This window comes from Methylocapsa palsarum, from assembly GCF_900114285.1.
GTDB lineage: Bacteria > Pseudomonadota > Alphaproteobacteria > Rhizobiales > Beijerinckiaceae > Methylocapsa > Methylocapsa palsarum.
Window position 1 is genome coordinate 56,740 of the sequence record NZ_FOSN01000015.1, and the last position, 41,308, is coordinate 98,047.

General features: G+C 60.5%; 37 protein-coding genes and 5 pseudogenes. 16 read left to right on the forward strand and 26 right to left on the reverse strand.

Going from position 1 to position 41,308, the window contains the following annotated elements:
• Nucleotides 1–48 precede the first annotated feature (48 nt).
• Entirely contained in the window at nt 49–1,311 is a 1,263-nt protein-coding gene (locus BM177_RS15080; protein ID WP_342028924.1) for an MFS transporter, read from the forward strand.
• Between the two features lie 4 nt (nt 1,312–1,315).
• On the opposite strand, the gene BM177_RS15085 is transcribed toward BM177_RS15080, so the two are convergent.
• On the reverse strand, nt 1,316–2,299 hold the full coding sequence (locus BM177_RS15085) for a hypothetical protein (RefSeq protein WP_139223651.1): 984 nt from the start codon (nt 2,297–2,299) through the stop codon (nt 1,316–1,318).
• A gap of 136 nt (nt 2,300–2,435) precedes the next feature.
• On the opposite strand from BM177_RS15085, the gene BM177_RS15090 reads away from it, so the two are divergent.
• Both BM177_RS15090 and mtnA read left to right on the forward strand, forming a co-directional pair.
• A complete protein-coding gene (locus BM177_RS15090; RefSeq protein ID WP_091685158.1) occupies nt 2,436–2,702 on the forward strand; it encodes a hypothetical protein in 267 nt (88 codons plus the stop codon).
• A gap of 158 nt (nt 2,703–2,860) precedes the next feature.
• Nucleotides 2,861–3,976, forward strand: a complete 1,116-nt coding sequence (gene mtnA, locus BM177_RS15095) for an S-methyl-5-thioribose-1-phosphate isomerase (protein ID WP_091685160.1) — start codon at nt 2,861–2,863, stop codon at nt 3,974–3,976.
• Between the two features lie 10 nt (nt 3,977–3,986).
• Here mtnA and BM177_RS15100 read toward each other — a convergent pair whose 3' ends face one another.
• The 5 genes from BM177_RS15100 to BM177_RS21170 all read right to left on the reverse strand — a co-directional run bounded on the left by BM177_RS15100 (nt 3,987) and on the right by BM177_RS21170 (nt 9,258).
• On the reverse strand, nt 3,987–4,538 hold the full coding sequence (locus tag BM177_RS15100) for a hypothetical protein (protein WP_091685228.1): 552 nt from the start codon (nt 4,536–4,538) through the stop codon (nt 3,987–3,989).
• A gap of 90 nt (nt 4,539–4,628) precedes the next feature.
• The gene (locus BM177_RS15105; protein ID WP_091685162.1) at nt 4,629–5,207 is read right to left on the reverse strand and encodes a hypothetical protein; all 579 of its coding nucleotides are present in this window, start codon (nt 5,205–5,207) and stop codon (nt 4,629–4,631) included.
• 627 nt (nt 5,208–5,834) lie between these two features.
• The gene (locus BM177_RS20115; protein ID WP_175492632.1) at nt 5,835–6,008 is read right to left on the reverse strand and encodes a hypothetical protein; all 174 of its coding nucleotides are present in this window, start codon (nt 6,006–6,008) and stop codon (nt 5,835–5,837) included.
• A gap of 201 nt (nt 6,009–6,209) precedes the next feature.
• Nucleotides 6,210–8,576: a TonB-dependent receptor gene (locus tag BM177_RS15110; RefSeq protein WP_091685164.1), complete on the reverse strand. Its 2,367-nt coding sequence runs from the start codon at nt 8,574–8,576 to the stop codon at nt 6,210–6,212.
• Nucleotides 8,577–8,751: 175 nt separating this feature from the next.
• Nucleotides 8,752–9,258: a copper resistance CopC family protein gene (locus tag BM177_RS21170; RefSeq protein ID WP_091685166.1), complete on the reverse strand. Its 507-nt coding sequence runs from the start codon at nt 9,256–9,258 to the stop codon at nt 8,752–8,754.
• 262 nt (nt 9,259–9,520) lie between these two features.
• On the opposite strand from BM177_RS21170, the gene BM177_RS15120 reads away from it, so the two are divergent.
• Both BM177_RS15120 and BM177_RS15125 read left to right on the forward strand, forming a co-directional pair.
• Complete coding sequence (locus tag BM177_RS15120) at nt 9,521–10,336, forward strand: methane monooxygenase/ammonia monooxygenase subunit C (protein WP_091685169.1); 816 nt, start codon at nt 9,521–9,523, stop codon at nt 10,334–10,336.
• A gap of 684 nt (nt 10,337–11,020) precedes the next feature.
• The gene (locus BM177_RS15125; protein WP_091685172.1) at nt 11,021–12,220 is read left to right on the forward strand and encodes a PepSY-associated TM helix domain-containing protein; all 1,200 of its coding nucleotides are present in this window, start codon (nt 11,021–11,023) and stop codon (nt 12,218–12,220) included.
• A 51-nt stretch (nt 12,221–12,271) separates the two neighbouring features.
• Here BM177_RS15125 and BM177_RS15130 read toward each other — a convergent pair whose 3' ends face one another.
• The 3 genes from BM177_RS15130 to BM177_RS15140 all read right to left on the reverse strand — a co-directional run bounded on the left by BM177_RS15130 (nt 12,272) and on the right by BM177_RS15140 (nt 14,714).
• Complete coding sequence (locus BM177_RS15130) at nt 12,272–12,799, reverse strand: hypothetical protein (protein ID WP_091685174.1); 528 nt, start codon at nt 12,797–12,799, stop codon at nt 12,272–12,274.
• A gap of 42 nt (nt 12,800–12,841) precedes the next feature.
• Nucleotides 12,842–13,159, reverse strand: a complete 318-nt coding sequence (locus BM177_RS20735; RefSeq protein WP_244532369.1) for a copper resistance CopC family protein — start codon at nt 13,157–13,159, stop codon at nt 12,842–12,844.
• A 388-nt stretch (nt 13,160–13,547) separates the two neighbouring features.
• Nucleotides 13,548–14,714: a HupE/UreJ family protein gene (locus BM177_RS15140; RefSeq protein WP_091685179.1), complete on the reverse strand. Its 1,167-nt coding sequence runs from the start codon at nt 14,712–14,714 to the stop codon at nt 13,548–13,550.
• Between the two features lie 299 nt (nt 14,715–15,013).
• On the opposite strand from BM177_RS15140, the gene BM177_RS15145 reads away from it, so the two are divergent.
• On the forward strand, nt 15,014–15,358 hold the full coding sequence (locus BM177_RS15145) for a hypothetical protein (protein ID WP_091685181.1): 345 nt from the start codon (nt 15,014–15,016) through the stop codon (nt 15,356–15,358).
• 5 nt (nt 15,359–15,363) lie between these two features.
• Complete coding sequence (locus BM177_RS15150; RefSeq protein ID WP_091685183.1) at nt 15,364–15,771, forward strand: hypothetical protein; 408 nt, start codon at nt 15,364–15,366, stop codon at nt 15,769–15,771.
• Between the two features lie 58 nt (nt 15,772–15,829).
• Here BM177_RS15150 and BM177_RS15155 read toward each other — a convergent pair whose 3' ends face one another.
• The 12 genes and pseudogenes from BM177_RS15155 to BM177_RS15200 form a co-directional block, all read right to left on the reverse strand.
• A complete protein-coding gene (locus BM177_RS15155; RefSeq protein WP_091685185.1) occupies nt 15,830–17,050 on the reverse strand; it encodes an ABC transporter permease in 1,221 nt (406 codons plus the stop codon).
• On the reverse strand, nt 17,047–17,775 hold the full coding sequence (locus BM177_RS15160; protein WP_244532370.1) for an ABC transporter ATP-binding protein: 729 nt from the start codon (nt 17,773–17,775) through the stop codon (nt 17,047–17,049). Before BM177_RS15160 ends, BM177_RS15155 begins: the two co-directional genes overlap by 4 nt.
• The gene (locus BM177_RS15165) at nt 17,772–19,028 is read right to left on the reverse strand and encodes an efflux RND transporter periplasmic adaptor subunit (RefSeq protein WP_091685187.1); all 1,257 of its coding nucleotides are present in this window, start codon (nt 19,026–19,028) and stop codon (nt 17,772–17,774) included. The genes BM177_RS15160 and BM177_RS15165 overlap by 4 nt, the downstream gene beginning before the upstream one ends.
• 73 nt (nt 19,029–19,101) lie before the next feature.
• A complete protein-coding gene (locus tag BM177_RS20120) occupies nt 19,102–19,239 on the reverse strand; it encodes a hypothetical protein (protein ID WP_175492634.1) in 138 nt (45 codons plus the stop codon).
• Between the two features lie 289 nt (nt 19,240–19,528).
• Nucleotides 19,529–20,836 carry a PepSY-associated TM helix domain-containing protein gene (locus BM177_RS15170; RefSeq protein ID WP_244532371.1) on the reverse strand — a complete coding sequence of 436 codons (1,308 nt, stop codon included), beginning with the start codon at nt 20,834–20,836 and terminating at the stop codon, nt 19,529–19,531.
• 245 nt (nt 20,837–21,081) lie between these two features.
• Complete coding sequence (locus tag BM177_RS15175) at nt 21,082–23,115, reverse strand: TonB-dependent siderophore receptor (RefSeq protein WP_342028926.1); 2,034 nt, start codon at nt 23,113–23,115, stop codon at nt 21,082–21,084.
• A 254-nt stretch (nt 23,116–23,369) separates the two neighbouring features.
• Nucleotides 23,370–23,738 (reverse strand): annotated as a pseudogene (locus BM177_RS20740) (hypothetical protein); the annotation flags it as partial.
• Nucleotides 23,739–23,780: 42 nt separating this feature from the next.
• Nucleotides 23,781–24,755: a FecR family protein gene (locus BM177_RS15180; RefSeq protein WP_244532372.1), complete on the reverse strand. Its 975-nt coding sequence runs from the start codon at nt 24,753–24,755 to the stop codon at nt 23,781–23,783.
• Between the two features lie 92 nt (nt 24,756–24,847).
• Nucleotides 24,848–25,363 (reverse strand): RNA polymerase sigma factor, encoded by a 516-nt coding sequence (locus BM177_RS15185; protein WP_091685191.1) that lies wholly within the window; start codon nt 25,361–25,363, stop codon nt 24,848–24,850.
• A gap of 132 nt (nt 25,364–25,495) precedes the next feature.
• Nucleotides 25,496–25,696, reverse strand: a complete 201-nt coding sequence (locus tag BM177_RS15190; protein ID WP_091685193.1) for a hypothetical protein — start codon at nt 25,694–25,696, stop codon at nt 25,496–25,498.
• 4 nt (nt 25,697–25,700) lie between these two features.
• Entirely contained in the window at nt 25,701–28,085 is a 2,385-nt protein-coding gene (locus tag BM177_RS15195) for a TonB-dependent siderophore receptor (RefSeq protein WP_139223654.1), read from the reverse strand.
• A gap of 234 nt (nt 28,086–28,319) precedes the next feature.
• The gene (locus BM177_RS15200) at nt 28,320–28,682 is read right to left on the reverse strand and encodes a hypothetical protein (RefSeq protein WP_139223655.1); all 363 of its coding nucleotides are present in this window, start codon (nt 28,680–28,682) and stop codon (nt 28,320–28,322) included.
• A gap of 559 nt (nt 28,683–29,241) precedes the next feature.
• Between BM177_RS15200 and BM177_RS15210 the strand changes: the two genes are divergently transcribed.
• Both BM177_RS15210 and cas3 read left to right on the forward strand, forming a co-directional pair.
• Complete coding sequence (locus tag BM177_RS15210) at nt 29,242–29,955, forward strand: CRISPR-associated endonuclease Cas3'' (protein ID WP_175492635.1); 714 nt, start codon at nt 29,242–29,244, stop codon at nt 29,953–29,955.
• Nucleotides 29,952–31,328: a CRISPR-associated helicase Cas3' gene (cas3, locus tag BM177_RS15215; RefSeq protein ID WP_091685202.1), complete on the forward strand. Its 1,377-nt coding sequence runs from the start codon at nt 29,952–29,954 to the stop codon at nt 31,326–31,328. The genes BM177_RS15210 and cas3 overlap by 4 nt, the downstream gene beginning before the upstream one ends.
• 135 nt (nt 31,329–31,463) lie before the next feature.
• Here cas3 and BM177_RS21175 read toward each other — a convergent pair.
• The 4 genes and pseudogenes from BM177_RS21175 to BM177_RS15230 form a co-directional block, all read right to left on the reverse strand.
• A pseudogene (locus BM177_RS21175) lies at nt 31,464–31,853 on the reverse strand (DDE-type integrase/transposase/recombinase); the annotation flags it as partial.
• Nucleotides 31,829–32,098 (reverse strand): annotated as a pseudogene (locus BM177_RS21180) (IS3 family transposase); the annotation flags it as partial. The pseudogenes BM177_RS21180 and BM177_RS21175, both read right to left, overlap by 25 nt.
• A gap of 278 nt (nt 32,099–32,376) precedes the next feature.
• Nucleotides 32,377–32,826 (reverse strand): Hpt domain-containing protein, encoded by a 450-nt coding sequence (locus tag BM177_RS15225; protein WP_091685205.1) that lies wholly within the window; start codon nt 32,824–32,826, stop codon nt 32,377–32,379.
• A 6-nt stretch (nt 32,827–32,832) separates the two neighbouring features.
• Nucleotides 32,833–33,231, reverse strand: coding sequence for a response regulator (locus tag BM177_RS15230; protein ID WP_342028925.1), 399 nt, complete (start codon nt 33,229–33,231; stop codon nt 32,833–32,835).
• A 348-nt stretch (nt 33,232–33,579) separates the two neighbouring features.
• On the opposite strand from BM177_RS15230, the gene BM177_RS15235 reads away from it, so the two are divergent.
• On the forward strand, nt 33,580–36,882 hold the full coding sequence (locus BM177_RS15235; RefSeq protein ID WP_139223656.1) for an Ig-like domain-containing protein: 3,303 nt from the start codon (nt 33,580–33,582) through the stop codon (nt 36,880–36,882).
• A 623-nt stretch (nt 36,883–37,505) separates the two neighbouring features.
• Here the strand turns inward: BM177_RS15235 and BM177_RS15240 are convergent.
• Nucleotides 37,506–37,994, reverse strand: coding sequence for a GNAT family N-acetyltransferase (locus BM177_RS15240; protein ID WP_091685208.1), 489 nt, complete (start codon nt 37,992–37,994; stop codon nt 37,506–37,508).
• Between BM177_RS15240 and BM177_RS15245 the strand changes: the two are divergent.
• From BM177_RS15245 to BM177_RS15270, 6 genes and pseudogenes are all read left to right on the forward strand, one after another.
• Nucleotides 37,994–38,707, forward strand: a pseudogene (locus tag BM177_RS15245) (replication initiator protein A); the annotation flags it as partial. The gene BM177_RS15240 and the pseudogene BM177_RS15245 sit on opposite strands and share 1 nt — an antisense overlap.
• Nucleotides 38,704–39,309 (forward strand): annotated as a pseudogene (gene parA / locus BM177_RS15250) (ParA family partition ATPase); the annotation flags it as partial. The pseudogenes BM177_RS15245 and parA, both read left to right, overlap by 4 nt.
• A 29-nt stretch (nt 39,310–39,338) precedes the next feature.
• Nucleotides 39,339–39,533, forward strand: a complete 195-nt coding sequence (locus BM177_RS20745) for a hypothetical protein (RefSeq protein ID WP_091685236.1) — start codon at nt 39,339–39,341, stop codon at nt 39,531–39,533.
• Nucleotides 39,530–40,051, forward strand: coding sequence for a DUF2840 domain-containing protein (locus BM177_RS15260; RefSeq protein ID WP_091685211.1), 522 nt, complete (start codon nt 39,530–39,532; stop codon nt 40,049–40,051). Before BM177_RS20745 ends, BM177_RS15260 begins: the two co-directional genes overlap by 4 nt.
• The gene (locus BM177_RS15265; protein WP_091685213.1) at nt 40,048–40,590 is read left to right on the forward strand and encodes a S26 family signal peptidase; all 543 of its coding nucleotides are present in this window, start codon (nt 40,048–40,050) and stop codon (nt 40,588–40,590) included. Before BM177_RS15260 ends, BM177_RS15265 begins: the two co-directional genes overlap by 4 nt.
• Before the next feature lie 190 nt (nt 40,591–40,780).
• Nucleotides 40,781–41,308 (forward strand): lytic transglycosylase domain-containing protein (locus tag BM177_RS15270; RefSeq protein WP_139223657.1); only part of this gene is annotated, 528 nt, incomplete at its 3' end.

The window sequence follows — 41,308 nt, forward strand, 5'->3', positions numbered from 1 at the left end:
CCGCCAAGGTTTGCCATTGAAACTGGCGGCGTGCCGGGACATTCTTTTGTGATTCAATCACAGATCTTTCCCAAAACCCCGGATCACATGGACCAGATCAATTATCCGCGCGCGGGCCAGAACGCGGACGACAAGACCCGCGTCGCCGTCCTGCTGGCGCTGAGCCTGTCGCACGGGATCAACGACCTGGTCCAATCCATGGTCGCGGCGATCTATCCGCTGCTGCGGACGTCCTTTTCACTGGATTTCGGCCAGATCGGGCTGATCACGCTGGCGTTCCAACTGACGGCGTCGCTGCTCCAGCCCTTCGTCGGTCTTTATACCGACCGCAGGGCCATGCCCTATGCGCTCCCGGCGGGAATGGCCTTTACCCTGGCTGGCCTGCTTTTGCTGTCCGTCGCTCCGAATTTCGCCTCGCTCGTGATCGCCGCCTCGCTCATCGGGGTCGGATCGTCGGTGTTTCACCCGGAAGCCTCGCGCCTCGCCCGTCTCGCCTCCGGCGGGCAGCATGGTCTGGCGCAGTCCGTTTTTCAGGTCGGAGGCAACGCCGGCGCGGCGATGGGCCCGCTCGCGGCCGCCCTGATCGTTTCGCCTTTCGGACAAAAAAGCCTCGGCTGGCTCGCCCTGCTGCCGATGTGCGGCATCATGATCCTTATTCTCATCGGACGCTGGCACACGGGGCGGATCGCGGCCGCGAAAATAAACCGGCGGCCGGCGCGCATGGCCCTGGCGCTGCCGCGCGCAAAAGTGACGGCCTCCATCGTCGTTCTGCTTGCGCTCATTTTCTCGAAATATTTTTATCTCGCGACAATGAGCAACTATTACACTTTCTATCTCATCGATAAATTCCATTTGCCTGTTCCGACGGCGCAGATTTTTCTTTTTCTGTTTTTTGCTTCGGCGACGCTCGGCACGATCGCGGGCGGCCCGATCGGCGACCGGATCGGACGCCGGAACGTCATCCTCGGATCGATCCTCGGCGTCTTGCCCGTCACGCTCGCCCTGCCCTACGCCAACCTGTTTTTCACCGGCGTCCTCAGCGTCGCGGCGGGGGCGATCCTGTCGTCGGCGTTCCCCGCGATCATCGTTTACGCGCAGGAGCTGCTGCCCGGAAAGGTCGGCGCCATCGCCGGGCTGTTTTACGGATTCGCCTTCGGCATGGGCGGACTCGGCGCGGCGGTCCTCGGCCGCCTCTCGGATCTGACCAGCGTCGGGTTTGTCTTTCAGCTCAGCGCATTCCTGCCGGCGATCGGGCTGCTGGCGTTTTTTCTGCCGAAGATCGATCCGGGACGGTTAGCAATGCTGGAATAAACCCTCACGGAAACATCGAGTCATGCGCGGAATCGATGAGGCCGCGGCTGGTGATGACGATCCAGCCGGCGCCGCGCCTCTCGATGGCCTTCACCGTTCCCGCGCCGGGGATGGTTTCGCCGGGAGCGACCTCGATAGAGCCGCGCGCGTTCTCAACCAGCGCCAGCCCGTCATAGGCGTCACGCACGACCCAGCTTGTGATGAGAGCAGGCTCCCTTTTTGCGGCCGGCGATGCGGCTTGCGGCTTGGATTGCAGCTTGGTCTGCGATCTGGCCTGCAGCGCCCTGGCTTCAGTCTGGTCCTCGAGAGATGGGGCCGGCGCCGCCTTGGCCGGGGCCGGGGGGATCGACGCCGTGACGAGCAGCGCGGCGGTCTGGCGTTCGAGACGATCGAGCCGTTCCGTCACCTCGCCGAGCTTCACAGCCGGTTCGTGCTGCAGATGGTCGACCTTGCCCGCGAGATCGGCGATGGCCGCGCTCGTTTCGGTCTTCGCCGCGTCGAGCTTGGTCTTCAACCCGTCGAGGCTTTTTTCCACCGTGCGCTGGGCGTTCGCCGCCATGTTTTGCGAGAGCGCGACGCGCAGCGATTCGACATCGGTTCGGAGCAGACGAAGATCGTCGGCCATTTTCCGCGACGAGCGCACGAGTTCGGCCCGCTCGAGGCTGTCTTGCGAGGCCGCGGCCCTCAACGACGGCTTCGCGGCGAAGGCGCCGCCGGGGCCGAAGAGATGCGACCCTGCGGCCCAGCCAAAGCCGAGCAGACATGTTGCGATGATAACAGTCGAGCCATAGGCGAGAAACGATTTCAGCCTCGCGCGCTCTCCGCCGCCCGCGGCCCCCAGTAAGGGCGCGAGCGCGAGGTCGGCCGCCCGGTTCGCGGCCCTGCGCGATCGGGCGTCCGGCGCGCCGCCAGGCGCGGACAAGGACCTGGAGGGGCCGGCGTTTTTCGCGTAGGCGTCCGGATCGGCATTGCCTTCGAAGCGAGCCATATCCATTCTCCGGGATAAGGTTAATGATTTCGCCCGACGGTCGGCCGTCCGTCCTAATTCCGCGTTAACGCCGGGCCCCCCGGTGGACAAAAGGCGCTAAAACATCTTCAATTTCTTGGGAGCAGCGGAGACGAACATGCTCAAGCCTCTACCGATCTCGCTCGCTCTAGCGGTCTGGACCGTAATCCCGGCGGCGCTGGCTCAGGGAGGCTCTCCGGATCCCTTTGGCCCAGGACCCGAGCCGAAGGCGGATCGCCTCATCAACGAACGCAATCTGACGGCGACGGGGAAAACAGTTCCGCATCCCGGCCTCCCTCAAGGCTCGGGCACGACGGGACTCGACCGACGGATCGAAAAGAAAGACGACAAGGTCGAGCGCAGCATCTGCAGCAATTGCAATTAGAGCATATTCCGATTGGATTGAATCAATCCAATCGACAAGAATATGCTCAAATCTTTGACTCTTGGGCGATTTCTGTTCGATCGCATGACTTCATGCGATCGGAAAGCGCTCTAGTTTTCCTCCCTTTAACGAATTCAGCGGACGGACGAAGCGGACCAATGCGCGTCGAAGGCAAGTCGCACCGGACGATCTGGCTTGGGCCGGACAGGACAAGCGTCGAGATTATCGACCAGACCCGCCTGCCGCATCGATTCGAGACAATCACGATCCGGGATGTGCGCGGGGCGGCCCGCGCCATCAAGGACATGCAGGTGCGCGGCGCGCCGCTGATCGGCGTGACCGCGGCCTATGGCGTCGCGCTCGCCATGGCCGCCGACCCGTCGAACGCCCATCTCGATGACGCTTGCGCCCTCCTGCGGGCGACGCGCCCCACCGCGGTCAATTTGCAATGGGCGTTGAACGCCATGCGCGAAGCGCTTGAGCCTTTGGCGGCGCCCTCTCGCGCGGACGCGGCCTTCGCCCTGGCTGAGGCGATCGCCGAGGCCGATGTCGCCCTTTGCGCGGCGATCGGCGAATTCGGGCGCCCGCTCATCGAGGCCGCCGCCGCCCGCAAGGGATCGGGGCCGGTTCAAATTCTCACCCATTGCAACGCCGGCTGGCTGGCGACCGTGGACTGGGGAACGGCGACCGCGCCGATCTACAAAGCCTTCGAGGCGGGCGTTCCTCTCCACGTCTGGGTGGATGAAACCCGTCCCCGCAATCAGGGCGCTTCGCTCACCGCCTGGGAACTTGGAAAGCAAGGCGTGCCGCACACGATCATCGTCGACAACGCGGGCGGCCACCTGATGCAGCGCGGCGAGGTCGATCTTGTGATCGTCGGGACCGACCGGACGACCGCTTCCGGGGACGTCTGCAACAAGATCGGCACCTACCTGAAAGCGCTTGCGGCGAAGGACAACGGGGTGCCGTTTTACGTCGCCGCGCCGTCGCCCTCGATCGATTTCGCGATCGCCGACGGACTCGCCGAAATTCCGATCGAAATTCGCTCACAGAACGAAGTCACTCACATCGCCGGGCTAGCCGAAGCAGGGCATGTCGAGAACGTCCGCGTTGCTCCCGAGGGCAGCAACGCGCTGAATCCGGCGTTCGACGTGACCCCCGCCCATCTCGTGACGGGACTCATCACCGAACGCGGCGTCATCGCCGCCAGCCGGGACTCTCTCGCGAAGGCGTTTCCCGAACATGCCGCAAAGGCGTCAGCCCGGAAGGGATGAAAGCCGCGGTCTATGCTTCGTGGCGTCTCGAGCGCCACCAGATGAACCCGGCGAACCCCGCCAGGGAGACGGCGCCAAAGACAAGAAGGAGCGCCGAGTTCTCCAGCCATGCGATGCCTGGAACGCCAAGAGCCATTAAGACACCGAGCACGCAGATCTGCCAGGACAGAAGATGGATCCCGGAAATGAACGTCGCGAGCGCCAGGAGCAGCAACATCATCAATCCGATCGTGTCCGCATCCGTCATTTTCTGGACGCTGGGCAGGAGGACCAGATTCATCGCGACGAGAAAAACGCCCCAATGGACGACTTGCGTCCAGACCAATTGACCCACGGCGTCTTTTTTGTGCGCGCGCGTCCAGCCCGCATTGACGCAGACGGCGCACATGAACATCGCCATGAACTCCCAGTATCCGGTAAGGGGCTGGCGAGCGACGCTGGTGTACCCTACCCCGATAAGAGTGAACAGAAACGCGGCGAGATATGGAATTTGCCGCAGCCAGAAATGTTTGGCGTGCTCTGGAGGATCAAACTCATAATTGGCGTTGACAGGTTCGATCATCGCGATGTTGGTCCTTCCGAATAGTAAAATGAACAGGCGAAGCGCCAGCGATCCCTCTGCCCAGCGATCCCTCTGCAATGAGGGCGATCTCTAGCTGTTCTCAACTCTCGCCGACGAAACTTTCGGTTCCCCCCGCGGAGACCGGAAAATGATCACGATACCGATAATGCCGGCGAACGCCAGCAGCAGGAACAGCACAGATTGGGTGAGCCAGGCGATCACCGGCACCGCAATCGCCATGATGATTCCAAGGACACAGATCTGCCAGGCGATATGAACGCCCGCGACGAAGGTTCCGAGGGCGAGGAGCATGAGCAGCGTCAAGCCGGTGGCGGGCGCGGTCAGCATCGCCTGAACGCTCGGGAGGAGCACGATGTTCATGGCGACGAGAAACGCCACCCAGTGAAACGCCTGCGTCCACAGCATTCGCATCCGCGCTTCCTGGTTTTGAACATGCAGCCACCCTGTCGTCACGCACACGATGGCCATGAAAACAGCGAGGAATTCCCAATAGGTGGTCAGGGGCTGACGCGACACGCTCGTATAGGCGACGCCCAGGATGGTCAAAAAGAGCGCCCCGATATACGGTAGTTCCTTGAGGGCCAGGCGGGCGAGGCGGTTGTTCTGGAGCCCCCCCTCTTCCTTTTGACCGAGATTATCTTGGTTCATCTGAAATCCGTTTCTGAACTAAGGCGCGGAACGAGAGCGGATGACGCCTTCAAGGTCATCCCTATAGCCGACTCCTCCAGAGCCGGACGACGGAAGCTGAACTTAAGGGCCAAGGAGGGAATGGCGCTGAACTCCGATCGTCTTTAATTTCCAGCAGGTCTTTAATTTCCAGCAGGTCATTAATTATAGGAAATGGCGTTAAATTCTTTAAGTAAGCTACGGCGGCGGACAAGCGCGAACTGGAAGGCGCCATGAACGCCGTTGTCAACTAGAGCATAGTCCGATCGGATTGAATCAGTCCAATCGACAAGTATATGCTCAAGCCTTTAAATCTGGAGCGATTTCTGATCGATCGCATGACTTCATGCGATCGGAAAGCGCTCTGGTGCGGTGCGGAAATTCTCGCGGCGGCATCAAAGCCGACGAAGATTTTCGCTGAATCGGACGAGCGTATTGTATCCGCCGCCGGGAGTGCGCGAAAGGAAAATTTCACTGCGCTGACATGGCGACGGCGGACAGGCTTCAGACCGGGAGGAACGCGAACAGTCGGACACCCTTGACGCATCGGCAGACGCGCTGAAGGCGATTCGCTGATGCGAACGCAAAGGGGAGGATCAATCTGACCCGTCAGGCAGGCCGCGATTTCCAGTAGACATAGATTGCCGCCACGACGGCGAACACCACAAAAAAAGCAATGGCCTGGGTGTCGAACGCAATGAGTTTCCGTGACCGACCCGCGGCAAAGTAGACGAGCGCGGTCAAGGCCGCGAGCAGAAGCAGGATGCTCATTTTGGTGAACATGGGCGAAGTCCCGAGTTTTGCGCCGTCATCCCCAGGACGGCCCGATGGCCTATCCCCAGGACGGCCAGATGGCCTATCCGCCGGATCGGCGGCCAACCCGCCGTGGGCGCGAAGCAATATCAGGATTTTGCAGCGCGGCAAAGAACGCCCGCTCGCGGCGGCGACGCTTCAGCGCAGCTCGTCACGGCGACGCCCGCATGTTCAGAACCTGCCGGCGATGGTCAACCTGAACGCCAGGGGCTCGACGGGATGGAAGACCCGGTCCATTACGCCATTCTGGCAAACGGCGGCCGGAACCGTGGATCCCGCGGCGTTGCAGGCGGCGTAGAGATTGTCCGACTTCAGCAACGAGCCATAGGCGTAGGTGATTTGATCCGACCGGCTGTTGGTGATGTTGAAGGCGTCGAGTTGAATCCGCCAGCCGTTGTCAAAATTATATCCGACCCGGGCGTTGAGCAGGCCAGTCGCAGGCGAACGGAACGCGTTGTCCTCTGTCAGCGGCCGCGCGCCAAGATAACGATATTGAAGGCCGCCGAACCAGCCCGTCTTTTCGCCGAGCTGAAGACCGATGGTTCCAACGACGTTCGGCGCCCCCGGAATGAAATTACCCGGCGCATTGCCGATCTGAGCCTCGGGATAGCCGGCGAGGGAATTGTAGGTGTCCGCCTGCGCCCAGTCGTAGCCGAGAAAACGGGAGCGCGTGACGGCGATATCGCCTTCGAAATCCAGCCAGGAGAAGGGACGATAATCATTCGTCCATTCGAGTCCGATGCGGCGCGTCGGCCGGCTAGGCTCGGTGTCTCCCGCGTCGCCCGAGAAGATATTCTCGGAGGCCGCGTCCAGCATGAACAAAGCAAGGGACGTGTTGAGACCGTCTATCACTCTGCTCCTGAGGCCGATTTCCGCCCCCTGCGTCGGGGTGAGGAAGGTCGCGGGGTTCAGCCGGTTGATCGGATCAGCCGGCTCTACCTTGATCGTGACGCCGCGAAGATCGTTGCTGTGAAAGCCCTGACCTCCGTTGATGTAGAATTCGGTCTTGTTGAACGGACCAAAAATGAGGCTTGCCTTCGGTCCGGGAACAAAAGCGACCGGACTGCCCGAATTGACGGGGAGGCTCAGCGCGTCGTTCCAGCCCGAATAGAGATCGCCCCTGACGCCGACGACCATTTTGAACCAGTCGGTCCAATGCAGGGTCTGCTGGGCGTAAACGCCGATGCTGCCTTCCTTGACCGCGTCCTGCCGGATGGTCGACAGGTATTGGCGCTGCGCGGTGTTGGTGAGCAGAAGGTTGATGTCGTCAAATCTCGTCTGTACGCCGAATTCCGTTTCGGCGGGAATTCCAGCAAGGAGACTATTGAAGGTGTAAGACGCGTTGGCGCCGGACACGATTCGCGACTCATGCTGATGAAACTGATCTCCATTGACGGGATCCTGTAGGAAAAACGTAAAGTCGTTCCACAGATTGAGAACACTCCGAATCGCAAAAAAATTCGCCTTGAAAGCGCCATTGGCGTCGGTTTGGGCGAAACGTCCGGACAGGGAATAGCGCTGAGTGTCGCCCCCGTCGGTCGGGTTCAGCGATCCGTAAAGGCCGATCTCGTCCGATTGCGCCGCTCGTTCGGGGATCTGATCCGTCGAATTCCAATGATTGCCATAGGCCATGGCGGTGAATGAAAACCCGTTGTCGGCGCCGCCCTGGCTGTAACGCAGGACCCCGTTCAGTTTTTTCAAACTGTCGGGGTAGACCCAGGGGCCATCGTAAGAGCCGATTTCTCCGGCATAGAGCAGATTGCCGTCGCCCAGCTTGAAGGAGCCAAGGCCTAGATAGCGAAGGTAATCGAAACTGCCGAGAGTGGCCTGCGCCCATTGTCCGTCGAAAGTGTCGCGCAAATTGATATGCACAGCGCCAACAGAGGCGAAATCGCCTTCGTCGGCGAAATAGGGGCCTTTCTTGATGTTCACGCCGCTGACGAGTTCCGGGATGATGAAATTGGCGTCAGCGTAGCCTTGGCCATGTGCGTGGGTGCGCATGTTGAGCGGCATGCCGTCATAGAACAGGGCGAGGTCGGTTCCGTGATCAAGGTTGAAGCCGCGCAGAAAATATTGGTTGGCCTTGCCGTCACCGCTGTGCTGCGTGACGACCAGTCCCGGCACGATCTCGAGCGCCTCGGCGGGCCGGGCAAATATCCTTTGATTGACTTGCGCGCCGGTCACGCTGAAGGCGCTCGCCGCCTCATTCATGTCTGTGGCTCTGCCGGTCCCCGCGCTTGCCGTGTCGCCCGCGCTTTCCTCGCCGGCATTGGCGAGGCTCGCGGCCGATGGCGCCCCCGCCGTTCCCTCGACGCCCGGAAGTTCAAGCGCTCCAGCGCCGGCAGTGGATTGCGCACGCTCCGGAGTCTGGGCCAGCGCCGCGATCGGGGCCGCGATGAAGAACGCAAGAAGCGAAGATCGCGAGGGGACGAAGCTCTGGAATCGATGCTCCGAGAACAAACGGCTCCCGCAACCTGTCTGTCTGTCTTCGCTCGCCTCAATCGCGCGCGCCTGGCGCGCGAATTCACGGAAATACATGTTCCCCTCCCCATTGTGGCGTGGTCCGGCGGCACATGGATGGAAAACGGCGGAGGCTCAGGGAACTCGTCAGCAAATCATCCGGGCTATTCGCTTCTCGGCTCAATGTGGCGACAATACCACACATACGTTCATCGCCGTTGGCGCGGATCCAAAGAAGCGCGAGAGCCGATGGTTAGGGCGCAACCGTGAATCGGTAGACGCCTGAACTGGGCGCGCCGCGCGACACGACGCTCCAATCGACAGTGTAAACGCCAGGCTTCAAGGCGCGGCCAAGTCGAACGCGAAGCTCGTACGCGCGACCGGCAACAGGTTCCGGTTGCCCGGCTGGAACGGACCGCCCATTGCTATCGGCGACACCCACGCCCGATAGCGCCGGGGCGACATCGTGATTGAAACTCAACAGAAGTTCTGCAGGAGGGAGGCCGACCGTCGCTCCTACGCCAGGAACGGCGCGATTAAGGATCGCCTGCCCGCGAAACAAGGCTTTTGTGGCCGTCGGCCACAGCGCGATCAAGATCCAGACAACAAATAGTTTGACACGCCGACGCACAATCGCCTCCCGCCCTGACGTCCCTCCCCGCAAAGCATCAGCTTTCGTCGATCCAGGGCGACTCCGCAACTCCGCGCCACAATGACGCACCGCATCGTTGACAGATGTATGCGCCGCGGAACGTCTCATCAATATGCGGATCTGCCTGAAAGGCTTTGCTCCGCTTGACGGTCAGTCATGGCTTTGGCGTCGCTCGACAGCGCCAGGAGTTACAACCAATACATCGCGCCTCAACTGAGACGCGAGTTGATAATGTTCGCCGCCGACGCCTCTACCGGAGAAGCCGTCAGGCGTTTCGAGGGAACTTTTTGGGATTAGCATCCCCAAAGAGACGAGACGCGTTGTATCACACCAGAATTCAATCTGATCCAACATAGCAAAGGCTCATGAAATGACTTTGATTGCTAACGTCCAGGAAGCGCGCGCGGACGAGGACCGCGAACGTCAGGAGCGCCCACTTGTTGATCTAAGGCCGATGATGATCGCGAGCACCGCCTTAAGCGCATTTTATATCGCCCTCAGAATCTACGAGCAATATTTCGGCACACGCGAGGGCGTGCTGGCGAGAATGGATTTCTACTCGCCATTTTTCTATACATACTGGCTGACGGTCGTCTATGTGGCTGTTCCGCTTGAGCTGATCGCTTTTGTCGCCGTGGTCGCCTATCTCTGGAGAAAGCGCGATCGAAACATCGAGGCCGTTGAGCCGCGGGAAGAACTTCGTCGAATGATTAATTTGCTTGGATGGTTGTTTGTCTACAGCATCACGATTTTTTGGGGGTTCAGTTTCTTCGGCGAGCAGGGGGGCGCTTACATTCAGGCGAATGCGCCCGACAGCCCCTTCACACCGTCGAACATCGCGCAATTCTACCTGAGCTACCCAATTTTCATTATTATGGGCGCCGGCGTCTTTATGTATGCGCGAACGCGTGTTCCGATTTTCGCCTCCCGTGGCTTTTCGGTCGCCTTTGTAGCGCTCTTTTTTGGACCTGTCATGCTATTGCCAAGCGTCGCTCTTTATGAATGGGGCATTAGTAATTGGATCATGGAAGAATTATTCGTGGCTCCGCTACATTGGACCTTCGTGTTTTTCGGCTGGTTCTCGCTCGGAGTTTTCGGCCTGTCGCTCCAGCTTCTCGGGCGAATCAACGAATTGCGCAAGATCGGCGAGGAGGGTGAAACTCTTCAGGCAAAACCCGCTGCATGATAAGACCCTAAAAGAACTTCGGCGCCGCTCAAAAAGTCGCTGATCACTTTGGTCCGGCGCTACAGGGTCCATCAATGCGAGATTGCGATTCTCTCGCCGGGAGGCGACGATCCGCCGACCATAATAGCGGTGGGCTGCGTCCATATATGCGACGCAGTCCCCTGCTCCAATCACACGGTTTCGCACTTCTTCGTCGATCCCTTCCTGGACCGATTGAGTTTGCGCCGCGGACCGGCGTCGGAAATTTAATGTTTTGGGACGCGGGAGAGCGGCGCGGCTGATCGCACGGTCAACTTGGGCGCCCTTCCCATGCATCTTCGGGGGAGACCTTTCGAGACTCAAAGCTCGTTGAGGGCGCCCCGGAAATTGTCGCATTTTCCCGACTTGGCGCGTTTTACTCATTAGAGCGCTACATGTCCTAAAATCACTTCGCTACCGAACTGCGCTCTACTGAAAGCGCCCCAATCGCCGCCGTTCGGGGGAGTGGCGATCGACGCGATCTTGCATATCATAGAGCAAAAGGGAGGAAATGGACGATGATGCAATTGTATCTCGTCATTTTGGCTTTACTTAGCGCAGACGCGACAATTGTGAGATTGGCGACGCGGAAAGTCCGATCAGCGGCGCCGCGACGCCAAATTGTCAACGAACATTGCTTGGGGCCCATTCCTTAGGGCTTCGAGCATGCCCGAACACATTCTCGAAGGCCGCGCCGCCATTCGGCTCGCACCACGCCCCTCACCCCGCCTCGCGCTTGGCCGCAAACTGTGGATTCAATTTCACAGCTTGATCGGTCTTTTTCTGGGCGCGGTGTTTGTCGTGATCGGCCTCACCGGAAGCATTCTCGCTTACTGGCAGACCATCGACGAAGGACTCAATTCGGCAATCATGCGGGTAGAGAATCCGACGCAGGCCTCATATCGGCCGCTGGATGAGATCTTCGCCGCCGCGCAAGCGGCGGCCCCTGAGTCCGGGCGCGCCGAGCGGCTCAGACTGCCGCGCCATCCCGGAGCCGCCGCAGCGGTCACCTATATCGTTCCGGTCGACGATCTGTCATCCGACTATTATGAGGTTTTTGTTGATCCCTACACGGCTAAAGCGACAGGCCGACGCTTGATCGCGCATGGGGACAATCTGCTGTCGCAACCTTTCATCCGGATCGTCATGGATCTGCACTGGACATTGCTGCTCGGTTACGACCGCGGCTATGTCGTCGGCGTCGTTGCGATTTTCATATTTCTTTCGTCGTTTGCGGGGCTCTACCTGTGGTGGCCGCGCAATAGCGCCTGGCGGCAGGCCTTGACGATCAAATGGAACGCTACTCCCGAGCGCGTCGCCTTTGACGTGCATAAGACCACCGGCCTTTACCTCGGCGGCGTCCTGATCGTCCTGCTGGCGACCGGGATCGTCATGATCTTCAAGCCACAGGCGCGCGCGATTGTGGAGACGTTTTCGCCCATTCGGGAGGAGCCAAGGAATTTTAAGTCAACCCTCATTCCCGGTCGGGCGCCGATCGGACTCGACTCAGCTCTTGTAGCAGCCAATGCTGTGTTTCCCGACGGCAGAGCCCACTGGATTCTTCTTCCCGGAAATCCTGGCGGGGTCTATGTCGTCGGAAAGCAGTCGGAAAGCGAACCGAACCGGGCCAGCACGAACAGGAACGTCACCATCGATCAATACAGCGGGGCAATTCTCCACATCCAGGATCGCAACACCTTCACCGCGGGTGAGACATTTCTCGAATGGCAATACCCCCTCCATTGCGGGGAGGCTTTCGGAAACGCCGGACGTGCGGTTGTGATGGCGGCAGGTTTCACGCCGTTGATCCTCTCTTTGAGCGGGTTTTTCCGCTGGAGGCAAAAGCGCCGCGCGCGCAGGCGCTAGCTGCGGCGAGGGGCGCCCGCTGTTTGTTTTCTTCCAAATCCCGCAACCCTGTCAGGGGGCAACCATGATGGGCATCTCGATGATATCGTCCTTGGTTTTGGCGGCGCCGAACGCCACTTTAAGAATATATCTTCCCTTTTCGGGGACCGCCGCATTCATGGTGAGGACGCCGTCAGGATGGATCTTTGCGGGCAATTCCCGCAAAAGTTTGAGTTGGCCTTGAGAATCGTAGCGCGAGAGCGATAGCGCGACCGCCTGGTCCCTCGCCTCCTGCTCCATGAGATCCACCGTGAAGACGACAAGGCCGGTTCCGGGAATCCTGTCACAATATTGGCCGTGCGACTGATCTTTGTCTTTCGAAGATACGGCGTCATCGGACGTTCCGTAAAAGAAGCTGGTGAGATGCACCGAATAGAAGTCGCTCACTTTTAGACAGGAGCCCTGATTTTCAGCCTCGAGGCGTTCACGCGCAGGCTGACTCGCCTCCCAGCGCGGATAGAGGAAGACGATCACGTTTCCCCCGATCAGAACGACAATCGCCATAAGAAGCATCAAGATCAGCCGCCCGTTCACGTTCATCTCTTGTGGTCCCTTCCCGGTAGGATGAGCAGTTGTGATGTCCTATTCAGGGCGCACCTCGAACATAAAGGCGCCGCTCACCTGATGGCCGTCGGCGGAGATCGCCCGGTAGCGGACCGTGTATTCCCCCGGCGTCAACGGCCCGACGCTCGTTGAGACGTGGCTTTGGTCCGCGCTGTCGATGGCCGCGTCGCGTTTGTCGACTCTGATCCCCGACGCGTTGATGACCGCCAAAGCGACGAAATCGTCGCGGATTCCGGCGTCATACCAGACTTCGACTTTTCCCACAGTCTTCGGCGCCGCCGCGCCTTGTGGCGGAGACGTGCGCACGATGATCGCGTGGGCGAACCGGCGCCCCAAAGGCGCGGGCTTCGTCGCGGACGGTTCCCGATCGCGGAGGTCGAGAGCGGCCCCGAACTCCCCTGCTCTCCACCGCGGGGCTGCGGCGGACGGGGAGCCATCAACGTGCGCGACGGCGGGACCTAACGCTCCGCCAAGGCAAAGAACTACAGCGCTCAACCGCAAGAGACATTGTCTTCGACTCATCGCTCTCAATGTCCTCCCTATGGTCTTGGCGCGGGCAAGGATGAAACGATTCACCCCGATAAAACCCGTCACTAAGCTGGTTCACGTCGCTCCGTTCCGCCCGGGAGTGCGGCGTTGAACGAAACTCGCCCGGTTCGCACAGGCCGGAGAATGTAGATACAATACGGACTGCGAGGCCGACTCGCCTGCGCGCAGATCGGCTCTAGCCTCCGAGGAAATCGCCCACGCCCGTCATGCGTTCGATCAGCCAGATCAGCGCGATCATCGAGATCGCCAGGGAGCCAAGTGGCATTACGAGCCTCGTATAGGCGATCGAGCGCCGCGCAAGAAACAAGACGGGGAGGATAGCCGCGACAATCGCAAGCTGGCCCAGTTCGACGCCGACGTTGAAGGAAATCAGCGAGACAAACTTCCGCTCCGGCGGCAAACCAAATTCGTTGAGCACGCTTGCGAAGCCAAAACCGTGGATCAGCCCGAACCCAAACGCCACGGCCCAGAGCTTGTCAGTCATCACCGGGTAAATGTTGTTCACCGCGGCGACCACGACCGACGCCGCGATCGCGGATTCGACGAACCGCGACGGCAATTCCAGGATTCCGAAAGCGGCGACGGACAAGGTGATCGAATGCGCCAGCGTGAACGCGGTGACGATCCTGGCGATGCTCCAGAACGCGTCCGCCAGATCCTTTACGGGCAGCCATTGGTCCTTCATCCGCATGAGCACGGCGGGCAGCAGGAGCGAGAACAGGAACAGGATGTGGTCGTAGCCGATCCAGATGTGGTGCGCGCCCTGAAGGACGTAGGCGAGCACTGTGGCGCTCAAGGCCGTCGCGCCCGCGCTCAATTGAAGAACTTTCGCCTCAGGGGAAATCAGGCCGGAAAAAGCCTCTCCATTGCGAGTGACTTCGATGATTGCGCGATGTTGCGGATCGACGTCGAACATCAGGTCGTAGCCGACCTGCGCCGGTTCGCCGGGCGCATCGCAGGCGCCGGAGAACGGCAGACTCAGGAAGTATTCGCCGCCCCGAAGGTCAACCGAAATTGGCCCCGGACTGAGGCTGCATGGAGCTCCGGGCGCTCCAAATGAGAGCTTGTTGAGAAGGATCGCGTCAATTTCCGGCTCATGACGACGCAATTGCCTCCAATCGGGTTGACCATCGCCATTGGCGACCGGACCAAAGGCGAAGTCGAAAAAAGCGAAATCGAAGTCGCGGACCGCAAGTTCGACTTCGCCTTTAATCGCCCTACCAGAGATATCCGCCTTGAGATGGCCGTAGCTCGTTTTGTGCGCGAGCGCGCAAGGGGCGTAAAAGACCGTCGTAGCAAGGAATGCGGCGGCGACGATGCGCCAGCCCAACGAGCGCTTCATTTTTATGTCCCGAAGCAGTCTTGTTTATGTCCCGGAGCAGTCTTGCATCTGCGAAGCTCTCGTCACGGGCGAGCCGATTTGGCTCGCCGTCCTCCGGTGGTTCGCGTTGTGGTGTAACGGATGGCAGCCCGCAAACCCGCCAGGCTCTCACCTGGAAGTCGCAACCGCGCATCGACGTCTCAATGGAAATTCAGCGCTTGCGCATTATAATGGGCAGACTGCCCTCGGGAAAATCGTGTCGTCTTCGGCTCCGCCCGGCCGTTTAAGGAAATGCGGGTCGTTTTGTGGGAGGACGGACAATGAATCGTAGCCTGGGACTGGGACTGGTTGGTTTTTTCTTGAGCATTTTTGTTGTGCCTGCGACTGCGCAGGAGGCTCTCGTCAAGATCTTATCGCCTGCCGACGGGGCCGCGCTTCAGGCGAAACACACCTATCCGCTGCAATATGAGGTGGCGCCGTCCACCAAGGCGGACCACGTTCATTTGTATGTCGATGGCGACGAGACCAGCATGTCGCACACGCTCAAGGGGAAATTTACGCTCGGACCGCTGAAGCCCGGAGATCGAAAGATTTGCGTGCGGCCGGTGAACCACGCTCATACGCCGATCGGCGCCGAAAGCTGCATCAACGTTACGGTTCAATAAAGCTCATGGAACTCGAAAACGCCCTCTACGCGGGCGCGCAGATTCTTCATAATTTCGGAGCGGCCGCCATTGTTGGCCTGCCCCTCGCCGCCCTATGGTTCGGCCGCTCGCAACCAACGGCGCTGCCCATAATGGCCTGGCTCCTCTTCGCCGCCTGGCTCCTGCAAACCGCTAGCGGCGCCGGCTTCGGCGCAGTGAGCTATTTCATGGAAGGCGAGTTCCCCGAAATCCACCATATCGCGAGAGCGGCGCTCATCGTGAAGCTCATTTGCGCGTTCGGCGCGCTCGCCCTGCTGACGGCGTATTTTGTCAAAAGCTCATTAAAGGAGCCGGGCGTCGCGATCTGGCGCAGTCTAAGCCTCCTCGGACTCACAGCCTTGACGGCCGCCGCCCTCCTTCGCTGGTTTTCCTAAGCCAAACACTTCGCGCTCGACTCTATGCCGAGGCCGGCCGCCGTCCCCGGCGAAGCCGTCATTCGCGGCGCAACGCGTCGATCGGATCGAGATTGGCCGCCCGCCGGGCCGGGAGGAAACCGAACAGGATTCCCACCGCGGCCGAAACCAGAAGCGCCATCGCGACGGTCCGTCCGCTCAGGATCAAAGGCCATCCCGCCGCCTGAGCCACGGCATAGCTGCAGGCGACGCCAAGCGCGAACCCCACAGCGCCCGCCACGGCGCAAAGCAGGACCGCCTCGATCAGGAACTGCGCGAGAATATCGCGCTTGCGGGCGCCGAGCGCGATGCGCAACCCGATTTCGTGGGTCCGTTCCGCGACCGACACCAACATGATGTTCATGATGCCGACGCCCCCCACGGCGACCAAAATCAGCGCGGTCACCCCGAGCAGCCATCCAAGAGTGCCGTGCGTGGCGTTCATCAGTTCGACGTATTGCGTCGGATCGAAAACGTCGAACTTTTCCTGCTCTCCCGCGCGTGAATGTTTGCGCTCGCGCAGCAACGCCAAAACGGCCTCCTTCGCGACGTCGCGGTCGGCCCAGGGCGCTATCTTCATGTCGATCAGACTGAGCTGATGCGGATTCGCCGCCGCGTCATGAGCCAAACGGGAGCGCGCCGTGGTGATCGGCACAAATACGTGGTTGTCGTAATCCTGTCCGCCGACAAATCCAAGCGTCGTGCGGACGCCGATGATTCGCATGGGCACGCCGCCCATGCGCACGGTCTTGTCGATCGGAGACTCGCCGCTGAAGAGCTTCTTGGCGACGGTCGCGCCAAGCACGATGACCTTCGCCCCGGAGCGAACTTCAGCTTCGTCGAAAAAGCGCCCTTCCGCCAATCTGACGTCGAAGACGTCGGCGTAAGCGGCGTCGACGCCCCAATATTCGGGGGTCCAGCTTGCGTTCCCCGCGACGATCGTGACGTTTCCGTCGAGTTCTCTCGTGATAAACTCGATCCCGGGAACTTGCTCCCTGATCGCTTTCTCGTCCTCGTCAGCCAGGACCACGACGGGACCGCGCGGACCTTCGCTGCCAACCTTGTTGCGCGTGACAATGAGGGCGCCTGCGCCCATCGCCGTCATTTGCTCTTCAATCTTTTTGTTGCCGCCCTCTTCCGCCGCGCCGATCGCGATGATGCCGGCGACCCCGATGATGACTCCGATCGCGGTGAGGCCGCTGCGCAACTTGTTCTGGCGCAGCGCCGACGCCGCCTCTTTCAGACAATCGATGAGCCTCATGCCCCATTCACCGCGATTGGGGCTTGACAGACGTCCTTGACGAGTTCGCCGTCGCGGAACGTCAGCAGCCGTTCAGCGTAGGCCGCAACTTCGGGCTCATGCGTGATAACGACCACGGTCAGGCCTTTTTGATGCAGGCGCGAAAACAGCGCCATGATCTCGGCCGTCATGTGGGTGTCGAGCGCGCCGGTCGGTTCGTCGGCGAGGATGATGTTGGGGCTGTTGGCCAGCGCGCGCGCAATGGCCACGCGCTGCTGCTGACCGCCGGAAAGCTGGTTCGGGCGATGATGGATCCGCGCGCCAAGACCGATCTCCTCCAGCCGCGCCCTGGCGATGGCGGGTCGGTCTAGGCCGCGAAGCGGCGAATAGGTCAGCGGCAGCATGACGTTCTCGAGCGCGCTCATTCGCGGCAGCAGATTGAACTGCTGAAATACGAAACCGATCTCGCGGTTGCGCAGCCGCGCGAGATCATCGCCCGACATTCGCGCAACGGATTGACCGTCTACGACAAGGTCGCCGGAGGTCGGCCGGTCAAGCGCGCCGAGCAGGTTCAACAGCGTCGATTTTCCGGAGCCGGAAGGTCCCATGATGGCGACGAACTCGCCGCGGTTGACGGTGAAAGTCACATCCCGCAACGCGTGAACGCGCTCCGCCCCAAGGTCATAGGTTCGCGTAAGCGCCGCGCATTCGATCATCGGCTGGAGAATCGGACCGGGCAGGTTCACGTTGCGGGCCTTGCCGCGCCTTTCCCGGCGCGGATCGCGACCGCTTCGCCCTCGTGGACCGCGCCTTCAAGGATTTCGGTGACGCCCTCGCCCTTGAGGCCGGTCCGCACGCTCCGCTCCGTCAGGACTCCGTCCTCGCCAAGCACCCAGAGACTCGCGCTCTCAAGACCAAGGGCGGTCGACGGCGACCGGCCGGGAGGCCTGAACCGCAGCGCTTCGTTGGGAGCCAGCAAAGCGTTCTCACGGCGGCCGCCGACGATGCGTACGGTCGCGGTCATTTCCGGAAAAAGCCGCTGTCCCGGATTTTTGGCGCGGATCACCACTGTGTAGGTGACGACGCCGGAAATTTTTGTAGCGGCGAGCCGGATTTGCTCGACCTCCCCCGTAAAGGTCTCATCGGGGAAAGCTTCGACGGAGAATGTCACCGGCACACCGGGCCGAATGACGCCAACGTCGGCTTCATCGACCTGCGCCATGACCTGGATCTGCGCGAGGTCTTGCGCGATCTGAAAGAGGACCGGCGTCTGATATTGCGCGGTGAGGGTCTGACCAGGCTGCATCTTCCGGTCGATGACGACGCCGTTGATCGGCGAACGGATCAGCGTGCGGTCGAGGTCGATTTGCGCCGTAGTTAGTTCCGCCTGGCGCTGGGCGACGGCCGCCTTCGCCGCGTCGAGCTGAGCTTGCGCGATGGCGAGGTCGGCTGTGGCGACGCCGCTCTGCGTCTCCGCCTGATCGCGTTGCACCTGCGATGAAATGCCGCGCGGCGCCAGAGTTTCGTGCCGAACCACGTCGCGCCGGTATTGCGCCAGCTGGGTCGAGGCCTTCGCGATCGCAGCCTCCCTTTGGCCGACATCGGCGCGCGCCATCGCGAGATTAGCGGCGGCGGACTCGACTTTGGCTTCATAAGGCGCGCGGTCGATGACGGCGAGGAGATCGCCCTCCTTCACCGGATCGTTGAAGTCGACCTTCATTTCGGCGATGAGCCCCGAAAGCTGAGAGCCGACATCGACGGTGACAAGGGCCTTGACCGCGCCAGTCGCCGAGACAGCGCGTTCGATGATTCCGCGCCCGATCGGCTTCGTTTCGAAATCAACGACGCCCCCAGCGTCGCGATGGCTCCAGACACGCCAGCCGGCGGCAAGGGCGGCGAGAGCGGCGATCGCGAGCGCCAACCGGATCGCCCGGCGCAGGGTCGGGCGGTCGACGGGTCTAAGGCCGCGATCGAGGGAAGCGCGTTCTCGCGTCAACATGTGTGAAGCCGGATTCGATACATCTTCTTCGGGCAAAATGCGGGCGGCGGTTCCGCCATGCTGGCCCGCCTTTCTATTTTTTCATCACGCCATGTTTATGATGATGATGATGATGATTGTGGTGGTTGGCGGTATTGTGCGCGAAAGTCGAAGTCATCATCGAAGCCATCGTCAAGACCATGGACAAAAGCACTGCGAGAAGCTTTTTCATTTGACGTTCCCGTGGGACGCTGGGCGCACGATTCCAGCCAGGACTTTGGACTCCGGGTGCGGCGGAGATCATAGCATATCCTCAAGTCCAATGCGCTTTTGGAACCCGCGCGCCTTTCAGAGCCTGCGAGCCTTTGGGGACTGCAGGTCATAATCGGGCGCTTCGCCATTCCTCACCCCGATTCTCCATTATGCATGGTGAACCTGGCGCGGATAGGCAAGCCCGGAAGGTAGACGTTTGACGGGAGAAAATCGCGCCTGGCTCGCCTCGCCCGGTCATCAAGAGCCGCTCAGGCGGAATTGGGTCCGGGCGCATCACGCCCCCCGTCCCCGAACCGCGAAAGAGTTTCGGCCGCCTCGGGGCAAGTCAACCGGCCGCGAGGCGTTCTGGAAAATTGCCGGGCGCGGCGCTTTTTCCACCAGATATAGACTCCGGTGACCGAAAGCATCACGATCAATAACCCGAGGACGCAAACGAAAATCCGGTAGGGCAGGCCAAACACATTGGCCATGTGCAGAGCATAGAGCCAGGACGTGATCGTATTGCCGCTGCGCTCGCCGGAAGGCAATTCCAAAGCGCGCAGCTGGCCCGTGTCTCCGTCGAGGGCGACGTAAGTTGCGCCGCTGCGTTCGCCGACATCAAGGCTACTGCGGAAACTGAGAAAATACACGCCGAATTGTTCATTATAAAAGAGGCTTTCCTCCCGCTCGACGCGGAACCCTTTGAGGGCGGCCTGCTCCTCGATCAGGCGTGCGCCCTTGCCCTCGGCGTCACGCCAGCCAAGGTTCGGCGTCGTGACCATGTGCGGCTCGGGCAAAGGCGAGCGATAGTTAAAAAGGGCGCTGGTCACCCATTCATAGACCGGGCGCATATCCATCATCACGCTTGACCAGGCGAAGATGAACAACATTGGCCAAAGCCAAAGGCCGCCCGCGCGATGAAGATCGAAATTAAGCCGGAACGCGCCGGCTTTGCGCTTTATGAGCCAGGCCGGCATCCAGCGCCGCCAGAAACCGGAAGTCGTCCGGGGCAAGGTCAGATAAAAACCGATAAAACAATCGATCGTCCAGGCGACGGCGAGGAGTCCCAGAATCCAGAAGCCGGCGGTCCCCAGGGCCAGCCGCCAGTGGAGATCATAAATGAAGGGCATCAGATTGATCAGCCCCTGCGAAAGATCTCCGTTCATACGCCTGCCAAGCTCCGTTCCGGCATAGGGATCGAGGAAGAGCTGGTCGAAGCTGATCTCATACGGCTTTTGCGTCGCCGGGTCCGAGCGCGGCGAGACAGCCGCCACGACCTGGTCAGTCCCGAAGCGCGACAGCCCCGCTATTCGGGCGCTGGGCGCGACGAGCGCCTCGGCGCGCTCCGCCAGCGTGGCGAGATCGAGCGGCGCGGTGTCCGGCCGCGGCTGTGCGTAAAGTTGCGGACTGATCAGCCGCTCCAGTTCGGCGTTGAAGGCGAGCAGGCTTCCGGTGAGGCCGACGACGATCAGGAACATCGCCATGATCAATCCGGCCCAGCGGTGAATCCAGACAAAAAACCGTCGAACGGCGCCGGCGTCGGGCATCAGGATCAGGCCTCCTCGCCGGTCAGCCATGTGCTAATCCGGGACCACGGGTCAAAAGTCCTGCGAGGGAAAAAGGGCGCCGGAGGCTCCCCCGACTCCAGCGCCCAGTTTACGGTTCGAGGATTGGGAGGGTCATAATCTCGAACCAGTCTGTAGATGAAACGGTTCATCGGCGAATAACCCGCCAAGCCATAGCCCGTGTCAAAAGATCGCAGACTGCCGGTCAGGCGCCAGATGCGCGGCGACGCAGGATGCGGAAAGCCCCGCGCCATGTCTCAAAACTCCGCGCGAAGGGAGACGATGACGCTTCGCGGCGTTCCAGGCGCAATGCTGGTGCGGTCGTAGGAAGTTGTGTAATAGGTTGTATTGAAAATATTGTTGACGTTGACCTGAGCCGTCAGATTTTTGACCCAAGGCAGCGCGTTGGGCTGGAGCCGGTACATGATCATCCCGTTGAACAACGTATAGGCCGGCAGCTGGAAGTCATTAGCGTTATCTCCCTGTCGTTCGCCCACAACCCTTATGCCGCCACCAAGACTTAGCCCCCTGAAATCGCCGAGCGCGTCGTATTTAACCCAGAGACTGCCGGCATTGAGAGGGACATCCTGCAGCCTATTGCCCTGATTGCCGTCGAGGTCGGTTTTGAACCGCGCCTCATCGAAGCTATAGCTGCCGATCAGGCTCCAGTTGTCATCTATACGACCGGAGACGTCGAACTCGGCGCCTCGGCTCTCCACGGTTCCCGCCAGCGCGGTAAGTTGCGTGCCGGGGATCGTCTGAGTGATGTTAGATTTGATGATGTCGTAAAAAGCCACCGTCGCGACGAGTCTTTTATCGAAGAGCTCGGCTTTCGCGCCGCCTTCCCATTGCGTTCCGATCTGCGGCGGGAACGGCGGACTTCCGGGCGCCTGGATGCCATTGGTCGCGCCGAAGGATTTCGAATAATCGCCATAGAAGGAGAGCCACGGCGTCGGCTGGACCACGGCGCCGACACGCGGGCTGAACGCCGCGTCGAAGGCGTTCTGAAAACCGAAACCCGTACTCGGATCGTAAGATCCCAGCGCCTGGGCGTAAGAATTAGTGCCCGATCCGTAGCCGTAATCAGCCCAGTCATAGCGGCCGCCAACTAGAAAATGCAGTTTGTCGTCGGCGAAGGACATCATATCCTGCGCGTAAATCCCCCGCCATGTTTGCGCACTTGGGAAGAAGGTGTTGTTGACGGACGGTTTGGAATATCCAGAAAGGCTGTAAGTTGGAGCGAACATATTGATGTCCGGGATGGCCGGCGCGCCGTCGAAATAGTTCGAAACTCCGTAATCATGGGCGGTCTGCGTGAAATAATCAGCTCCGATCAGGACGTCGTGCTTGACTGGCCCGGTCTCGAATTTGCCCTTGAGGTCGAGGTTTGTGCTGATATTTTGCCGATGCGCATTGACGTCCCAAAGGCCGCGCGTGATGAGCCCCAAGACTTCATCGACCGAATTGTAGTCGGTGATCCTTTGCGCATAGGAGACGTCCCAATAGCCGAAGCGGTTCGTCAGACTCCAATCCTTGGCGAGGTCGAAGGTCCAGTCATAGCCGACGAAACCCATTTCGAGGCGGCTGGGATTGAGGGCGGTCACCGCGGGGTCCTGAAGATAACGGCTGATCGGGATGTTCGCGGGGCGGTTTCCGATCGCCGGAATGGCGCTGTCGCCGTCCGCGACGAAAATTCGGTTCTGATATTGAAGGTCGAGGTTGAATTTGAATTGTTCGATCGGATGGTAAGTGATCGTCGGGGCGGCGAAAAAATCCTGGGTTTTCACGAAATCGCGAAACGAATCCGCGCGGTCGTAGTCGAGGTTGATCCGGTAGAGCCAGGTTTTGTCGGCGGTGAGCGGACCGGTCGCGTCGACCGTCGTCTGGGTCAGGCCCCAGGAGCCGGCCTGTTCCTGGACCGAAAAATAGGGCGTCTCCAGCGGGCGCTTGACGACAAGATTGACGATTCCGCCGGGCTCGAGACGGCCAAACAGCATCGCCGCCGGACCTTTCAGCACCTCGATCGACTGGAGGTTGGCCGTCTCGATATGAACGAGGGTCGGCATCGCCAGATTGTTCTGAAAGTTCGATGACGCGTCGAAGCCACGTATTGTGAACCGCTCATAAAAGGGATCGCTGGCGAATTGCACGCTGCTGACGTTTCCGACAATCGCGTCGCTGACAGACAGCGCCTGCTGATCATCGATGACCTGGCGCGGAATGACCTGAATCGACCCGGGCGTTTGCAGGATCGGGATGTTGCTTTTCCCAGCGACGGCGGGCGTCTCGATGTTGACCGTGTAGCCTGTGAACCGTCCGCCAAGCCGGCGCCCGCGACGCTGTCGCCGACGCCTTCGCCGGCGACGCCCTGCCCTCCCCCGCCCGCCAAAGCGACGGGCGCCGCCGCGCTCACCTCCGGCAACTCAACGCCCGTATCGCTCTGCGTCCCGGAATCGTTCTGGGCGAGCATGATGGCGACCGCCTTGCCGTCAGCCGCGAGCCGATAAGCGAGGCCCGTTCCCCAGAGCAATGTGTTCAGCGCCTCGTCCAGAGTGTGCTCGCCCTTGAGGCCTTGGGTCCTGACGTTGCGAGTGAGGCCCGAGTCATAGATCAGCTGCGCACCGCTTTTGTCGGCGAGGCGGTTCAGGGCCGAGGCCACCGGTCCCGCGGGAATCTCATAACTTTCCGCGGGCGTCGAGGCTTGCGCCGCCGACACGCTAAAGCCCAGCGCGCCGGAGCCCACGGTCAAAAGAGTCAGGGCGGCCGTTGCGATCGATGGGCTTCCGGCGCGCGGCTTGCGCCGTTTTGATCTTGTCAGCGTCGTCATTGTGCGCCCCTTGCCGTTTCCCGAGGGCAAAAAGCCTCTCCGCTCCCCCCTGACGCGTTCGATCGGGGAATGAGGATGTCGCGACATCACAAATCCCGGGCTGTTGCGCTTTAGCCACAGCCGGCGCCGTCAGGCGCGCAGCAGGACGAGGTAGGGGGTCAGCGTAATCGTCCGCAGGCCGAGCGACAGGGCGATGGTCCGGATCGCCGCCATCGGGTCGGCCGTTGAAAAGACGCCGCTGACGCGCCGGCGCCGGAGCGCCTCGCCGAGCACAAGGACAAAGCCGCGATGGTGGCGACTGAGAGCGGCGATGACTTCGCCAAGCGGCCTATCTTGAAACATCATCTGTCCGCGCCGCCACGCCGTGACGGCGGCCGCATCGACGGAATAAGGCGCCTGGACGCCAAACCCCGGACCATAGGCGGTTTGCCGCCCCGCCACGACGACGACCTCCTCGCCATCGCCTGTGGAGACGCCGACCACATGATCGGTCACCGTGACTTCCGTCCGGGAGTCTTGCGTCTCGATGTCGAAGGCGGTTCCGCGCACCGTCGTCGTTCCGCCCGCGGCCTCCACAATAAACGGCCTCGCGGGATTGGGCGCGACCTCGAAATAAGCCTGCCCACGCAGAAGGGTCAGGCGCCGCGCCTGCCCGGAATAATCGACCGCAATCGCCGCCCTTGCGTTCAACTGCACGCGCGAACCATCGTCCAGGGCGATGGTCCTGACGTCCGGTCCTGCCAAAAAATCAGCTTTCCAGATCAGCGTGAGGTCATCGGAAGCGACTAGGAGAACGATCGCGGCGGCAGCGAGACTCGCACCGGCCGCGAGCCGCCGGATCAACCGCCGGGGCTTGCGCTCGGGAGCCGGAGCCAAACGCCGCCGCAATCCTTCAAGTCCGCCCCATAAATCGCAGACCTCATCGAACGCCGCCTCGTTCGCGGGATCGCTGACGAGCCACGCCCGGAACGCCGTCAGCTCAGCCTGCGACATTGCTCCCGCGTCAAGCCGCACAAACCAGTCGGCCGCCGCCTCGCGGCGATCGTCCTGTTCGCTTTCGGGATCGCGATGTCGCATTCGGGAGACCTTGACCAAAATCGCCATGGCCGGGCGAGTCCGGACCGGTCCGCACCGGCGCGGTCAGCGCCGGATCTGACGCGAGCAGCCTACTAAAGTGGAGGCGCCTCCAGGACGATTTATTTTGACGCGCCCTGGTTTAGCGCGCTTTGGAGACGATGGAGGGCGAGCCGCAAATGCTTTTCGACCATATTTCGGGAAATGCCAAGCCGGGCCGCAATCTCGGTTTGATGCAGGTCCTCGAACCGCCGCATGATCAAGACCTGCCGGCATCGGGGCGGGAGATCTTCGACGGCGTCAAGCAGGCGCCGCATGCGGTCATTCGCCTCGATCTGCTGTTCGGACTGCGGGGCGGCGGAGGGCAAAGCCTCCGGGTCGAAGCCCAGATCAATGTGCTTCTGCTGGGTTCTGCGCCGACGCCTGTAATCGCGAGCAAGATTGATCGCGATCGTATGCAGGAATGCCCGGGGTTCCTCGATCGGCGCGGTCTCCTGGTGGCGGAGGAGACGCAGGTAGGTTTCCTGAACGAGGTCCGGCGCGTCCTGCGCGCCGACCCGGCGGGTCAGGATCTGAAGCAGTTCGCGCCGGGAGAGCGCAAAAAGATCCTCAAGAAATTTCGATCTGGACTCAGGCACTTCGATCCGGGCCGTCTCGGCAAACAGGCCATAACCGGAGGCCCTTCACGGTAAGACGTCCGGGCGGCGGCAAATACGCCAACCTCAGGCTGTCGGGCGCCGGTCTTTCCGGCCCGGCGGCAAGCCTTCGGGTCAAGAGTTTGGCTTTCCCGGTCCGGGCTGAAAAGCGCCGCGCGCGCCGCTTTTTCCGCCAGATATAAAGGCCCGGTTGATGGCGCGATCGAGTTCCGGCAGAAACGCAAGCAGGCTTTCCGTGACGCCGACGAGGATCAGGAACCCCGCCATGATCAGTCCGACGCAGCGGTGGATGAAGACCCAGCCGCTGCGACGCATCGGTTCAGAACTCCACGCGAAGCGAGGCCGTCACGGCGCGCGGCGCGCCGGGGAAGACGCCAAATCTCGCCGCCGCCCCGGTGTTATTGAAGAACGCGTCATTGCCTTCGTAATAAGTCGCGTTCGCAATATTCTTCAGGTTGATCTGCGCCGTCCAGCGCGCGCCGCCTGCATTGAACTGATATTTGGCCATGGCGTCGAGCCGCGCGTAGGCGGGCAGGATGAACGTATTCGCGTCGTCGCCCCAGCGATTGCCGGCGGCGAAGACGCCGCCCCCAAAGGTCCAGCCGTGAAGCAGCGCGTCCGGCGGAACAGCGTAAGTCAGCCAGACGCTGCCCGAATCGGGAGCATAGCTGTTGAGCGAGTTTCCAACATAGCTCGTCGAAGCCACGCACGTGTCGGGAGAGCCCGGCGGACAAAAATTACTTGGTAGATCATTGACCACTCTGGCGTCGATATGAGCGTAGCTGGCGATAATGCTCCACTCATCCGTGAGCTTGCCAAGCACATCGAGCTCAACCCCGGTGCTGCGGACGAGACCGATCCCGCGGCCGGCGAACGGGTCGATCGAACTTTGATTTGGGGTGAAGTAATTGCTTTTGGTGATGTTGAAGAAGGCCAGCGTCCCGGTCAGCCTGTGATCGAGAAGCTCGGCCTTGACGCCGCCTTCCCAGCCTTCGGCGATTTCGGGAGCCAACGGAACGCCCAGAGCGCTCACTCCATTGTTCGCTCCAAACGATTTGGTGTAGCTCCCGTAAAAAGACAGCCAGGGGACCGGTTGGAAATTGACGCCGACGCGAGGACTGAAGGCCTGATTGTGAATATTTTGGGCTTTGCCGAAATTTGCGTAGCCTTGGCCAAATGTGGGCTGAATGAGGTCCGGATAATTCGAAAAATCGGTGGAATCAACCCCGGATCGAACATCCGCCAGATCATATCGTCCGCCAAGCAGAATATGGAGATTGTCAAACAGCGTGATCGAATCCTGGGCGTAGACGCCAAGATCCTTGTTGGCGTTGGAGGCGAATTCGGTGAAATTATCCGCCGATCTTTGCCAGATCAGCGACGCGACGTCGTAGAACGCCGATGTCGGAACGCCGCCATAGACCGGGTTGTAAATGTTGATCGGGTAGTTTCCGTTGCCGCCAAGAATGTAGTTGTAATAGCTGTAGAAATAATCCGCTCCGATCAAAACATCGTTTCTCGCGCCGAGCACGTAGAATTTTCCGGTCAGATCGAGGTTGGTTGAATAATTCGTACCGGTCAGCTTTTGATAGACGATGTTGCGATTGAAGCTGTTCAGAACGGGATCCGGGCTGCCAAAGGGATCTCCGCCCAGGTCCGCTTTCGTGATTGTGGCCCGCGCCGCCAGGAAGCGGTTCTCGATGGCCCAGTCGCTGTTGAAATTGTGTTTGAAATCGTAGGAGATCAGCGAACTGCGGACGGTGTCCGGCGGCTCATTGGGCTCCCCGAAGGAACGGTAAGCGGGAATTGGAGCCGGAAAATACGGAGGCAGCGATCCTATCGCGGGCTGGCCGACGTTGCTTTGCGCGTTCTGATGATTGTATTCGGCCTCGACGGTGAACTTGGTCGCCGGATCGATCTGCCACGAGACCGACGGCGCCAGAAAGATGTTCTGATTATTGATGAAGTCAGTGAAGTCGCCGCCGTTCTGGTAGCTTCCAGAGAAACGGTAGCTCACCGATTTGTCCGCAATACCTGGTATGGCGACCGGTCCGGTCATGTCGACGACCGTGCGCCACAGATTGAACGAGCCGAACTCCTGGGTCAGGCTGTAATAGGGCGTGTCAAGGGGCTTCTTGGTCACCCTGTTGATGACGCCGCCCGGATCGGCTCGTCCGAACAGGAAGGAGGCCGGCCCTTTCAGCACTTCGACGGCCGTGAGGTTCGATGTATCGTAACTTTGAGGAATGGCGGTTCCAACAAGCAAGCCGTTGCGGAACACGTTCGTTGTCGTGAAGCCCCTGATATTGTAGACATAGCCTTCGACATTATTGCTGTTCGAACGGACGCCGCTGACGTTCTGGATCGTATCGGCGAGCGACAGCGCGTTCTGATCTGTGATGACCTGCTCCGGCACCGTCTGGATCGAGATCGGCAGGTCGAACTGCGGCACATCGATTTTGGCTGAACTCGCCACCGGAGGGGCGCTGTAGCCCGCCTTCTCGGACGGGCTGAGCGGGGGCCCTGCGCCCGCGCCCCCTCCTTCACCGGCCGCGCCGCCGGCCGGCGCGGTTGAAGCTGAACCCGAAACCTCCGGCAGGACGAGCGAACTGTCGCCCGCCGTTTGCGCGGGCGCTGGAACCGGTGCGGTCATTGAGAGAGCCGCCAGCAAAACTGCGGCGCGCGTCTCCGACGAGTGAGACATGATCGAATCCTTTTCTAGCCATGCCAAGCGTTCGCCTGCGCGCGACGGCTTTGAGACAGTCAAATAAGCGGATGTGTCGGCTTCCCGCCAATGGAAGGCGCATTGCGCCCCCGGCGCGATCGAAAAACCACGCACGCGTTCCGAAGCTGTGCTTAAACCGGGACAGCAAAAGCCATCCAGATCAGAAGCCGAACTTCAGCAGTTCCATAAGGCGGTATTGATCGGGAGGTCGCGTCAGACAGCCAGCGGGGGGCCGCGCGCGGTCAAATAGAATCGCTCGGGCTTTTGAGCCGCCGGCGTAATGTCCGCGCCGAACGCGAGGGAGGAAACAGACCGCGCCGGATAGAGGACGAGAGCCGCGGCAGCCAGAATAAACCAGCCGAAGGAGGCGCTCGCCAAGATGCAACAATCGCCATGCGGATGATGTTCGCCAGCAGGTAAATCCGTCGGCTGGCCGAGCTGGGCGCAGGTCGCTTCATTGAGAGAGTGAGCCGCCATGGCGGATGATAACGACGTTTGGCCCAAAAGCCCGCAGATCACGATCAACATGATCGCGAAGCGATAGACCGAGCTGGGACGCCAATTCTCCATGGTCAAAAATTAACCCGGTTGCATCGACGTTGCCAACAGGGATGCTCGTTCCCGGAACGGTTTGCTTTCGCCTGTGCCTTCTTTGTCACAAAGCGCCGTCAACGAACATGGAGTCGCCGGAACGGCCGCCGGCCTTTCTCGCGACGACGCCTCGTCACGGCAAGCCCGGCCAATCTTTGACTTTTGGCATGACCGACGCCCTGCGCCGTATGGCTTCGCAACGCCTGGGACCGCGAGCGCGGCGGCTGAACTGAAAACAGTCAAGCCATTGAAATCATTGGCTGACGAAGCAGCCACCCGCGAACCCGTCTCGACGCCAAATTCCCTATTATCAAGTCAATGAATAAGCCATTTTGCAGGAACGCGGCCCTTTTAGACATAAATCGACGCTTGGGTCCTCTTGTGATCGTATGCGCTCGAGGCGGGAATGAGTCGGGACGGGGCGACGTTGTGATATTTCGGCTGTCGTATCTGCTGAGCCCGGCGACTGAAATCCAATCCCGAGAGGACGCTGCAGCGAGGGGGCGTTTCAATGGAGCATTCACCTCGGCCAGGCGATTTGCCCGTGTCGCGTCGCCACGCGCAGCTGCATTTCTGGGGCAAGACCGACCGGCTAACAGAGAATGCGCCGCTGATCGGCAATTTTCACCCGCTCGCCTATCACCTTCTCGATGTCGCCGCTTGCGCAGATGCGATCCTTGGCGCCAATCCGGCGCGACTTCGATTTCTAAGCGATCTCTGTGGAATCGAATTCGACAGGCTGCGCCGCACTTTAGTCTGTCTGATCGCGCTGCATGATATCGGCAAATGCGCCCGCGGCTTTCAGGGAAAAGTTCCAGAATTTTGGCCGTCCGCTCTGGGGCCTAGACCTGATCATATCAAATTCATCCCGGTCCGGCATGACGCCGCCGGTCTGTGGCTGTTTATGAATGAGCCCCGTCCCAAGGCGCTTGGCGAGCGGCTGATCCCCGGTGTGCTCGCCGCCGATCGTAACACGCTTTTCCAAAGTGTCTTTGGCCATCACAGCGAACCTCTGGAGCGCGCCTTTCCACGTAACGTCGCGGCGATCGCCAATAGCGCCGCCCAGATCGGTCCGGCGGCGCAGGTCGCAGCCGCGAGGCCATCTGCGCGGTCCTCGATCCACCGGCAATCTCGCCGCCGGACTCCGAGTTCCCGACCTTGTCCTTCGCCTTGGCGGGACTTGCGACCCTCTCTGATTGGCTCGGCTCGAACCGCCATTGGTTCGTGTTCGAGGCGCCTAGGGACGACGCACAATTGACCGACGAACTCGCGCGATACTGGCGCGATGTCGCCCAGCCAAGGGCTGACAGAGCGATACGGGAAGCCGGCCTCATTCTGGCGGAGGCGGCTCGCTTCGCAGGGGTGAATTCGCTGTTTCAGCATATCGCCGAACCGACGCCGCTGCAGGCTTTCTGTGAAAAAGCGATGCTTCCCGACGGGCCGACGCTTTTCATCATCGAGGACATGACGGGCGCGGGCAAGACCGAGGCCGCCGTGACGCTCGCCCATCGCCTGCTGGCGGATGGACGGGTGCGCGGCGTCCATGTCGCGCTGCCCACCATGGCGACGGCGAACGCCATGTTCGGCCGCCTATCGGCCTCCTATCGCAGCCTCTTCCCGCCAGGCACAGAACCCTCCGTCGTTCTGGTCCACGGCCGACGCGATCTCTGCGCGGGATTTCGAAATCTTTCCCATGACATGGCCTGTGACGAGTCGGGCCGCGCCGGCGATCCCTCGGACACCACCGCCAGCGCTTTTTGCGCCGACTGGATCGCGCGCTCGAACAAACAGGCTTTTCTGGCGCAGATGGGCGCCGGCACGATCGATCAGGCGCTGTTGGCGATTATCCCGGCGCGCCACCAGACCTTGCGACTGTGGGGGCTCGCCGACAAGGTGCTCGTGATCGACGAAGCTCATGCCTACGATCCCTATATGAACAAGGAAGTTGAGACTCTCCTGCGTTTTCATGCGGCGCTCGGCGGATCAGCGATCGTGTTGTCGGCGACCCTGCGGGAGCGCAAACGCAGCGCCCTGGTCGATGCATATCGCGCAGGCATTAGGAGCTCGGAGCCCTTTCGCCGTTCGTCTTCGGCCTATCCCCTCGTCACCATCGCCTCGGCGGATGCGGTTGCGGAACATCCGGTCCTTTTGCGCGATTCGCTAGCGCGCGAGGTCGCCGTTCGTTTTGTCGGCGGCCTCGCCGAGGCCCATGGCGCCGTGCTGGAAGCCGCGCGCGCGGGCGCGGCCGTCGCGCTCATCCGTAATACGGTGGATGAGGCCATGGGGAGCCACACCGAACTCAGCGCCTCGCATGACGGCGAGACTTTGCTGTTCCACGCGCGTTTCGCAATGGCGGACCGGTTGGCGATCGAGCAAGGCGTGCTGGATAAGTTTGGCCGCGAGCCAAAAAGAGCGCGGCCAGGCATCCTTGTCGCGACGCAAGTGATCGAACAATCGCTCGATCTCGATTTCGATCTCATCGTCACCGATCTGGCGCCGGTGGACTTGTTGATTCAGCGCGCCGGCCGCCTGTGGCGCCACATGGACGAAAGATCCGCCAAATCGCGGCCGCATTGTATCCATCCCCACGGGCCGACGCTGATCGTGTTGTTCCCACGTCAGCGGCGTTAAGGATTGTAGAAGCCCTCGACGAAGTGATAGACGGCGAGTCTGGCCTCGCTGTGCGACCGGAAACGATGGCGATCGAGGAGTTCGCATTGAAGACGAAGAATCTCTCGTGCATCGCATTGGCATAGGGTCGCCGACCGATCCGGTCGTTGGCCGCACGACCGCGTCTTCGCAGCGATAGCCAAAGGCGATGGACGTATATTGCGAGGCCCAGTCCGAATGATGAAGGACACTCTCTGGTTTGCGCGCCGCAAGCGCCATGTCGAGGGCGTCAAGCACGACCCTCGTCTTGAGGTCGTCGGAGAACGACCACCCAACGATCCGGCGCGACCAGGCGTCGAGCACGACCGCCAGGAACAGGAAACCGGCAAGCGTCGGAACGAACGTGATGTCGGCGACCCACAATTCGTTCGGCCCGTCGGCGACGAAGTTCCGTCGGACGAGATCGTTCGCCGGACTATGGTCGCGATTGCGCTCGTCGTCGGCGCGCTCCGCCGGCGGCTGACGCCAGCGAGCGCCGCCGCCCACATCAGGCGGGCGATGCGCTTTTTGCCGATCGCCATGCCTTCGGCCTTCATCTCGGCATGGATGCGCGGGGCGCCATAGGTTCCGCGCGACCCGACGTGGATCGTTCGGATGCGACGGATCAGATCGGCGTCTTGCGTCGCTCGAGCCGAGGCCGGCCGATTGCGCCAGGCGTAATAGCCGGACGCCGAGACCTTCAGCACCCGCGCCATCGTTCGAATGGGATAAACGGCCTGATGCGCGCTCATGAACCGGAAAACCCGTTCGGGCTCGCCTTGCTCTCTCGCGCGAACCAGGCCGCCGCCTTTGCCAGGATGTCGCGCTCCTGACGCAGGCGCTGGTTCTCACGCCGTAAGCGGGTCAGTATTTCACGCTCGGCGCTGATCGGACCGTCGGCTCGCTTGCCGGCGTCGCGCTCAGCCTGCTTGACCCTGCTCGAAATCGACTGCGCCGTCGGTTCGAACTAACGGGCAAGATCTTCCGGCGTTCGTCCACAGGGACAAGTTCGACCATCTGTCGCCGGAACTCAGGCGGATATGCTTCTCGATAACGCCCCATCGGACACCTCAAAACATGACTTCAATTGTCCACCAAAACGGGTCAACTCCACGATGATGTCGCAGTGGTGGGTCAAGCGATCCAGCAGCGCGCTGGTCATCTTGGCGTCAGCTTCGCCGGGAAGTTCGCCATTGTCTTCGATCGCGTCGAGCCATTGTACGACTTGATCGAGAAAAGTCAGGCACTCACCGATCATGTCCGGGGTGATCGGCCGATCACCCTTGCGAACCGCCGATAGAACATCCTCGGCGGCGTGCATCGCGCGCCTCATAGCGGCGAAATCAACGATCCCGGCGCCCCCTTTTAGCGTGTGAAAGGCACGGAACGAGCCGTCCAGGCTCGCGCGGTCGTCGGGCTCGCGCTCCAACGCCAGAAGGTCGGCGGTGGCCTGCTCTACGAGCTCGCGCGCCTCGACCAGAAACTGTTAGAGGAACTCGTTCATTGGGGCGCGCCGCAAAACATCGCCATATAGCGAGAGAATTTCGCGGCCGATTGGCCTGGCGTGATAAAAATTGGCTCCGGCAGCGCGCGCCGCGGCGACGTCGTGAGCGCTCGTCTCAGTGCTGGTAACGAGCGCCGGAATCGCGGACAGCGGCAATGCTTGCCGCCTCAGCACGCCGAGGAATGTGATCGCGTCCATCTGCGGCATATTGATATCGACGATGAGCGCATCGGCTGGGCTCACGAGCATCCTTTCGAGCGCTTCGAGGCCGTTGAGCGCCTCCTCAACCTCAAAGCCCTCCTCCTCCAAGATTTGTCGATAGTAAAGCCTAACGAGGTTGGCGTCGTCTACGATAAGGACGCGCATCTTGCCATCAACCACGCTTGGCTCTATCCCATTTGGAATTTGGAGCCTTTGGCAAAGCCGGTGCGGTTCACTCACCCACGTGCATGAAGCCTTCCGCTTGGAGCACCCACGTGATACCCAGCAACACACCTAGAACGAAACGGCGCCGCCCAAGATTGTTGTCAGTTCTTATATACCGCATCGGCGGCAGCCAACCCTAATGTCCCGTCAAGCTTTTGGCCAAACATCAGAACGTTACGATTTGTGCTAAGCAAGCCGCCCACTTGAAGCTCATACCGGATGGGGCATTGCGTAGATCTGGAATGGCCTTATTATGTCCGCCTACCTCTAAAACGTCTACATAATTATTTAAGGATAAATTATATGATCAGACGTTTAATCAAAAATTTCTTTGTGGACATACTTCACTGTGTGCTGGTCGCGATCGCAGTGGGCAGTCCACTCCTTCTTATCGCACATCCATGGACGGCTACCGCCGCCACGGCGAACGGCTCTACGCTAAACACTCATGCCGTTATGGTAGACGATACCGACAAAATTGTCTCATGGGTATCGAACCAAGACCGAGCATATGATACTGTTGTGTCTCTTGCATGGGACTACCTTTTAAACAAAGTTCCGAATGACCCGAGCACCGGCCAACCCGCATATTTTTCACAGTCGTATCTCAATCCAGACACCCAACAAATGGCGGGATGGCCGAACAATCCTGCCGGTATGTTCTCCATGCTCATCGAATCGGCGATGTCGTACTATCAATATTCGGGAAACTATGCGGTTATCACGCTCGCACAGCGTCTTGCCGATCAGGAGCTTACCAGCGGCATGACGCTTTCGAATGACAACTGGCCAAATGTCCAATATGCAAGTGGCGACGCCGGGTCACTCACGTATCACGGAGCGTCATATGGCGACTCAACCGGTGTGGGCGACGGTGTTGGCATCATCGAACCTGACAAGGTCGGCGAATTCGGCATCGCCCTTATCAAACTCTACGAACAAACCGGCAAAACTGCCTACCGCGACGCGGCTATAAAAGACGCCGACGCCTTGGCCAATCACGTCCGCGCGGGAAGTTCCTCACAGTCACCATGGCCGTTCCGCGTCAATGCGCAGACAGGCGCTATCCGCGAACAATACAGTGCGCACGTGATTTCGCCCATCGAACTATTCGACGAGCTCATCCGCCTCAACCTCGGCAACGTAGCGAACTACCAGCGCGCCCGCACGACCGCATGGAATTGGATGATGACCTACCCGATGATTAACAACGCGTGGTCGGGATACTTCGAAGATGTCTCTGTCCAGGGGGACACGAGCAATACAAACCAGCTCAATGCTATGATGACGGCGCGCTATTTACTCCGCAATCCACAGACCGATCCGAACTGGGAGACACATGTACGTGGGCTCATTTCATGGGTCGAGTCGACCTTTGGCGTAAGTCAGTTTGGCGCCTTCACCATCGAAGAACAGCAAATATTCATGTTCGCAATGGGCAGTCACACCAGCCGCTACGCGGAAGTCAATGCACTTTTATATGAGAAAACAGGTGATGTGTCAGCAAAAGAGAAAGCATACCGTTCATTCAACTGGGCGACCTACATGGCGCGCTCGACCGGCGTTGTCATCGACGGTCCATCAGTAAATAATCAATGGTTCACGGATGGATACGGGGACTACATCCGTCATTTCATGATCGGTATGGGTGCGTCCCCGGATTGGACTCCGATTGGACAGACACACCTGCTTGAGTCGAGTTCGGTCGTGTCAAACATCACCTATACAAGTTCACAGATTACCTACACTACCTTCGACCCCAGCGGCATCGAGGAGATCGAAGTCGCAAGTGTACCGATAGGCGTTACGGCAAATGGCGCCCCGCTCCCTAAACGAAGTGACCTTGCCGGGCAGGGCTGGACCATCACACAGAATGTCTTGCGCATTCGTCATGATAGTAGCGGAATCATTATGATCGAGTTTAATGGAGTACCCATCAATCAAAATCCCTCAATTACCCTCATTTCTCCTTTGAACAACGCTACAGCAACCTCCCCTGGCAGTTTTTTATTGCAAGCAACAGCAAGCGACCCCGATGGCACGGTTAACAGGGTTGAGTTCTACAGCAACGGCTTTCTCGTCGCCACTGTCGCATCACCTCCGTACATATACACGTTGAGCAGCTTAGCAGAGGGTACTTATAGCCTCTCAGCACGAGCATTTGACAACCTCAATGCCTACAGCATTTTAGCCACGGCGCTCGTGACGGTTAGTAACCCTTCGTCAACCTCCACCTCCCCTCCCGTATACGAGACAGTCTGGAATACCACAACTCCTTCAAAATCGACGTCGTCCTTCAATGTCCAGGCTGGAGATCTCCTCGTGGCTACCGCCATGACAGAAGACTCGAGTGTCAGCGTGAGCATCTCTGGAGGCGCTCTTAACTGGATACAACAGCAGGTTGTTAGTGTTCCGAGCTATGGCTGGGTCTCAATCTGGACTGCCGCCGTCGACGCCAATAAGACCATGTCCATCACGTTCACAAGAGAGGGGGGTACGGGGAACTACGGCGGAAATATCTTCGCGTTCCGCAACGCAATTATTGGGGCAAGTAGCAACACAAATGGTTTCGGTTCTTCGACACTCAACTTCACCACCACACAGACCAACTCCGCTATTGTCGTTGCAAATGTTGACTGGAACGCTGTCTCAGGTAGTTCCCGCGTGTGGAGGACAAACGCCGGAGCGTTCACGGAGAAAAGTTACGCCAATGTTTCTGGAGCGTACTCGATCTACGGCGGCTTCCATCAAAACGCAGGAGCGTCCGGCACTTATGCGGTCGGTCTCTCTGCTCCGGACGGAGAGAAATACTCGATCGCGGCGGTGGAGGTGAAGGGAACCGCTAGTGCTGTGAACACTGCTCCTCCGATAATTTCTGGTGTCACCACGGGAAGCATCAATCAAAATGGCGCATCCATCATATGGACCACTAATGCACCCGCTACATCTCGCGTCGAATATGGTCTCTCTACTAATTATAGCAACACTACGGCCGTCAACTCAAGTCTTGATACCACCCATACGCAGGTAGTAGCAGGGTTAAGTGCGGGGACCCTATATCACTTCCGCATTCACTCAATAGATGCGGCGGGCAATGAGGGCATTTCGTCTGACTTTACTTTTGCTACTCCCATGCAATCCGACACCAAATTTCTTTTCGGAGATCAAGAGATTGAATCCCAGGTTGATTACAACGCATTAGGGTCAGCCGAAGCATTTCAGACAACGGCAATTTCCTCTGGAACCGTGCGCGCGATATCGGTTTATGTCGATGGCTCATCGACTGCAAGAACCCTGATTGCCGGGATTTATGCTGACTCGGCTGGCCACCCCGGCCCCTTGATTACACAAGGAAGTAGCGCCGCGCTCACAGCTTCAGCATGGAACGCCGTTACAATTCCCGGCGCGAGTGTGACTGAAGGTCAGCCCTATTGGATCGCAGTTTTGGGCATAAACAGCGGACAATTGAGCTTCCGAGATGGTTCCGGTGGCTGCAAAAGCGAGGTAAGCGCGCAATCAGATTTGACCGCTTTGCCATTGAGCTGGATGACTGGTGCTATTTATCCTTCTTGCCCACTCTCGGCTTATGGCTCAATAGGACCGTAGGGCTGCGATATGGACGGTTGGACCTGCCGTTGCACGCTTCATAGGGCATTGTCACGACGGGCCTTTTGTGGGCATTTGTTACGTTGCCTAATTCCAGCGCGCGAAACTATCCAGATGCTTGATTTATCAAGCTGCAGCGACGGCTTCGCGCCACGTGTTTATCGGAAAGCCCAACGCGTCCTTGCTGAAGTAAGATTGTGCTGGATGTAAAAGATCTTATGGACGCCGATCGAGGGTCAGATTTCGACGCCGATTGACACACCAAAGCCGAGGGATCCTTGCCTCGATCAGCATCTCCGTGGCACCGCACTGCACGGACAGACACAGCTTCATCGCTCGATTCGGGTGACCCTGGAGAACGGCTTTCAGGTAGAAGCCCGAGTTCTGCAGGTTCAGGTGCTAGCTGTTTGGTCCCTAGGAGATCGTGATGCTAAGCTGTGTCGTGAGGCGGAGGAAGCGTTATGGAGGACATTCTTCATGGAAGCGCCCGAACAACGCCGCGAGTTCGAGCCGAACTCCAAGAGCCTCTGTCGGGGGTATGTCCCAGCCAAGTGGACGCATAGCACTGAATGCCTCCGACCCTCCAGGGACGGTCATACCGATGAGATTGGGCTGCGTGACCATCACCGCTCAGAGCTCCCTGCCGCCATGCGCATTGGCAGCACCAGCCGGAGCGAGTCGGGCAGCCGCACGAACCCATGGGCCGCGTAGAACCCGGCCGCAACCTCGTCCAGCGCGTCGACCACGACCATAGAGGAGCTGACCGTGCCGACGCTGTCGAACGCGCGCCGCAACGCATCCGCCAGCAGCACGGCGCCAAGCCGTTGTCCCTGACGTTCCTTCGCGACGGCCAGGCGACCGATCAGCGTGGCACACACCAGCGGGTAGCGCGGGACGTGCTTGCGAGCCGCCTCGGGCACATCGCCCTGCGAGATCGCCATGGCGCAAAGCGTGTAGTAGCCCAACACGTGGGTCGGCTCGCCGACCTCGCTCAGGATGAACACGGCATTTGCCTTCCTGCGCACGTCCTGGCCAGCCTGCGTCTTGAGATAGCGATCCAAGCTTTCTACCACACAGGTAAAGCTGCCTTGATCGTGCTCCTCCTCGAGCATGGACGGAACGCGCCGACGGCCACGGCCATCCCGGCGGAATCGAACTGATCATGCCGGACCGGTTCTATCGCGCCGTCCTCGACGACGCGCTCGTGCTCACCATCGATCGCGACTATTTCGCGCTGTCGGGCGGAATGGAGCGCTGGCTCTATCGTCTCGTGCGCAAGCACGCGGGCCGGCAGCCGAGCGGTTGGCGGTTCGATTTCCGCCATCTCCACATCAAATCGGCGAGCCTGTCGCCGTTCAAGCGCTTCGCTTTCGAACTGCGCGACATCGCCCGCAGGCAGCCGCTGCCAGGCTATCGTCTGATTGTCGAGCGCGAGATCGGCGGGCGCGAGCTGCTGGTTTTCATGCGGGCGGAATTGTCCACAGGCACCTGTGGACAAGCTGTGGAAAGCCTCGTGCTATCGGGAACCGGGAGTGTCGTGCCATCAGGAACCCGAGCCTCGTGCTATCAGGAACCGAAACCAGCCCTAAGGCACTGGCAAGATGAAGAAATCCGCGCCCTTAACTTAGAATCTAACATAGAGTCTAACGTTACTGCTGCTGGCGCGGACAAAAGCGAACCTGATCCGCGGCATCCCGCGAAGGGAAAGCGACGCAATCAGGGACAAGCACAGCGCACGTTTTTCCGTAAAGCAGCGTCTCCCAAATCCGGTCCATCGATAACGTCGGAGCTTGCCGTCACTTTGAAGCCGGGCGGCGCGTCATGATCGTCGCTTTGCTGAACCAGAAGGGCGGGGTCGGCAAAACGACCCTGGCGCTTCATCTCGCCGGCCAGTGGGCTCGCCAAGGTCAGCGCGTCACCCTGATCGACGCCGACCCGCAAGGATCGGCCCTGGACTGGTCCGAGCAAAGGGCTCGCGAGAATCTGGGCCGCCTCTTCGGCGTCGTCGGCCTTGCCCGCGACACCCTCCATCGCGAGGCGCCCGAGCTCGCCCGTGACGCCGATCACGTCATCATCGACGGGCCGCCGCGCGTCGCCGGGCTGATGCGCTCGGCCCTGCTCGCCGCCGATCTTGTGCTGATCCCGGTCCAGCCATCGCCATTCGACGGATGGGCCTCAAGCGAGATGCTCAAGCTGATCAGCGAGGCGCGCATCTTCCGCCCACAGCTCGTTGCGCGTTTCGTGCTCAACCGGTGCGATCCGCGCACGATTATCGCCCGTGAGACAGCCGAGACGCTGGCCGATCACGATCCGCCGGTCCTCGCCGCAACCATCGGTCAGCGCGTCGCCTTCGCCGACGCCGCGCGCACCGGCCGTCTCGTTTTTGACTGGGACGAGCATAGTCCAGCCGCAAGGGAAATCACGGCGCCGCCCGTCCCGGCGACGCCGAAAGCTGGATCAAGGCCCCTGACATTCCGCCGGCCGCTCCCGCCAGGGCCGATGTTTTCTCGGCCCGCCTCACCATCGACGTCACGCCGGAGCTGCGCGGCCGCATCAAACTCGCCGCCTTTCGGCGCAGCGTCACCGTCGCCGACATGCTGCGCGAATTGCTCGCGCGCGAATTCCCTCAATCTCCCGGAGACGAACGATGAGAAACGCCGCGCTGAAACATGCGCAAGATCGAGCGACGCCCGCCGTCGATGCGGCCGACGCGCTCACGCATGTCGAGCTGACTTGGATCGAGAAGAAAATCGAACATTGGATTCGCTTCGGCGAGCCTGTCGCAGAGAGGATTCTCGACCGCCGCCACCGGATCGTCAGCTTCCGTCCCGGCGATATTTTCGCTTTCGTCCGCTGGGCCTCAAATGATTTCGGCACGATCGCTTCCCGCATCGACGTCGTGCGCGCGGTCGTCCCGGGCGAACCCTATCAGACGCTTCCCTTCGTCCGTCCCGGCGGTGAAATCCTGCTGCGCCTCGACAGCTGGCCCAAGATTCAGCGCGCGCTGCAGGCGATCGACGCGGTGGAGGCGATAGAGCTCGACCCCGTCGATGTCGCGCCCGATCACTGGCGTCACGTTCACAGCCGCCTGACCGTCGGTCATGAGCCGCGGGCCTATACGCGGGCGCAGCACGACGCCTGGCTGTTGCGCCGGAGGGCGCAGCCATGAGCCGCCGCCGATGGGTGTTGGCGACTGTTTTGGCGAGCCTCGTGGCGGGGTCCGCAGCCTTGGTCCATCCGTCTCCGAAACTGATTTGGAACGCCAGCGCGAGCGCCCCGATCGGTCTCTACGCTTTGCGCGCGGCAAGCGATCTTCGCGAGAGCGACCTCGTCGCCGTGATTCCGCCGGAGCCTGTCGCGCGCTTTCTCGACGAACGCGGCTATCTCCCTCAGGGCGTCCCGCTGATGAAGCGCATTCTCGCGCTTCCGGGTCAGATGGTCTGCCGCGAAGGCGTCCGCATCTCCGTTGACGGCGCGGCCATCGGAGAGGCGCAGGCCCGCGACCGGCGCGGCCGCGACCTTCCGGAGTGGCAAGGATGCCGGCGCCTCGCGGATGCTGAGGTCTTTCTCATGAATCCGGTCTCAGACAGCCTCGACGGGCGCTATCTCGGCCCATTTCCCGCAAGCTCGATCATTGGCCGCGCGGCCCCTCTCTGGACCGACGAAACAGGCGACGAGCGCTTCGTCTGGCGCGCGGCGACGCGCTGAGCCGTTACCGCCTCGAGTAGAAAAGAACGCCTTCATGACTTATAATGCGAGATGCATTCGCAAACAGCGGCGAACCGTTCGGTTTCGCGCGGCAACAGTACCGGGTGTCAGCGCGATCAAATGCCTGCGTCCGTTGAGACGTGATTCGGGCCTTGGTCGAGCGATCGCGATCACGACGTTGATTGCGCTCATGAACGCGCCCGGCGTCCGATTATTCGCGGCCGCGGCGACCGCGCAAATGCTCCCCGCAGCGCATGCAGCCCCCGCCGATCCCTTCGCGGATTTCGTCCTCGAAGCCTCGCAGCGCTTCGGCGTCCCGGCGGATTGGATACGCGCGGTGATGCGCGCCGAAAGTCGCGGCGAGTGGCGCGCGACGTCGCCAAAAGGCGCGATGGGCCTGATGCAGATCATGCCGTCGACCTGGACCCTTCTGCGCAGCCGGTTCAATCTCGGCGCCGATCCTTACGATCCCCGTGACAACATTCTTGCCGGCGCGGGCTTCCTGCGAGAGCTCTGCGACCGCTACGGCTCGCCCGGGTTCCTGGCGGCCTATAACGCCGGGCCCGGCCGCTACTGTCCGGCGTCAGCGCCCATGAGACAAATCGGGGTATTTTCTGAAGGGAGATTTCTGGTTCATCTTAGCCCATTCAGGAGCGCAGATGAGACAGAAATCCGTGCCGGCGAAAGCCCCGGCAGAACAGCTTGTGAAAGATATTCG

Bases quoted from the DNA above. Each gene is read 5' to 3' on its own strand.
- BM177_RS15260 (WP_091685211.1), top strand. From the start codon at position 39,530: ATGAGAAACGCCGCGCTGAAACATGCGCAAGATCGAGCGACGCCCGCC.
- BM177_RS15195 (WP_139223654.1), bottom strand. From the start codon at position 28,085: ATGTCTCACTCGTCGGAGACGCGCGCCGCAGTTTTGCTGGCGGCTCTC.
- BM177_RS15120 (WP_091685169.1), top strand. From the start codon at position 9,521: ATGACTTTGATTGCTAACGTCCAGGAAGCGCGCGCGGACGAGGACCGC.
- BM177_RS15145 (WP_091685181.1), top strand. From the start codon at position 15,014: ATGAATCGTAGCCTGGGACTGGGACTGGTTGGTTTTTTCTTGAGCATT.
- BM177_RS15110 (WP_091685164.1), bottom strand. From the start codon at position 8,576: ATGTATTTCCGTGAATTCGCGCGCCAGGCGCGCGCGATTGAGGCGAGC.
- BM177_RS15165 (WP_091685187.1), bottom strand. From the start codon at position 19,028: ATGTTGACGCGAGAACGCGCTTCCCTCGATCGCGGCCTTAGACCCGTC.
- mtnA (WP_091685160.1), top strand. From the start codon at position 2,861: ATGCGCGTCGAAGGCAAGTCGCACCGGACGATCTGGCTTGGGCCGGAC.
- BM177_RS15085 (WP_139223651.1), bottom strand. From the start codon at position 2,299: ATGGCTCGCTTCGAAGGCAATGCCGATCCGGACGCCTACGCGAAAAAC.
- BM177_RS15090 (WP_091685158.1), top strand. From the start codon at position 2,436: ATGCTCAAGCCTCTACCGATCTCGCTCGCTCTAGCGGTCTGGACCGTA.
- BM177_RS15140 (WP_091685179.1), bottom strand. From the start codon at position 14,714: ATGAAGCGCTCGTTGGGCTGGCGCATCGTCGCCGCCGCATTCCTTGCT.
- BM177_RS15125 (WP_091685172.1), top strand. From the start codon at position 11,021: ATGCCCGAACACATTCTCGAAGGCCGCGCCGCCATTCGGCTCGCACCA.
- BM177_RS15235 (WP_139223656.1), top strand. From the start codon at position 33,580: ATGATCAGACGTTTAATCAAAAATTTCTTTGTGGACATACTTCACTGT.
- BM177_RS20115 (WP_175492632.1), bottom strand. From the start codon at position 6,008: ATGTTCACCAAAATGAGCATCCTGCTTCTGCTCGCGGCCTTGACCGCG.
- BM177_RS20120 (WP_175492634.1), bottom strand. From the start codon at position 19,239: ATGAAAAAGCTTCTCGCAGTGCTTTTGTCCATGGTCTTGACGATGGCT.
- BM177_RS15155 (WP_091685185.1), bottom strand. From the start codon at position 17,050: ATGAGGCTCATCGATTGTCTGAAAGAGGCGGCGTCGGCGCTGCGCCAG.
- BM177_RS15265 (WP_091685213.1), top strand. From the start codon at position 40,048: ATGAGCCGCCGCCGATGGGTGTTGGCGACTGTTTTGGCGAGCCTCGTG.
- BM177_RS15180 (WP_244532372.1), bottom strand. From the start codon at position 24,755: ATGGCGATTTTGGTCAAGGTCTCCCGAATGCGACATCGCGATCCCGAA.
- BM177_RS15130 (WP_091685174.1), bottom strand. From the start codon at position 12,799: ATGAACGTGAACGGGCGGCTGATCTTGATGCTTCTTATGGCGATTGTC.
- BM177_RS21170 (WP_091685166.1), bottom strand. From the start codon at position 9,258: ATGAGACGTTCCGCGGCGCATACATCTGTCAACGATGCGGTGCGTCAT.
- BM177_RS15105 (WP_091685162.1), bottom strand. From the start codon at position 5,207: ATGAACCAAGATAATCTCGGTCAAAAGGAAGAGGGGGGGCTCCAGAAC.
- BM177_RS15190 (WP_091685193.1), bottom strand. From the start codon at position 25,696: ATGCGTCGCAGCGGCTGGGTCTTCATCCACCGCTGCGTCGGACTGATC.
- BM177_RS15100 (WP_091685228.1), bottom strand. From the start codon at position 4,538: ATGATCGAACCTGTCAACGCCAATTATGAGTTTGATCCTCCAGAGCAC.
- BM177_RS15150 (WP_091685183.1), top strand. From the start codon at position 15,364: ATGGAACTCGAAAACGCCCTCTACGCGGGCGCGCAGATTCTTCATAAT.
- BM177_RS15240 (WP_091685208.1), bottom strand. From the start codon at position 37,994: ATGCTCGAGGAGGAGCACGATCAAGGCAGCTTTACCTGTGTGGTAGAA.
- BM177_RS15170 (WP_244532371.1), bottom strand. From the start codon at position 20,836: ATGGCTGACCGGCGAGGAGGCCTGATCCTGATGCCCGACGCCGGCGCC.